We start from the raw sequence: 57,671 nt of genomic DNA on the forward strand, positions 1-57,671 counted from the left end.
GTTGCTCACTGCTCGAGTTGCTCACTGCTCGAGTTGCTCATCTGGATATCATCAGAGACAGAAATCAGCTTTACCGGGTTAATGTAGAGGGCCTGGTGGAAAATACCTATACGCTGAAAATGATCAACAAGGCGTAGGAGCCTCAGACTTTCCTGATCAGCGTTCGCGGTTTGTCTGACTTCACGATCATTGGAAAACAGGAAATTCAAATCGCGGCAGGCTCAACTATAGACCAGCCTTTATCTGTGGTGATTGACCCGTACGACTTGACGCTGCGGTGGACACGTTATCAGCCAGTGAGCTATCTACTTGAGAGCCGCAGCGGTAATCGTGCTCAGTTCACCGATATGGTGGAGCGTTGTAAAGCCGCGGGTGTAAATATCTATGTTGATGCAGTGATCAACCACATGGCACACGGCAGCGGCACAGGCGTGGCTGGCAGCACTTATGGTGATATCTTCATTGCGTTTTTCTGAAAATTGTTCATGCGTGTCGTGCTCACCTTGTTTACATTCCTTTACAACCATATGTATTAATTAATGTACTGATTTAATGAAAAAATAGCCTACCCTCGACTGTCGCTCTCTGTCCTGCAGGAGTCACTCAATTGATTGTAAAAAATACAATTGTTAAGATGCGCAACTTTTGAGTATAGGGTGCTTATGGGCACTCTTGTTATGGGTGTTAAATAGGTACCAAATATTTATGAAGAAGCTACTTTTCTTGCTGCTTTTATATTGTACTTCAATGTTTGCTAGTGCGAACAGTCTGAAGGAATTTGACGGGTTTTATGCGATAACGCCGGAGCAATCTAGCTCGGGTAGTGCTGTGCTACAGGTTTCCTCACTAGATTTGGGCAAACCTCTGCTGATTTATAATGGCGATGCAAAGAAAAGCCTGATTCATATCAACATTACTGGGCAAGTGATTGATACAGAGATAAAGGTGCTTGGGCATCCGACCAATTTGATCATCTCTAATCCGAGTGGGATAAGCTGTTCAAATTGTAGCTTTGAAAATGCAAAGCGAATTAGTCTTGTAAATGGGTATTATTCTAATGGTGACATTCGTACTAACTCCAACAGAATGAATAACTATAGTACGTTCTCATTAGGTAAAATCTATGCGCCAGGAGCACAGTCACTTGAAATATATACTCATGATTTGAGAACTCATAGCAGCTCAACAGTAGACATCAACCTAAAGGCATTCAATCAGAAAGGGGAATACCTTGTTATGGATGAAAAAGGTGATATTGAAGTAGGAACTGGTGGTATTTCATTCTATGTGGGTAATTACACTATTGAATACAATGGTGGAAGAATACTCGCTAGTGACAATACACCTGTTGACTACTATGCAATGCTCAATCGATATGGGCGTATTCCTACTCTGGCATTAAACGGTAATTATAAATCCGCTGGCTTCTCTATTGCATCTTCCATGGGTATTGAGGTATCGAGTGGCACTAAAATTGATACCGTAACCAAGGCCTTATCTTCCAGTAACTCTAGCAATGGTATTTTTGTACCGAATGAGGGAGTTGCCTTATCAAATGTGGGTAATATCACAGTTTCTCGCATGCCTGGACCGATGTTTAATTCAAATCGTCCGATTACGCCTTCCGTTATTAACAGGGGAACAATTCTCAGTGACAAAACTGTACAAGTGGTATCCGCAGGTAGCTTTAGTAATACTGGCGTGATTCTGTCTGGAAAAGCCTCTTTCTTTGCCAGTTCGGGTGTGTTTAATAGTGGTGACATTGAAGCTCATGATATTGAGGTATCGGGCAGTAAGTTTGCTAACCAGCAAAGTATTAATGCGAAATCAATGGTTGTGGATACGAGTGGTGATATCGTGAATGCCTATGGCGGTATTATTAGAAGTCAAGAATTAACGCTTAAGTCTCGAAATGGCTTAGTGGCCAATGGGGTAAGACGAAGCGGACAGGAAATCACCCAATCTTGGGGGTTGCTGGAACTTGAAAAAGACCACGAAAAGCTAGAGCAGGGTATTTATCATATAATAAAAGAAAAAATACAATATAAATCAATGCCGGATCTTAGCGCTAAAATATTTGCGAGCAAAATTTCTGTTTCTGCAAAGGCATTTGAGAACATTAATCCATATACACTGAGTAAAGGTGCTAACGACTGGAGTGCATCAATCAAAGTGAGTGCGTCACGCTCAAATTCGGTGATATTTCAAGCGGAAAACAATCTTGAAATTGATGTTGAAAATTATATCTTGAACTCATCTGCAATTCTAAGTCTTAGTCAAAGTGGTACCTTTGATATCAATGCAAACAAGGTTTTTAACGAACGTTATCGCCTTGATGTTGACACTGTATACTACTCTGGTTTTAGCATAACTAACGACTCAAAAACACAGGTATACGCATCAGAGAAAGGTAATAAATCAAAAGTTGTAAATTACTCCCCACCTGGAAGGATAATTGTGTTTGGCAAGCTTAGAGTAAGTGATGGCACAAAAAATCCAAGGTCAACACAGGAGTTTAATAACCTTTTCTCTTACGTAGAAGTATTCTCTAAAGCGTATTTTAACAATCTGAAATTAACTTCGATTGGGTTACAACTTTCTTCAGATACCGATACTTATACATATGCAGATGCTAGATATTGTCAATCTACAGGTCGTTGCGGCTCCGAGGTGATAGAGACCCACGTAGAGGCCGAAACTCTGCTGTCATTTCATGGTGGCGTTTATGGGGTGAGAGAGGATCTGCCTTCAAAAGCCGATCTTGACCTAAAGAACGTAAAAGGTCTTGAGGTAGACAAGGCAGAAGCAGGAAATCAATACATGGCTAGCTTGGTATATAACCGGGGCCTAGATGATTCTGCAACAGTAACTTCATTTTCAGTAGAGGGTGATATTTTAACATTCTGGTTGTCAACATGCCGAAGGGTAATTATTCCTAATACAGATGATGATTTTAGAACTGACTGTAGTAGTAAAAAGCATACAGTTGACCTGGATAAGTTATTAACCAATACAAATAAAGATAAATTTGTAGGAAACACAGGTTTTACGATTGCTCAGATCGAAGCAAAGCTTGATAAATATATTAGTGGTTTGCGATATGGAGTAAACCCAATCGATGGTTATGATACTTGGCTACCAACTACAGCATATAGAACTGCTTACCAGATAACATTAAACGATACCATGGTTGAATTTGGCTATATTGTAAGTGGTTATATGGCTATACATGATACAAGACAGCCCACAGTGACTAGCTGCCAGTCTGGTAGAGATTTTTGTCGACAAGTCTCTATGAAAAGAAGTGGGAAGATTTTAATTTCAAAGTTGCCAAAGTAAAACAGAGTTGTGATTATGAAAAACAGAATTGAAAATGGGGATTTTGAACATAAAGTTCCTCTTTGGCAAAAGTCAGTTGCCATTCTTAATATATTTTTAATACTTTGGCAGGTGATGCTGCCAAGTATTGCTTTTGCAATGACAAGCTCGCAAATAAACGCAGAGCTAAATAACCCTCAATATACGAGAGTATATAATGGTGGTGAGTATCTGTACGCCAAATCTGATTTTGTTGACAATAAAGTTGTTAGCTCTTCAGTGCAAAATATCGAGAGTTTTTTTAACAAGCTAAAAACCACAAACAAGCAATCACTTGAATCACCGCTCATGGTTCCTGTCCGAACTGGCGATATTACTGTCATTTTTCCTATCTACCCTTTAGGTGAGAGGATAGGGGATAGCTTTGTGCAATCTAGGTTTGTGCGTGCACAGATCTATAACCAGTTGAACCGTAATTTGTTAGTTGGTTACACAAGTGAATCCAATCAAATAAATGGCCTGTATAATAATGCATATTTATTTGCAAAAACTGGCAAGGTTAAGTTTGGCAGTGCAGTAACTAGGGCGCAAGTGAATGCATTTGGTTCCAACTTTATTTGGCCCGAGAAGCGCTCAGTTGGTGGCCGAAGTGTGCTAATCCCAATATTGCACTTAACTGATTCAACCATTACTGCTCAGACTGTCAGTGGTCATCAGGTTGAGTTTCATGGAAATTCTAATGAATTTAGAAACATCACTGTCGATACTGGCAATCTCTACACCTATAGTAACGCGATTATTCGGGCTGCAAATAATGTTACTGTGGTGGACGGAGCCGTTATTGCCAAAGGTGACCTAAATATCGTTGCAGGTGGAACTGTTTCTAACCTATCGAGCAAGTTCTCGGCTGCGGATAATGTTAATATTTTCACAAATAACTACGTACAAAAAACGTTGGTTCACAGATATGAGACGCCTTATTCTCAAGGCTCCCTCTTCGGTAATATCGCTCGCCTTGACGGCAATAATATATACATTAAAGCAAGTAACGACATTGTTTTGGAAGGTGCGTCAGTTTCAGGTAACAGCATTACCTTTAATGCTGCGAATAACATCATACTTAAGTCAGCGCAAGCTAGTTCTTCTTCAAGCTTTTCTTCGCCTCGCTTTTCTGAGGATGTCGGTACTGTAGAAAACCTCATGACGGAATTGAGTGTAAAAGACAGTATCGCTTTGATGGCTGGTGGCAAAGTAGAGCTATACGCATCAAAGCTTTATGCAGATAAAGGAACAATAGACATTCTTGCCAGTAATGGTATTTACATTGCCAATGAATTTGATGAGTACCAAGCAAGCCGGCAGAAAAAGTGGGGTAAAACAACGGTTCAGGAACAAGAATTCGAGACCATAGCTATTCGCTCTGCACTTGAAGCTGGAAAAGGAATAAAGATTGCTTCTGATTTCGGAGAAATAACACTTAAAGCAGCAGATATATCTTCAGCTGTGGGTACTGAAATTGACGCCAGAAATGGCAAGGTTAACTTCCTGCTTGCAAAGGATCATAACCATTACTTTTATAATAAAGTTCAGAAATCAACATGGAAAATCAAAACAGAGACAATTCAAAATACCTCTGATACTGCTGTTTATAATGATATCGTTGGTGGAGTAAAAGTAAATGCGACACATGGTATTAAGCTGGAGTTAGGACAGTACCAGGGTGAAACCGTTAAGGAGATTATAGGTGGGTTCACAGGAACAGACTCTTTAGGTTGGATGTCGACTATTTATAATGACTCTGAATTTGCGTGTCCGTCGGCCTCAGAGCTGGCAAATTTTCCGCTTAGCATAAGAAACGATGCAGATTTTGCAAACTGTTCAGAAAGCTTGCTGGACGTAGCATTCCAAAAATTAGAGCGTATAGAGGTTCATGAACGAACCAGTGCCTTGTCGCCAGCAGCTATGGCCGTTATTGCAATTGCTGTATCTGTTGCAATGGGACCTGGTGGTATGGGCTGGACCGGAGGGCAGGGATCGATAGCTGCAAACTTCGGTGCACAGACTGCATCTGGCGCAATTACACACACAGCGACAAGCGCAATGATCCAGGCTGCTGCTACGACAATGGCGTCTCAGGCTGCTACGAGCCTTGCAAGTGGTAAGGGCCTGGACGGTACTATCAGAACAATGTTGTCCTCAGATGGCATTAGGTCATTAGCTACAGCAATAGCGACTGCAGGGATATTAAATAGTGAAACTTTTAAAAGCCTGAAATTCTTTAATAGTGCAGATATAGGGAGTGCACTGTTTGAAAGTGAAAAAGCAATTCAGCTAGCCAATCAGGCTGCTGAAGCTGTGATGGCGTCAACCGTTCGAGCGGGTGTTTCGACGATCGTTGATGGTGGCAGTTTAAGTGACTTTAGTAAGTCTCTAACGCAATCACTTGCAACCACAGCGGTTAATACGCTGGGTGACGCTATGGCTAAGGAAATCGGAATTAGCTTCAAGAAAGGGGATATCAACAACTTAGTCAGATATATTGCGCACGCCGGTGCGGGTTGCGTCAGAGGTGCACTAACGTCTGAAGTTACCAATGCAAATGGAGGTCATGGTTGTGCGTCAGGTGCTGGTGGTGCAGTCATAGGCGAAATGACTGCAGATATTTACAAAGCAAGTGCTATCAAAGAGCTGCTAGAGGAAAACAAAGAAGTTGTTGATGACTTAAAAGCACAAGGAAAAACTCCGGAGCAGGTTCTTGAACACTTCCGCTCTGAAGAAGTGTCAGACAAGCTCAATAAACAGGTTGACTTGATTCTCGCTGCAGGTGTGGATTATGCCAAATTGTCAGGCGCACTGGGGGCATTTGCTGCACATGGCGATGTCGATATTGCAGCCTCTGCGGCGGAAGGTGCTGCTGCGAATAATGCTGCTTTCCTGATACCTATATTCCTGTCGATATTGAAAGCAGTTGATGTTGCGCTGACTGCAAAAGAGTTGTGGACAATTTATCGTGCAGCAAATGGCGATCCGACTGCTCTTGCAAAAGGGTTGGCTTCCTTCCTTGGAGAAAGTGCATTAGAGCGCATTATTCCTGGGTTTAAAACAGCCGATGAGATGATCGACTGGTTAAAGCGCAATAACTATCTCAACGACAAGCTGGCAAAACAAATTAAAGATATCTTTGACGATAATCGAAAAGAAGGTGGAAATGTCGACTTACCTTCAGGGTTACTTAATGAAGTACATGTACCCGTAGGGAGTAAAGGTAATTGGGATAAGCGAGTCAATGGTAAACTTGAAGCAGACACCAAGTATGTGTTGAGCAATGGTCACAGCTATACGACCGACGCACATGGTCGGGTCATTTCTGTCTCTGGTGAAGCCGGGAAAGGGGTTAAGCTTGACAGAAACACCTACCAACAGACAAAAACCGGGCATGACGGCAATGCACAGAGCCATGAACTACATGATGGTGGTCATTTGATAGCCACCCATTTAGGTGGAGCCGGTGATAAGATTAATATGGTACCAATGACTCGCGAGCTCAATCGAGATTTGTATCGATCAATGGAGCGTGAACTGGGTCAGGCGTTAAAAGATGGAAAAGAGGTATACGTTGATATTAAAGTTGGGTACCCTGACAATCCAACAGCGACTAGGCCGAATATTATACGGGTTACCGCTAAGGTAGATGGTGTACCAACACCATACTCTTTTGTTCAATAACTGATGGTTATAGCAAATATGAATACAGAACAAGCTTATAACATTATTGCTAATGTATTATACGCACATTTTTATCCGGAAGAGCAGTTTGATAAGCTGGAAATGGTACTGCAAATAGGTGACGGGGCAACCGCAAGTAATGCGTGGCGATATATAGGTGGAGATAAGCTTCCTCCGGTATTGGATAGGGAAGTACCTTTGCAGGCAAGTTTGGATTTGAGCAAAGCAGCCTTTTTCCTTCGTGATAATCTGCAGGAAACGACAGGCGAGCAGATCTGGGGATTGACTTTTACCCTCTACCCGGACAGCAGCTTTAACATAGAGTACACCTACGAAAAGTCGGACTGGCTAAAAGGTGGCGAGTAAGCCAACAACTGGAATGACTGATATTTAATATAAAAAAATGCCCGTCAATGACGGGCATTTTTTATGAATGAGTCACATGGACATATATGGACACTCCAGCGATGTCAAGCCGAGTGGGCCTGCAGGGTAGCGAGTTCTCGTTATCCTGTTCGTTATGTTACCCGTGTTGCCATGCCTGATGTTTGGCCCAGTCCGCTATAAATGTGTTGCTCCGACATATATCCGGGTTTGACTGGTTATCCAGCGCCCCTAATGAGTCCCGAGTCTGCCCACCCTAAAATTACACACTTACTCGGTCTGTAACGACCGTGCCTTTGTCGGGTTTTGCACAGGCAGGGTTGACCTTTTTTCATCGTACTTTCGCAAACAGATAAGCGGTTGTCAGTGGCTCACTACAGCCACACGGGTTCAGTGACCCTTGTCCATGTCGAGCTCACCTGACAACCTAAACCTTGATGCATTGTGCTGCCCTGATTGTGTCTATTGCGGCTGATATGGTTCATTTCTCTGTAGTAATATCCAAGAACCATTGACAACAGATTGAAGGTATTTAGACACGGTGAACACAAGAGTTACATGGACAGCCACCTAAAGCTGGCGTGCAGATAGCTCCCATGGACAGCCACCCCAAATTGGCGTACGGGATGTGCGCCGTCTACCTTTAGGTAATACTCAATGGATTGAGGTAATGAATTATGCCAATAGCAATGAAGAGACAGGTCAGCTTATCGGATACCAAATATTATCACTGTATTTCCCGGTGTGTGCGGCGTGCATTTTTGTATGGCAAAGACCGTTTAACGGGTAAGTCATATGAACATCGACGAGACTGGGTCGAGGAAAAACTACTGGCTTTGGTCAAGGTGTTTTGTATTGAGGTATGTGGCTATGCGGTGATGAGCAATCACACGCATCTTGTGTTGTATGTGGATAGTTTCTGTGGACAACAAAGGAGGAGTTGAAGCCTCTATAGGCTATGGTGTAGATTTGAATGATCTCAATGGCGCTGGAGCCAAAGCCTACCTTAATAATCAGGGTAATGTAGGTGTGAAAGCCAGTATAAACATAAACGGTACAGAAAGTTATATACAGGTGGAAAACTCTTTATATAATAATGTGATGACACATTTAACTGCTTTTGCAGAGGCTATGCTCTTGCAGTCTCATTCCCCATGAGGAGGTAGGTTATGAAGTTAATAATGTCGCTATTAATTCTTTTTAGTTTTTCTTTGAAAGCTGAGTTGACTCTTAAGGATATTGAAGTTGATATTTTTAAAGAAGGTAAGTTAAAGAAAGATGACGTAATGAGCTTGTTGTTGTCAGACTCTCATGAGGATAAGAATTTATCTAACTATTTGCTATCTTTAGTATATGGTTACGGACTTTATGGTGTAGAGAAAAGCATTGAAAAGTCTGAATATTACTTTTTACCCTTGTTGGATTTAAAGTATAGAGATGTTTTCTTTGTGGCTGGCACTTTTTGGTCTAACTCCAGTAACCCAGAGAAGTTTAAAAGAGGGGTGATGTTTCTAGAGAAGGCTTCTGAAGAAGGAGACTTGGATGCATTATATAATCTATACTCTTTGTACAATCATGGCCGTTATAGTAATAAAGATAAGCTCGGGGATATTCTAGGAAGAAGCTATGATAAAGGTGATAAGGAAATTGCACTTCAGTATGGCAAGGTGATGATGGATGTGCTTATTGAGAATCAAGACAAGCTTGGAATGCTAAAAGTTTTAGATAATTTGAGCCGAATAAGCTTTAAAGGGTATGAAGGAGAGTACTATTATGTATTGGCTGGGTTCTATGGTTATTCAAATTCTCCGTTATACGATGAAGAAAAAAGGGACTACTACCTAATTAGTTCTTATGAAAATGGGTATTATCCTGCTGAAAAGTTAATGATAGGAATGGGAATGCTACCAAATTTACCTATTGAGAAGTAAGTTTGGATAGGAATTGTGGTAGTGACATGGACAGGTGATTAGAAGTTATGGAGCTATATGGTCATCAATAGCTACATTGAGTTACATGAGTAAGTTACATGGACGTATATGGACGCTCCAGCGATGTCAAGCCGATTAGGTCTGCGGAATAGCGAATTTTCGTTATCCCGTTCGTTATGTTACCCGTGTTGCCGTGCCAAGTCACATGGACATATATGGAGCGTCCATATATGTCGCTCCAGTTTTTGTATGTAAAGAGTAAATATAATGAACAGACAAAAAATTGGTGTGTTAATGATACTTGGGTCATTCTTGACCCTTGTAACTATGGCACTTCTTGGAAATGAAGCGGTCGAGTCCGTCCCATTAATTTTAAAATGGCTTTTGTTTTTTATTTTTGTTTTAGGTATAGCTCTAGTCGGCAGATATATGAAGCTCTAGCTGCGATTTTTAAATTCATAAAAGTTGGGGTTACGTGGGCAGCCAACTTAACAGTGCGAGTTACACTAGTTACGGGGGTTACGTGGACAGTAGGTTACACGTGGTTACACGGACAGCCACCCCAAATTGGCGTAGATAATGTACGCCGTCTACCTTTAGATAATACTCATGGATTGAGGGTGATAGATTGTACCAATGACAAGGAAGAGACAGGTCAGCTTATCGGATACCAAATACTACCACTGAATTTCCCGTTGTGTGCGGCGCGCATTTCTGTTTGGCAAATACCGTTTCACGGGTAAGTCGTATGAGCATCGACGAGACTGCGTCGAGGAAAAACGGCTTACCCACTTGAACGGAATGAGGTAAAAGTAACTATGAATGCATTTTCTTGTTTTTTGCTTTTTTTTAGTCTCAATTCGTTTGCGTGTGGATTTTATGACACAAATAATAAAGTGATATCAGGTATTGTTAAACAGTCACTAAAAACAGCAGAGGTCTATAATAAAGAGGATGTTGAAAAGCCTAGACCTACACCTCTTTTATCTGAAAGAACAAAGCTTGCTAATTTAATATATGCAGGGTGGGACAATTTGGGGAGTGAACGTTACGCATGTTTTGTTTTTGATATGTATCATCATAAATTTGACTCAATTGGGAAATATGAAGACTTGATTGAAGTCTACTCGATGCCTCAGGTTAAGTTGGTTTTAGCTAGTGTACTTATCCAATCAAATAACAGAGGTTTAATTGAACTGAACAGGGATTCTATCAGGGATTATGTTATTAAGGTTCGAAATAACAACCATTTCAATACCAAGAGGTCTGTATTAATAGCTCTAGGTACTTTGGGTGACATCAGGGATCTGGAGTACTTGAACAGCGTTGCTGCTGAAGACGATGGAAAGGGTTATGCTGAAATTGCAAAAGTTGCTCTGTCTATTCATAAATCTGTGCGTGATTATATTGAGCGAACCAGAAAATAGGTTATAGACAGAGAAAATAGCGAGCTTTATATGGATGCTCCTGTGGAGTTAATCTGAGTAGCTCTATGAGACAAAGAGGCTTCCTGATCATAGGCACCTCTTGTTGGGTGGGTACTAGCACTACCTAAATTAGTGTCCTGGATTAGTTGACCACGACACACTGATGTTTATGAGGGCTAAGTTGTGATGTAAAAACAATCAATTGATATAATCATGATTTTGGGGTCATTTTTCTCTTTGCTCTTAATGGCTGTATTGGGAAAGGAAGTAACTGATGCTATTCCCTTGGTCATCAAGCTATTACTTTTTTTAGCCTTTGTTATTGGCATGATTTTAACGGGAAGATATATAAAGCTTTAGTTGAAAAACCTGCTTTAGATAAATTTCAAATGATTATGGATATTAGAAAGTACTGGTCACCATTTTTCTGGGGGACGTTTATTTATGCATTGGTTGGACAGTTTACTGTTGTTCTTGTGCTTCAGAGCTACGGGCAAAAAGGTGTCGATAGTTACAAAGCAATAGAAAAAGCTTGCCTTATGATTACTATGCTTGTGATGTGGGGATATGCTTTTGCTAGAGCATTTAATGCTAGTACTCTTCCCAGGAAAGTCGTATTAACCTTTTTGTCAGTAGTGCTGATTTTTGCATCAGGCTACCTGTTTTATGCATATGACATGATCAAGAAACATAACAAATCCAGCGACTAAGCAATGACTAAAATAGGTGGAATTAAATTTGTCTTTAAATGTCGAAATTATGAGAGAAGAGGAATTATGAAATACATTATATTTGCGTTAACTCTGGTTGTATCAGGAACTGTGAATGCAGCAGTACATGTAAGAGATGCTTTGATAGAGAGTGTGTATTGCGGCTATGTAGACACGTATGATATGTGTTCTATTCTATTTACATCGGATACTGTTTTGCATGAAAAAGAGGGAAGTTGCCATACTCTGCCTGCTAAACGCATGCAGTTTAAAGTTGACACCCCAATAGGGCAATCATTACTCTCATTAGCTCTGACGGCTTACACGACTAAAGCACGAGTTGAGGTTTATGCCAGAGACAAGTGCACGATATATCCTGGGCTATCAGACGTGAATTTCATCACGATAAAGTAGTATGAGTACCATCGTAGTTATCACCTGAAAATGCTCGGTGAGGTTTACCGGGCATTGTTCAGTTGGAGACTAAAAAATAAGGTGCAACCATATTTTATTTACAATAAGAGAGCGCCAAATTCTGCATGGGCATACCCGTGTTCCGCATATATCTCAAGCTGTCGCTGATATCTCCGCATATTCCTGTGAATTTTACAGGGGTATTTGCCATTTTGGCCGTTAATGTCACTGACATCATCGAAGTTGCACCTGCCCCACTGTCTTTCTTGTAAACACCACAGAGATCTGCTCCGCGGATTAGCGAACCCCACATAACACGGCAAGGTATTAGAAATTATCTGGCTATAAGTACGGAGCAAGTAATTTTAAACCTGTCCTACTGATGTGTATTTGAATGCTGTTTCATTTATTGCAACTATTGATTTTGTCCACAAGGCTACATGCTACAAAAGTGACAGTACAGTGCTGCTGAAAGTGTATTTAGTAGGATAAAAACTCTAATAAATTCAAAGTAAAACAAGATTGGCACTATAGTGCTAGTTTTTTTGAACATCATATATACAAACACCTCATTTCCCACTAAAAGGTACTTTTGAAAAGTAAATGTAAAGTTTGTGGGTTATTTTGTTCCCGTTGCGCAACATCTGTAGAAACAAAATTCGAAAATACTAATAAATTAATGAGGAAATTATGAAGTTTAAATTTGCTGCACTGTTGGGCATGCTCTGTGCAACCACACTGTCTCCGGCAGTGGAAGCGTATCTGTACAAAGATCCGGGTTATGTTGAACGTAACGCCCGGACTATTCAGAAGAATCGGGTAATCGGCCAGTCTCATCAATATCGAGATCAACAAGGCTGGATGTATGTTGATAAGGTTGAGAATGGGGCAACACAGGGGTTTTATCAAGCAGGGAACTGGTTAAAGCTACACAATCGTGATTTTAAGATGTCGATTGGTGAGTTGGAGTTTTCATTTAATCCCAGCAAGCTTGATTGTACACAGGGCATGAACTTCAACTTTACAGTTGGAGATGACACTGTCGCGAGTATTAAACCAAACTGCGATGATTTGTTGGATGCGTCGATCACCTACCCTGTTGAGTACTACTTTGATCTGATCCCTGAACCGGTTAAACCTAAAGTGGAATTGCCACTAGACCCGTTGGGTTTACTAAAACTAGGTGTGAAATTTGGAGCGGGTATCGAAGCTGGTGCTGAATTCACGGTAGGTGGAGTGATTGGTGGGCATGGAAATGAAGTGCCTTTCGAAGCCGAAGGCGTTAGACGCCCAGACTATATCTATGCATCTGTAGAGCCATATGTTGGTGGTGTTGTATCTAGCTCCGCTTATGGTTCATTCGGTCACGGCATATCAGAAGCTGGCGTAAAAGGTAAGGTTAATCTGCTTAAAGTAAAAGGCAAGGGGTATGTAGAAGCTGGTGTGCGCCGTATCGTTGAAGACGAGGCGGTGATAGAGCAAGGCTTTTTGGAGTTAAAGGTCAGCACTAAATTGACAGGTGGAGACGGCAAAATTCAGGCTTACTGCAAAAAGCTCTGGGGACTGCTGCAATTTAACGTAGATGTAATGAAATGGGATCCGCTGTACCAGCGCGAAACCGTCCTTTACGAATACGCGAGCCCTGTTTGGGAAAATTTATAAACTGTTGTAACTGGTGGCCTGAACAAGGCCACCATGTCGAGATTGCGTTATGAAAAGAATAATTATTACATCGGCTTTCTTAAGTCTGTTGGTGATCGTGTTTTTTGTATTCAGTGGGACATACCAGCGTGTTAATGAGCATTCAGAAGCTGAGTCGCTCGGAACTGGTGATATTAAAAATACCTCAGGTGAGGTACTGACTTCAGGTTATCAGGTCGTTATTCAATCTGCGGTACTGAGCGAAAAAGGCACTGCGTTTGCGCACTCGGATTTATCTTGGAAAATGTACTTTTATCCCAATACAGATCCCTCTTCAGTATCGCCCGCATTGTTAACGGATATTGAGTTTATTTCTGACAGCAAAATACAGCCGATGCCCCAGCAGCTGCCTTTTTATTTTTCTTATAATGGGCAACAATTTACCCAATCAGATATGCTCGGGCTGACTCAAGCACACCCATTGTGGGTGTTGCCTAAAGTGCTCGATTTGATGAGTTATTCACTAACAGACCCACTGACGTTTACAGATGCGTTGGGTAAGAGCACGTACCGTTTTCAAAAGAGTGGGAATACAATAAGTCGGGTAAAAATAGAACAACAAAGACAGCAAGATCAACAGGAGCAAGAAAGTTGGGGACTTATCTTAAAACCCTCAGACAACAGGGTAGCAAATCAGCCTAATCTGCAAAAACTGGACTATAGCAATCAACAAATTTTGCACCAGGGTACTCAACAGTATGAGGTTATACAGACGGTCACTATCTTGCCTATCGAGCATATGCATACAGATCAAACGAACTGGAGTGCCTCTCATAATAAAGGCATTATGTCACCGGATAATCAATCGGCTCTTGTTGAGATCACCGCTGACAACTTTCTGAAGCAGCTGGAACAACTGGCTGATTCTTTAGATCCCGCTGTGGCAAAAGCGATAGGTCAGTTTATGCTGGAAAATTATGATTACGGCACTTTAAAAGCGTACCTAAAGGACCACGCAGGCTTGAGCTCAGCACTGATTTATTCATTGCAAAAAGCGCAGACACTGGAGGCCGAGCAAACGCTTGCTGATCTGCTGACGGAGCGTGATCTCAGCCAGTCATCATTGCAGAAAGTCGCGATGGCGCTTGGGCGAATAGAAAATGCATCTAACGTAGCATTTGCCAGCTTGCAATCCGTTGCAGACGATACTGCCGAGCAGGCGCTTGCCGATGTGGCACTGCTCAGTATTGGCACAATGAGCAAGTTTTCTCCCCAACAGTCTCAGCAGGTAGCGCGTTTTCTGAATCGTAAACTGACAGAATCTCAGCAACTGTCAACGGCCATACTCGCGATTGCGAATAGCAAAAATCCAGCCCTGATTGAAAGGCTGCCTGATTATTTGCACCATATTGATACACAAGTCAGGCGAAATGCGATTAAATCGCTTGCGCACAACGAAGCATACCAAGATCAGGTTATTGCCAGTCTGGCAGGCACGTCTGATGTCAATGCCATCGATGCATTTATAAGAACGTATGAACGGGCAGGTTATGCGCTGTCCAATGAGAATATAGAAAAGCTGACGGAGTTTTATCAAACAACAACACACCCAATTATTAAAAAGCGACTGGCCACTGTTATCCGCTGATAATCAGCATGAGTGGCGGGGTTATATCGCCACTCATTCAACCTTGTGTTGTTTGTTATTCCTACGACCCTAAATTATGTATTGAGTTCAGCCTTTTACGGACAGGTTATACCAATTTCACTTAATACCTGTTCAATTTGACGCTAACTGTGTTAAAAACCTCTCATTTAAAACAAATAAATAGCAAAGTTTTTGCCTGGTTATCGAACATATTTTCTCGCCTCAAAATAGCACACTTAATTAAGTAAATTGGTATTTAAAAATGCCAGGGCTATATGCCTGCATGTGATTTTTTACGTAGCCAGAGTTATAAATAGCCCTTGATAGCCGCGACTTTGTTTTTGGCATACTGACTGTTTGGGTTTATTGTCAGTATTTGCTGATAGTGCTTTAGTGCCAGTGGATATTGCTTGTTTAGCTCATAGGCTTCAGCAACACTGCTATGATAGTACGGTTGTTCATTATTCTGAGTTAGCGCGAATTCAAACACTGCAATACCATCATCAACTCGACCATTATTCACCAGCTTGTTACCCCACTCAACCAGGATCTCCAAATCATATGTTACGCCCGTGTCTTGCTGTGCTTGTGCAAATACTATCGCAAAGTCTTTAAACCCTTTTTTATCTGTCAGTGACTTTAAGTATGCCATGGGCTGATAGGCAGTTTGCTTATGTTCATCTTTGAAACCAGGAATATAGTAAGCAGCAACTTCGTCGACAAAAGTAATTGGCAAGCTGCCTAATAGGTTGGTCAATACCACCACAGAAACCTTGTCTTCTGGATATATGATCATGGTAACGGCGTTCGCACCGCTTGCGCTGACTGCACTGTGGTATTTCCGCTGGTTCACCTGCCAGCCCATTGCATATCCATTTTCTTTGTTGTTGAATCCTTCAGTACGCCCGTTATTAAGTTTAACGGGTGTCCATAATAGATTGAGATCTTTAACCAACTCACCTTGTTGTAATGACACAATATAGTTGGCAAGTTCAGTTGCCGTTGAGCTCATCCCCGCGGCGGTTCTTAAAATGTACGGAAACTCACCATAGAAATTTTTATAATTATTTTCACTTAAATGAATATACTGACGAGTTTGGTTTGGTACCATGCGTTCCAGGTAGTCAAAGCCCGCCTGTGCAGTCTTCGGCATCTTAGCGCGTTCAAGCTGATTTTTAGTAATGAAATCGGTAAATCCACCTGGTATGTATTTATCAATGAGCTTGCCCAAGATTACATACCCAGTTTGGTTATAGCTAAAACGAGAGTTAGGTGTAAATTGAAGCGGATGCTTTTGGACTTCCAGCCAGGAAGCTTCCGCGTCATGAGGTATGAGAGTTTCAAGACCTCGATTAGCTGCCAGGATCGCAGGCAAGCCTGTAGTGTGTCCCATTAGCTGATTAATTTTGAGTGACTGCCATGTTTTTGGTAAGTCGGGTAAATGCTTGCCAATTTCGTCATCAATGTTGATAAGGCCTTGCTCTGCCAATTGCACAATAGCAACGCCAGTAAAGGCTTTTGTCATTGAGTTAATTGGGAATACAGTTTTTTCTGTCACAGGCACCTGATGCTGTAAGTCTGCAAAGCCATAGTTGCCCTGCTTAACAATTTTATCATCTTTAATCACTGCCAGCTGTAAACCTGGAATGTGCCTTTCCTTCATGAGTGTCTTGATAAGCTTGTCTACCGGCTCCGCTTTTGCCAGTGACGACCATAGTAAGGTGACAAACCAGAATAAGGTGGATAGTAAGACTCTGTTGTTCTTGTACATGATAGTTCCGTTACGCATTTTCATTGTGAAGATAACATCATACATAACAAGTAACATACCAATTTTAATTTTATTATATATCAATTGCTTAAAGCTTTTTTTTAAAAAAGCTAATACTGCATTTTTTACGAGTCTTAGTCAGATTCACGAAGAAGTAGTGGTTTTAACAACGAGAAAAATGGCACAACGGGCGTGTAATCAAACGTCTTTTGCAAAGAAATTTTTTGTGCGTCCTCAGTCATATTGGTTAAACCAGAACAATCATATTTACCTTCGACTTAGACTCAGTCTGGCTGGTGGTTTGGCGTCGCCCCAGGCAAACTTTGAGTAAAAAACCTAACTACGTTGATAGGTCAATCACCCTATATACGACGCAACACATCATCACACTTATTGGTAAAGAATTGATTTTTATTTATACAAATATGGTTGATATAAAAGAGTTTTATGTTTCTGTGTTCACAAGATTGCGCAGAGTTCATTAATTGAACCAGTACAATTTAGTGTTTTTTTTGTTCTATCTGGCTTGACCTCCTACCACAATAAGCTAGCCTTTTGTTGCTAAATTGTAACTTTTGGAGCAAATAAATGAAAAGAATAACATTTACCCTTCTATTAAGTATCATGTCACTATTTGCGCATACGGCGCACAGCAGTGATCAGCTTGAGTACCCTGTGGTACTGGTTCATGGCCTGTTTGGCTTCGACAATCTGTTGGGGGTGGATTATTTTTACCGCGTACCCTCGGTTATTCGCCAGGAAGGCGGTAATGTTTATGTGGCTGAAGTGTCGTCCGCACATAATTCAGAGCTGCGAGGTGAGCAACTGCTTGAGCAGGTGGCGCTGATCAGAGCCCTGACAGGTAAAGACAAAGTGAACCTGATTGGCCATAGTCAGGGCGCACAAACCATTCGTTATGTTGCGTCAGTAAAGCCTCAATGGGTAGCCTCGGTAACCAGCATTGGTGGCGTAAACTGGGGCAGCCGTTTTGCTGATGTGGTTCGTGGGGGAGTCGATCAGGGGTCTTTCTCGGAGCAGTTTTTAGCGTCACTGGCCAATGGTCTGGCTGGCCTAATTGACTTATTATCGGGTAAACCTACAGCCCCTAAAGATGCGCTTGAAGCACTCGAGGCTCTGACCACAGAGGGCACACTTGCGTTTAATCAAAAGTATCCGGAAGGCATGCCTGCTAACTATTGTGGTCAGGGCGATATGCTGGCCAACAATGGCGTCTATTATTTTTCGTGGAGTGGCAGCCGTGCCTGGACGAATTTGCTGGACCCTGCCGACAATGCTCTTTTGCTCTTCTCCGGCGTATTTGACGAAGCCAATGATGGCCTGGTCTCGGCTTGCTCCAGTAACCTGGGTTATGTGATTGGCAACGACTTCAAGATGAATCACCTGGATCAGGTTAATCAGACTATTGGTATTCACCATTTGTTCGAGACCGATCCGCTCACGATTTACCGTCAGCATATTCGTCGTCTGAAAGGGCTGAATCTATGAGGCACTGGCGTCTGCTTTCACTCAGTTGTATCGGGCTGTGTGCCTGGCTTTGGGCTCTGGCTGGGCAGCCAGCCAGTACCGGCACGGCTCACGTCGCAGTATCCAGTGAACGCCCGGTGACAGAGGCGCCACAAACGGTTGAACAGCAACCTCATGCCGCGATGCCAGCACAGGCTGCGCATTGCGGCGCAGTCGTCAAAGCCCATAAGCATCAGCTTGATGACTGGATCTTAGCTTTGCAAAGCGAGCAACTGGAGCAAAACTGGGCGCACTATACGCATCGTTTACCACTGTGTTTGCAAGCGTTGGCGCATGATTATATGAACTACAAACAAGCGCTAACAGAAGTAGAAAACACGCTTACTGTTCACGAGCGTTTTGAGGCACTGCAAACGCTTCAGGGTCAGTACTTTTCCGATGAGGTGGTCGCTGCCTGGTTTGAGGAGGAGAACCGCTGGAATGCGCAGACACTGGAGCGCTGGCAAATTCTGTCTGATCAATCGCTCAGCGAGCAGGCACGGCGCGGCCTCATTGATGCACACATCAGCCAGCTTCCACAAGAAGAGCGTGAGACCATAGTGGCAACGCAAACCCTGATCACACTAAAACAAAGCTGGCAAACCATGGATTATAACCAGCTCAGCGCCAGATATGGGGATGAAGCGGCAGAGCGCCTGATGCAAGCAAGGCAGGCACAAACTGACTGGGCGCAGCGGGTGGCGGACTATAAGCAGCAGCGCGAAGTGCTGCTCGCCCAGGGTTCAGAGTCGACAAGTCAGGCCAAGATAGCCGCGCTTGAGCAGACACTGTTTAGTGAAAATGAACAAAAGCGTCTGGCGGTACTATTGGGTAATGATTAGCGCTGCGCTTACTTGCGGCACACGCCGCTATCGCAACGGGACTTGCCAGTCAGCCAGTAAGAAATGCGATAGCGGTTTTTGGCAAACAGTAAGTAAAACTTATCAGCGATGGGTTTAATGACAGGCCATCTCAGTGGCGCGTACAACCAGCCCATTCCCACTAACCGCCACGCCTGATGTGTAACATCCAGACCCAGCAACAGGTTACCGTTGGCATCCAGCGCGTGCAAAACTGTGTTTGCCTTTTCCGGGTCAATGCCGGGGTAGTGGGCAAAGTCTTCGCTGAAAATATCGACCGTCTTAATGCGCTGGGTTTTATCTCGCTTGGTCAGCGCGGTCATTTCCTTGACGCACAAAGGGCAGGTGCCGTCATAAAATATGGTGAGTTCGCTCATTCGCTTATCCGGTTGTTTTTAACGCAATACGCACGAGTAAAATAATAAGATCATTGCCGGCGTATGTCTGCATATTATTTCAGAGTGTTATCCTCTTCATAAGACCGTGTAACTGTCGAATTGTATGTCGGTAAAAAACGAACTCAGCAGACACAAGAGCTGAGCTATTCTCCTCTTTAAAAGGCTAATTGTAACTCTGTCCCACCTTTGTGATCTAAGTGTATAAAAGGTGATCTTTTGGTTTGTTTTTTCTCTGTCACGAGTGTTGTTTCATCATCTAATCAATAACATAAGCTCAAACCATTAATAATTATGGTGTTCAATCAGCGGCTGCCTTTAATTATAATATTCGATTACTTAATGAGTCGTTGTGTAAAAAACATGCCCGGGCTAATCCCTATTCAGGCGTTAGGCTGCGACTTTATTGTGTACAAATATGCTGCATGGTTATGCCATTTTTACACATAAAACCACTGGTATTTTGCACTCTTTTTTCAGGTTAAAAACAACCGCCAGAGATATTTGGTTTTAGTATCTCTGGCGGTTTTTTATTCGCCTGAATTATTGTTAAATTAGGGAGCTTTACAAAGAGCATGGCAATAAAAGATTTATCCATTACCAAACAAATAGGTTTGAGCTTTTTTTCGGTATTTTTTGTTTTCTTTGCAGTGAGTCTGTTGACTTATAACGGACTGAAAGGGATCAGCGATGATCTTGATTCAATCGTACAAACCAGTATTCCTTCGGTAGAAATCGTTAAGGATTTAAAGATAGAGCTCACCACCATTCGTAAAGATGAGTTTGGTGCCACCATGAACCCGGACCACCCCGAAATGAGCGAGTGGCTGAGCATTCTGAGTGACTTACGCGCCGGGGTAAATCGTAAAATTGCGCTGTACAGTCAGCTTAATGTAAGCGTAAAGGAGCGCCGCCAGTTCGAGGCGTTTGAGTCTGCCTGGCGAAAATATGCGGCGGCTACGTCAGATTTTAACGCGCTGGTGCGCAGTGGTGAGGTCAACCGTGCTAATGAGACGGTGTTGAACAGCTATCCCGTTTTTGCCAAGGCCATGAACGAGCTAAGTGAGCTGGAGAAAATCAACAGTGACAATGTGGGACATGCTGAGTCATCAGCCATCGGCGCCGTCAAAACCGTGATCACGGCCATTATCATTTGTACTTTAGTGTGCGCTGTGATGATTGCGCTGATCTGTGTTGTGCTCAGCGGGGCCATCAGACGCCCCCTGGAAGAAGCCATGAACCTGGCCGGCAGCATTGCAAATGGCGATTTAAGTACCCGTATTGATATTGACTCGGCTGGCAGCAACGAACTGGGCTCTTTGCTGGTGTCACTGGAAAAAATGCGTCAGCAGTTAAACGGCCTTGTTGTGAAAATTAATGACAGCGCTATCTTGCTCTCTTCTGCGGTTGAAGAAGTGAATATGATCTCAGCACAAAACGCCCAAGGCATGGAAAATCAGCAAAACGAATTGCAGTCGGTTGCCTCTGCCATGACCCAGATGCAGGCTGCCGTTTCGGAGGTGGCACAAAGCACCGAAATGGGCGCAGAGTCTGCTAATCAGGCACATATGAAATCGCGTGAGGGCAGTACGGCACTGGCAAGTAGCATGTCGCATATTTCAGCCGTGGCTGAAACCATAACGCACGCGGGCGAGCTGGCGGTTAACCTTGAAAAGAACGCGCAGAATATCAACGTGGTGGTCGACGTGATCCGTGAAATTGCTGAGCAAACGAACCTGCTAGCGCTGAATGCTGCCATTGAAGCCGCCCGTGCCGGTGCGCAGGGCCGTGGTTTTGCAGTCGTTGCCGACGAAGTACGCTCACTGGCACGCCGTACTCAGGAATCAACCACACAAATCGTTGAAATTGTCAGTGACTTGCAACAAAAGTCCAAAGAAACGGGGGAAGCCACACGCACCTGTCAGACCGGGATTGATGTGTGCGTAGAGCAAACCGAGACGGTTAGCCAAACCATCAGCCAGATTGAACAGGAGATCGACAGCATTGCAGCCATGAGCACGCAGATAGCGGCGGCTTGTAATGAGCAGTCTGTGGTCTCTGAGGAACTCAATCGCAATATTGAGAACATTAATGTGGCCGGTGTTGAGATGACACAAGGAGCCAATCAAATCTCCCATGCCTGTCATGATATCAGTGAGCTGGCCCACAGCCTTAAATCCAGTGTTGAGCAGTTTAAGTTATAGACTTTGCGGTTTGCGTTCACAGCGCGAAGCGTTGGGTAAAAAACTCAAGAAACGCCCCTACCCGTGGAGAAACAGTCGAGTGCTTGTAGTAGACTGCATTGACCTCTTCGCGTGGATTGGGGCTCATAATCGCGCCGGGTAACACCTCTTCAAGCCGCTGATTTTTCATGTCTTGCTGAATCATAAAGCGTGACAGCAGTGCAATACCATTGCCATTTAGTGCCAGCTGACGAACTGCTTCTCCATTGCTGGCACTGATAGCTGGTTTTATGGTCATTTGCTCTTGTAAGCACCACTGGTTGAGCCTGGGTGCATCAGCAAAACCAATCAGTATGTGTTTATTTAAATCAGCCTCGCAGCCTGGCTGGCCATGTTTTGCCAGGTATCGGGGACTGGCTACCAGGTGCAATGTACTGGTTCCGAGTCTTTTAGCATGCAAGTTCGAGTCGTTTAGTTTGCCAATACGGATCGCCACATCGGTTTTCTTTTCAATCAGGTCGACAATGTTTTCATTGGAGATGAGCTCCAGCGTAATGCCGGGATAGGCTCTGGCAAAGTCTTCCACATGCGGGATAACCTGATGGAACAAAAAGGGGCTGGCAGCATCTACCCTGAGTTTACCCTTAGGCGCACCTTTTAGGCTATTAAGTGCTTCCTCACCCTGCGATAAAGCATTGAGTCCGGTTCTTGCGTGGCTCAAAAAGACCAGCCCTTCTTCGGTGAGCTCCACCCGACGTGTACTGCGAATAAACAGCGTGACATCCAATGTTTGCTCCAGCCTGGCTACAGAGCGGGATACTTTGGCAGGGTGGGTATTAAGCAAAATAGCGGCTTGTGTGAAGCTGCCACAGTCAGCGACTGTAATAAAACTCTTAATGTCTTGTGTTTTGGACTTTAGATCCATGCCTTGCACTACCGATTAGCAAAGTCGTATTCAGTAATATTATTACATTTTATGCAAAATGGTTTTGTTATTTGTGTTGTTTTTGTTGGTAATTGAATGCTGCACACTCTTTTCACTTAATTATTGTGAGGAGATCATTATGCCTTTGGCTTTGTTTGCGCTGACCTTAAGCGCATTTGCTATCGGGACGACTGAGTTTGTGATTGTTGGGCTGGTGCCCACGATTGCTCAAGATTTAGGGGTTTCACTTCCCTCTGCGGGTTTGCTGGTGAGTTTATATGCGCTTGGCGTTGCTGTCGGGGCACCAGTGCTGACGGCGCTGACCGGGCGATGGCGCCGTAAACAGGTACTGTTAACACTAATGGCTTTGTTTATTGGCGGCAATCTGCTGGCCTGGCAAGCGCCTGGTTATGATTCATTGATTGTTGCGCGGATCCTGACTGGATTGGCACATGGGGTGTTTTTCTCTATCGGCTCAACCATAGCGACCAGTCTGGTCAGTAAGGAAAAAGAAGCCAGTGCGATTGCCATTATGTTTACCGGCCTGACTGTTGCACTGGTCACTGGTGTCCCACTGGGTACCTGGATTGGTCAGGAGTTTGGTTGGCGAGCAACCTTTTTGATTGTGTCATTACTCGGTTTGGTGGCATTTTTTGGCAGCGCTTTTTTGCTACCCGGGAACCTTAAACAAGCAGAGCCTGCCAAGCTGAGCGAACAGCTCAAAGTACTGACTCAGCCACGTCTGTTACTGGTGTATGCCATGACTGCTGTCGGCTATGGTGGTACGTTTGTGACTTTCACTTACTTGGCCCCTATCTTGGAGCAGGTTTCCGGATTTGCCGCCAGCTCAGTTGGGTTAATTATGCTGGTTTATGGCGTCTCCGTTGCCGTAGGGAACATTTGGGGCGGCAGGTTGGCTGACCGTCTGGGTCCTGTGAAAGCACTGTATATTATTTTTAGCGCGTTGGCGCTGGTGTTGTTTGTGTTCACATGGACGGCGGGCAGCCAAATTGGTGCGGTATTCACCGTATTGTTGTGGGGCGCATTTGCATTCGGTAATGTACCAGGCTTGCAAGTTTATGTGGTGCAGTTGGCCGAGAAGCATACCCCCAATGCGGTGGATGTTGCATCCGGGCTTAATATCGCGGCATTTAATATCGGGATTGCCATTGGCTCGGTGGTCGGTGGGGTCGTCGTTGAAGAAATGTCATTACAGGATACGCCCTGGGTTGGGGGCACTATCGTGATATTGGCATTGTTGCTGACACGAGCCTCTGGTCTTATGGACAAGCGAGTGCACCGACTGGCATCTTGTTAGTGCGCTAAGTATTTACAGTGTCAGGCGTGATTTAAGCCGCCCTAACTGAGCGTTAATCATGCCTGCTGTGAACTATCAGAATTTTAGGTGTAATACGATGTTATTGATATTTAGATATATCCTTTCCCATAATGATGGTTAAATATCACATGAGTCAGGAAGTTATAGTATGGCAAGCAACGATGAATTTATTAAACAAGTTATCTTTGTCGATACGATAGGTGCCAAAGGACACGGTAAAACGACCTTAACTGCTGCTATCACGAAGGTGCTGGAAAAAGACCATATGGCATCAGCACAAGACTTTGCCGCATTAAATAATGCGCCACAACACAAAGCCCGCTCAGGCGTGACCTTTTACCGCTCGGAAGCAGAGTACGAATCCTCAGCGCGAGTGTGCGTTCAATATGATTATCCTAGCTTGATGGACCAAGCCAAGGGGCTGATCAGTGGCATATCCAGGGTCGATGTGGCAATTCTAGTGGTCACACCGGAGCCTGAACTTATTGAGTCGTGTGGCGAATACCTGACGCTATTGCGTGACTGTGGTGTAAGCCAAGTCGTTGTGTTTATTAATAAGTGCGACGTTGCGCAGGGCAAAGAACCCATCGGTCTTATCGAGCCGCTCGTGAGAGAGCAGCTTGATCGATACTGGTTTGATAGTGAAAGGACACCTGTGATCTATGGTTCTGCATTGCAAGCGCTTGAAGGAGACCCCGTTTGGGAAGATAAGATACGGGATTTAGTCAGGGCAATGGATAGTCACTTTTTGGATCCCGTTCTTTTTAAAGATCAGCCTTTCTTAATGCCTGTCGAAGATGTATTTGAGATTCAGTTTCGTGGCACATATACCTGTGGCAGGATTACGTCGGGTACTTTACGAGTAAAAGATTCTGTTGAACTTGCTGGGATTAGAGACTCACGACAGACAACTTGTTCGAGAATACAGATTGGATCTCAGCCACAAGACTGTGTGGGTGCAGGAGACCACACAATGATAGTGCTCAAAGGGATCCCACGCGATGAGATTGAAACAGGCATGGTGCTTTGCGCAAAGGGCACGATGAAGTCATGTAAACGTTTCGAAGCGCTGCTTTATTGTTTGACCGGTGAAGAGGGCGGACGTAAAACGCCTTTGCACAATGGATTTGAAGGTGACTTTAGACTGCATTACCTTGATGTGGCAGGTACGGTGAGCTGGACCAGCGACATTGAAACGATGGCGCCGGGCGATAAGCTTAACGGGACCGTCAGGCTGAGTAAGTCTATGGCGATAAAAGCGGGTGTAGAATTCGAGGTCCGCCAGTATGGTCAGGTTGTCGCTGTCGGGCGTGTAACCTGTCCCATTGACTGAGTGTTTTAACTAAAAAGTCAGCGCCTATCGCAGGCGCTGACTTTTAGGATGGGATTACAATTGATGACGCAAGTCAAAGCGGTCCAGTTGCATCACTTTATGCCAGGCTTTAACAAAGTCTTCTGCAAATTTTTGCTGGGCGTTGTCATAGGCATAGACTTCGGCCACGGCGCGCAGCTCTGAGTTTGAGCCAAAGATCAAATCCACACTGGTGGCCGTGAAGCGCTTTTTGCCTGTGCTGCGGTCAATGCTTTCGTACAAACCGGCTTGGCTGGTTTTTTGCCACTGATGAGACATGCTCAGCAGATTGACGAAAAAGTCGTTGCTGAGCGTGCCCACTTTATCGGTAAATACACCGTGCTGAGAGTCCATGGCATTGGCACCCAGTACACGTAAACCACCCAGCAGCACCGTCATTTCTGGCACAGTCAGGTTAAGCTGATCGGCTTTATCAACCAGCATTTCGGTTGGTGAGCGGTAGCTGGCATTCACGTCAAAGTAGTTTCTGAACGCATCCGCTTTTGGCTCTAGCAGCGCGAATGATTCCACATCGGTTTGTGCCTGGGTCGCGTCGGTGCGCCCTGGTGTAAAGGGCACAGACACCGTAATACCGGCGTTTTTAGCTGCCTGTTCAACTGCGGCGGCACCCGCCAGTACAATTACATCGGCCATAGAGACTTGCTTAGTGCCACCGGCTGCGCGGTTAAAGCGCGCCTGTACCGCTTGCAGCTGATTTAAAACTGACGATAGCTCATCCGGGTTGTTAACTGGCCAGTCTTTTTGTGGTGCCAGCATAATGCGGGCGCCGTTGGCACCACCGCGCATATCCGAGGCACGGAAGCTAGCAGCAGACGCCCAGGCAGTGCGAATAAGCGCCGGTACGCTGACCCCGGTTTTCAGAATATCCAGCTTAATGGCTTTGGCATCGGCTTCGTTAATTAAAGCATGATCGACCGCCGGGACGGGATCTTGCCAGATTAACGCTTCATCAGGCGCGGTATTGCCCAGGTAGCGGGCACGCGGGCCCATGTCGCGGTGTGTGAGTTTGTACCAGGCTTTGGCAAAGGCCAGGCGGTATTCTTCCGGGTTGGCCAAAAAGCGCTCGGCAATTTTACGATATTCCGGGTCATACTTCAGCGCCAGATCGGCCGTGGTCATTACCGGTGAGTTGAACTTACCTTTGACATGCGCATCGGGTACTGAGGTATGCAACGCTTCATCGGTTGGGATCCATTGAATGGCGCCACCCGGGCTGCGTGTTTGCTGCCATTCAAAGTTCAGCAGGTTTTGCAGATAGAGCGTAGTCCAGCGGGTCGGTGCCTGAGTCCATGCGCCTTCCAGACCACTGGTAACGGTATCTTCTGAGTGGCCTTTACCACATTTGTTTTTCCAGCCAAGGCCTTGCTCTTCAATCGCTGCACCACCGGGTTCTTTACCCACACATTTACTGGCTTTATGCGCGCCGTGCATTTTACCAAAGGTGTGACCACCGGCTATCAGCGCCACGGTTTCCTCGTCATTCATGGCCATACGACCAAACGCCACGCGGATATTTTTGGCCGAGCCTACTGGGTCGGGCTTACCTTTGGGGCCTTCCGGATTCACGTAGATTAAGCCCATGTGTGTTGCACCCAGCGGGCGCTGTAATTTACCGTCTTTTTCTTCGCGATCACTGGCCAGCATTTCAACCTCAGGACCCCAGTAGACTAAGTCCGGCTCCCAGTCGTCTGTGCGCCCACCGGCGAAACCATAAGTTTTAAAGCCCATATTTTCCAGGCCAACGGTACCGGCCAGAATCATCAAATCGCCCCAGGAAATTTGCGCCCCATATTTTTGCTTAAGCGGCCACAACAGGCGCTTGGCTTTGTCCAGATTACCGTTGTCAGGCCAGCTGTTGAGCGGGTCAAAGCGCATCTGACCGCCATCACCACCACCACGACCATCTAATGTACGATAGGTCCCCGAGCTGTGCCAGGCCAGGCGAATAAACAGCGGTCCATAGTTGCCCCAGTCAGCTGGCCACCAGTCTTGTGACGTGGTAAGCAGCGCATTCATATCTCGCTTCAGCGCCGCCATATCTAGCTGATTGAATGCCATGGCATAGTCGAAGTCTTCGCCCAGTGGGTTGGAGCGGCCGTCGTGGTCGCGCAAAGGAGATAAGTCAAGCTGATCCGGCCACCAGAACTGGTTGGATTTGGCCACGCCCATAGGTACATTGCCGGACCCAACAGCGCCTTTAGGTTTGCTGATCTCGCCATTAGACTGGCTGCCTTGTTGCAGGTCGTCATTGCTGGCGCAGGCGCTGAGGCCTGTTACCGCTATACTTACCAGCGCGGCTAAGGCTGATTTTCTGAATATTTTTGTGGTCATAGTGGTTACCTTATTTTTGTGAAACGCCTGCCGACCAGCCAAACCCTACCTGGCCGTCAGTACATCTACTTAATTCTCAGCGAGTATAGTTACAGGTTTGCAAAATTGTTAATAGAATTTATAGATGCCTGCATTCGTAAAAATCAATCATGGTCACTATTTCAGCAGCCTCATCGTAAAGTGTTGGTTTTATCTGATGATGTCTCAGTTTTTATTTGCGTGTAATAAAGTGTAATAGTTTTGTGTTGGGATTTGTCTGTACTCTTTATAGTTTTTAATGAGAATTTAAGCGTAAACAAAATTGCCTTGATTTGTTTCCTTAATGTGCATAAATGTCAATTTTAAGTTTAAATATTAAACTCTTAATATTTGATAAATAAGATAAAAAATATTCTAACCGCCGTTTTTTGTGTATATAATCTAAATAATTAAATTTAGTTACAAAGTAAGATGTAAGACACCTGAAGCGCTCAGGCTGTCTTCTGTCAGGCAAAAAACCGCAGTTTTTCAGGTTGTAGGGTTAGGTAAAAAGTAGGTCATCCAATCGGATGGCTTTATGTTGCCTGCGTATGGTGCAGGTGAGCGTTTAAAGTAGTACCAGGCTCAGAAATAGGTTTGCATATCTGTCGTGTTCAGACTGTATTGTTCAGTCCTTATTATTCAGAGCCATCAGCCATTTTGGCTGTCCCTTCTTGTTTTCGTGGGTTCCTGTGAACTGACTCACGGTCTCTTACGTACCGTTTTGCTTGCGAATTTAGCCCTGAGCGGGCTGGCAAATCAAGTGCGCTCGCGCTGTGCTTGTTCAATGTAACGTTCCATATTCAGGCTGTGTGGTGTTTACCCGTAGCCACACAGCTTTCAGGCCAAAAGGGGATTTGGCCGGGCAACATATTTTAAAATTAAGTGTTAGTAGGTAGTTTGATGTCTCTTAGTGATAAAAGCATAAGTAAAAAAAGTAAATTAGCCCGGCATATTCAGGCCGCGTTATTGGGTGGGGTGGCGCTGAGTGCGGGTTTCACTAGCACCAGCGTTCAGGCATTTATGGCGGACGGCCATTGCTCAGGTATTCCCGGCGATCCTGACTGTGATTCAAATAGCAGTGGTGGCAGTAATTCGGGTGGCAACAGTGGAACAACCGACACCAAACCGACGATAGACCTGGACACCAGTGCAAGCGGCACTGGCAGTCAGGTTTCTTTTAGTGAAGGTGGTTCGGCAACTTCTATCGCCCCTAATGCCAGTGTTAATGATGACGGCACAATTTCAAGCATCACAATCACGCTGGTTAACCCTGCAAACGGCACAAGCGAAGGGCTTACAGTGAGCGCCAACGCGCAAAATGCGCTGGGCGGCATCGGTGGTGCGGTTGATATCAATCGTGAGCACAGCATATCAATTACCAATGCCAGTGCAACGCCGGCTCAGGTAAGTACCTTTTTAAAAGCAATTACTTATGACAATCTAGCTTCATCACCTGGTGAATCACAAAGAACGCTTAGCGTTGTAATCAATGATGGAACACAAGACAGTGAAACTTACAACGTTAGTATTGATGTGACCGATGTTAATGTTGCAACGACCTCTTCATCTGTGCCAGATACCACCACAGGCGCCAATTTAAGTCCGGGAATTGTGTTTGGTGGCGGAGCAGAGAAACTTATTATAAAAAGATCCTTAGACGCCAATGCCAAAGTGATTGGCGGTGCAGGTATCGATGAGCTGGTAATTGCTGATGGTAGCTCTGTCGACATCAGCCGGGCTGGTACTTTATCGGGCTTTGAGAAGCTGACGGTAGAGTCTTCATCTAGTAGGAGAGTAACACTGAGTTATCAACAACATAGTGCGTTCTCTGAAATCGCTCTTCTGAACTCAAACGGACTCATTATGAAAGGGGAGCCTGGGCATATAACCGCTATTGCTGAAGCTTCAAGCTACTGGTTGACAGGTGGTACACTTGAACTAGCAAATGGCACATTTGAGCTCGATGTATATAGTGCATCGACTGATGAAACCGTTGTACTGAATAACACTCAGGTCAAGGGAAGGTTCAGCCTGGGAGAGGGTCAAGATAAAATTGTTTTTGCAGGAACAACCGATACTCGAGATGCCAATTTTAATAATGCAAATGCTGAAACTTTAGAGTTTAAGGATGGATTACAGCTTTCAGTCTCAAGCAATTCCTGGCGGTATTTAACAGAAAATGTTGTTCAGAGCAGCGCGGAAGGCATACAGACATTCGATATTGCATTCGGTCCATACAGCACCAGTAATACGTTTAACACGATTGAGGGTGTAGAAAACTATAATCTGGTTGAATGCAGTGGGCCGTCTAATGCATCTATCAGGCTAAAAAGTGACGCAGCTAAGATAGATGCCTCTCGTTTAATTGCTGATCAAGGTACGTGTAATTATAATAACAGGTACTTCTTTGATAGTCCTGAATTCACAGGGCAATTGATTGATACCAACCTGCCTAGTTTCTATACCTTTAACCAAAGTTTGGATATCAGCAAGGCCACTTTACCCAGTAGTTTCAGTTTCAATGCTTGGGGCAGTGATGAGCAGGTGATCACAATGGCACCGGGACAACTCGGTTCGATTACGAGTCTCAGTCTTGTTGGTAATGCTAGCAAAACATTTAAAGTAAGTGGAGATGGCGATGTTGATTTATCTGCGACTAGATTAACAAAGCACGTCACGTTTGAATTGTTAGATGATAGTCGAGAAACAAGAAAGATCACGCTTAGTAGCAACGGCTATGTGTCAGTTGTTGCAACCGCGCCATCTGATGCTGTCACAATCGTGGCTGGAGAAAGTACAGCAAAGGGCTACGGTACATTTAAAGGCGAGCTGACTGCCCCTGACACCCTTGAACTTCATGCCAGCAACATTGCGCTTCGTGACTTCCCCACAGAGAATATTCATACCCTGTCACTTGGAAGCACCGAAAGTACACAAACATTAGAATTAAGACCTCAAGAGTTAGTGTCATTTAAAAAAGTAACGGCTCCCTTAAGTGCGCAAAAGTACTTTAAGCTTAGTGAAGGTGGTACTTATAACTGGCAGGATATGCAAATATCCGGTGTTAAAAGACTAGAGCTGGTTGGTTATAACAATGACTTTAATATTACCTTGCCAGATATCGATAATGGAGAGTCTGGTGAAGTTCAGGTTCAGATAACTACCCAAGGTTATATTGTAGGTGACCACACACTGACTTTAAATGCGTCGGCATTTAGCAAAACACGACTGGATTTATCTGCAACTGAAGCACGTTTCTTTGACGGCAATGATGTGATCATTGGTGGTGCGGCGGCTGATTCAATTAACGCTGGTACTGGTGCTGATACCGTTACCGGAGGAGCTGGTAATGATTTGTTTTACGGCAACAAAGCTCAGCTTAACGGCGACACCATTACCGATCTGAGTATTGGAGATTCAATCCGGGTGCTTGATGCTTCAGTCGATGAAAATTTTGAGCAGGTCCGCTTTAACGGCGCCGATGTGCTTGAGATTGACACAGAAAGTACCGGGTTTAATAACCCGGCTATACGTATAAATTTGAGTAATAGCATTGGTAATAATGCTGAACTTGAGATAACTAATCGCAGCCCATTGACGATTACCGTCGTGCGGCCGAATACCGCACCAGGCATTTTTAGATTGCCTGATACGCTGCCGTATACAGAAAATGCAAACCCAGTGAGTATTGCTCCGCAAGCGGTCATATTTGATATCGATCTAGATGAAAAAAATCAAGGTATAGGTAATTATGCAGGCACTACGTTAACGGTTTCCAGAACAGGCGGCGCAGACAGCACAGATGTGTTTGCAAATCTGGGCGATTTGGGGTCTTTGGTGACAGGGCTGCCGCTTGTTTATCGACAGCAGGTGGTGGGCACCGTTATTAACAATGCGCAGGGTGAGCTGAAACTAAGCTTTAACAGTAGTGCCACCACTTCGATTGCTACCAATGTGCTGCGTAATATTTCCTATCAGAGTAGCTCTGAACATCCCGACGAATCCATTGCGCTTAAAATCACCTTTAATGATGGTAAAGCAGACAACTCGGGCAACAGTCAGGTTAATTTGTCCGTTACTCGATTAAATGATGCGCCGACGGATATCACCTGGACTCTCGAGTCGGGTGTGACCTTACCGCTCAAGCAGTCTTTGCTCGGTGAATACAATATTTCTAACCCCGGAGCACTGTTAACCCTGTCCGCCACAGATGTCGATATGACGGATAATCATATATTCACGCTGGTTTATTCCGGTCAGGGGGCACAAGGCTGCGATAATACGACGACATCAAAGTCTTTCTTAGTCAATGACAATGTGTTGTATGTCAGAAAAGACGCTGAGCCAAAAGAGCACCCAGTATGTGTGACTGCAACGGACAGCGCAGGTGCTGTTGTCCGTAAAAAACTGTTGATCAACATCATTGATGATGTTGCGCCATCTGTCGATTCAGTCTCTTTGAGTCGTGATAGCTATGGTGACAGCCAAAAACGCCATGTTGCGTTTAAATTTCATGGGGCAACGGACGTCGCTTTTGATTATACCTATGTGATAAGCAGTGAAAACGGTGGCGAGGTATCTGCTAACGGGCAATATGCACTTGCGAGTTCATTGCAGAATAAAAATATCGATATCAGCAGTCTGAAGGATGGCAAAATAACACTGGCTGTGACACTCAGAGACTCTTTAGGGAATATTTCAGCGCCATTTACAACCACAGCAGTACTCGACACCACTGCACCAAATGGTTTTAATGCAGCACTGAATAAAACCCTGTTTAACGAACAAAGCGCGGCGCAGGCAAGTTTTGACATCAGCGCGGCTGAAATCGGGGCACAATTTAACTATTCCATTACCAGCAGCAAAGGTGGCCCGGCGGTTACCGGCTCTGGCATCATTGAAAGTGCGACGCAAACCATTTCACCTGTTGATCTACGTGGCCTGAATGATGGTGAGCTGACCTTATCGGTAACTTTAACTGATGTGGCGGGTAACACCTCAGCAGCACAAACCAGTTTTGCCCGTTTAGACTCAAGTGCGCCTGGCATTGCTACGTTTAAAGCTTCTCTTGCCAAGCTAAACAAAGACGGCACTGCGGTGGTCGATATTGTGCTGGCTGAGCCAAGTGTTGACTTTGATATCAGCGACCTTGAGGCCGCAGGCGGCTCACTGACTGGTTTTACAAAGTTGAGCGCGACCGTCTATCAGGTAACCTATGTGCCAGCAGTTAATTCTAGTACTGCTGGTTCACTTAAAATTAAAGCCGGTGTGTTTACAGATGCCGCAGGGAATACCAACACCGCAGCGCCTGTGCTTAACTTTGATATTGACACTCAGGCACCAAACCAACCCAATGTGGTTGTTAGTGGCACGGCATTTAATAAAGACACCATTAAAGACGGCTTGTTTAGACTGCTGGGCGCAGAGCAAGGTGCAACGTATCAGTGGACGATGCAGTCGCTAAGTGGCCATGGTGCGATTAATACCGCTGAGCAAGTTGTTCGTTTTGACTCAGACAGCAATGGTATCCAAAACATGAACGATGGCACTTTGTCGCTGTCGGTCACTGTGGTTGACGGCCATGGCAATGAATCGCAGCCGTTCACTCAGGATATTGTGTACGAGAATGTTAAGCCAGTACTGGATATTGTCGCCTCTGAGACCGTGTTTGGCAGGTCTACTGTGAACTTTGAGTTCACTGTCAGCGAAGCAATTTCAGGCTTTGAACATGGCGATTTACAGGCCAGTTCAGGTTCTTTCAGCGAGTTCAAAGCACTGGGCAACAATCGATACAGTGCTCAGTACACAGCCGCAGCAGACATCAGTGGGGCAGTTACCGTATCAGTCGCAGAAGGTGCATTTGCAGATAAAGCAGGTAACAAAGTCGCACTGACTAGCAAGCAGTTTAACGTCGATACCCAGGCACCAACCGGTTATGCGGTGACGATGGACAAAGACATTTATAACAGCTCTGCGAGCTCCATTCGCTTTGATTTGAGCGGCGGCGAAGCAGGTGCAACTTATGCTTATACGCTGAGCAGCGACGGCCACAGTGTGAGTGGCACGGGTACGCTTGATAGCGCGCAGCAGCAAGTGGTTATTGCGGATATCGAAAACCTTAACGACGGACCACTGAGCCTGTCTGTGACGCTGACCGATAAGGCTGGCAATGCCGGCGTGGCAACAATAGACACGGCAACCCTGGATACCGTGGCGCCGAGTGGCCACGACGTAACCCTGGATCAGCAAACCTATAACCTGGCCAATCGCGATGCTGCGAGCTTTAGCTTTAGCGGCGCCGAAGTGGGCGCGACATATGCTTACACGCTGACCAGCACGGGCGGCGGTGAACTGACTGGCACTGAGACCATCACAGCGGCGAACCAGCAAGTTAATATTACTAACCTAAGCCAGCTCAAAGACGGCACGCTGAGCTTGTCGGTGGTACTTACCGATAGCGCAGGCAATGCGGCCCAGGCGCTGGTTAAACAAGCCAAGCTGGATGCAACCGCACCGACTATTACTACTTTGAGTGCGTCACAGACTGCCCTTAAAGCAGGCGAGACCAGCGTGATCACCATTGGTCTGAGCGAAGCCGTTGTTGACTTTAATAAGACCTCGCTGAACGTGGCGGGCGGTACTGTGTCTGAGCTGGAGCAGATCAGCGATACCAGCTATCGTACCGTGTTCACGCCGAGCGAGAACTCGCAAGCAGCAGGCACCATTACTATTGCCGCTGGCAAGTTTAACGATGCAGCGGGCAACCCGAATAAGGCTTCTGATACCCTGACTCTGAACATAGATACTCAGGCGCCGGGCAATCACAGCGTGGCGTTTGGCGCACCTTACTACCATGGCACCAATGCCAATGCGGCCAGCATTACGCTGAGCGATGCCGAAGTGGGTACCCGTTATCACTATGTGATAAGCAGCACGCAAGGCGGCTTGCCGGTATCGGCACAAGGTGACGTCACTGAGTCAAACCAGACTATCAGTGGTATTAACCTAAGCAATCTGAACGATGGCCAGCTTAACGTGACTGTGACGCTGACCGACCCGGCAGGCAATGTCTCTGAAGTGGCGTCAGGCACGGCAATACTTGACACTGCCGCGCCACAAGTGGTGAGCCTGAAGTCTAACGACCTGGCACTGAAAGCCGGTGAGCAAGCGCAGATCACCATTGTTCTGAGCGAGCCAAGTGCAGACTTTACACTGGAAGACATCGTTGCAAGCAGCGGCAGTCTGAGCGAGTTTAAAGCACTGAATGCGACCACCTATCAGGCGACCTTTACGCCGGATACGAATGTGGAAGGTGATGTGACCATCAGCATTGCGGCAGGCGTATTCAATGATACGGCAGGCAACGCCAATACGGCGGCACAGCCGCTGGTGTTGAGCCAGGATACGACAGCCCCAAGCGGTCAGTCGGTCAGTATCGACCAGACCTTAATCAACCGTGATAACGAAACGGCCATGAGCTTTACCCTGAACGGGCTTGAGGGCAAAGGCATGCTGACTTATCAGGTCAGTGATGGTACTACGTCGGTGGGCAGTCAGTCGCCTATCAGCATCACAGCAGCCACACAAAGTGTCACCGGAATTGATGTCTCTGCATTAGCAGAAGGGCGTCTGATCCTGACCGTTGTGGTATACGACGACGCAAACAACGCAGGCGAGCCTGTGACGGCTGCGGTGACCAAAAAGTACAATGTGGCCCCTGTGCTGTCGGGCACACCACACACCACTGTGAACGAAGATGCTGAGTATGTGTTTGAACCGCAGCTGACAGATCCGGACAGCGATGACACCCATACCTTTGTGATCAGCAATAAACCAGACTGGGCAAGCTTTGATGAGCAAACCGGTAAATTAAGCGGCATGCCAGGCGATGAGCACGTTGGCAACTACGAGCAAATCGTTATCACCGTCAATGATGGTAAAGCCGAGCACGCACTGAGCGCATTCAACATTGAAGTGGTCAACACCAATGATGCACCTGTGGCGCAGGACTTTAGCTTTACACTGGATGAAGCCGAGCAGCTGGTCATTGCATCTCAGCAGGGCTTGCTGAGCACTGCAGCGGATGACGACTTAGACAGCGGAGACAGCCTGAACGCCGTGGTGGTGAGCCAGCCGCAGTTTGGTACTTTGTTACTGAACGCAGACGGCAGCTTCACTTATACCCATGATGGCAGCGAAAACCATAGCGACAGCTTCACTTATCAGGTGAAAGATGCCGCAGGTGAACTGTCTCAGACGCGTAACGTGGCATTGACGATTAACCCGCTGGCTGATGCGCCTGTGACGCTCGACGACACCCTGACGGTAACAGAAGACACGCCGAACACCCTAGATCTGCTGGAGAACGATTCTGATGCAGAAAATGACATGGTAGCAGCCTCTGCGGCGGTAGTGACTGAGCCTCAGCTGGGTAGCTACACCATCACCAATGGTAAGCTGACTTATACGCCAAACGAGAATGCCACGGGTCAGGATACGCTAACCTACACGGTGAAAGATGCGGCGGGTAATACTTCTAAAGCGGCCACGCTGACCATCAGTATTGTGGCGGTGAACGATCAGCCAGTTGCCAAAGGCGCGACGTTAACGGTAGAAGAAGACACGCCGAGCGACGAGCTGGATGTACGCACCTTATCGAGCGATATCGAAGACACCCACCCACAAGGTGAGGTTGCACTGAGCGTATTGCCGACCAAAGGGGTTGTCACCGTGAACCAGGAGTCAGGCAAGCTGGTGTATACACCAAACGCCAACGCCACGGGCAGTGATGCATTCAGCTATACCATTGCGGACAGCGAAGGCCTGGTGTCTGAGCCAGTTGAAGTGATTGTTAATATTGGCGCGGTGAACGACCGTCCGATGGCGGCTGGCGACAGCGTCACGCTCAACGAAGACGAAACCGGCACACTGAATATCCTGGACAATGACACCGATGTGGAAGATCAGGGCTTCAATGGTGCCAACGTGATGCTCGAAGACAAGGGCAACGGCGCAGGTGCCTATACGCTTGCCGACGTCGCTGTGCTGGCCGATGGTCAGCTTGAGATCACACCAAAAGCGGATGTGAACGGCAGCTTCAGCTTTACTTATACCCTAATGGACAGTGAAGGGCTGAGCTCTGAGCCTGCAACCGTTAACGTTGATATCACACCAGTGAATGATGCGCCGGTCGCGACTGACAACACCGCGCAGCTCGAAGAAGAAGGATCGTATGAAGTCAACGTACTGGGTGATGACTACGATGTGGATGCCAACGACCAGTTAGACCCCAGCAGCGTGACTGTGATTCGCCAGCCACAAAGTGGCCAAGTGACAGTGACCGACAGCGGTGCGATTGTCTATGTACCGAATGCGAACTTTAATGGCCTGGATACCTTTACCTATACGGTGAAAGACGCAGCAGGTGCTGTCTCTAATGAAGCGCTTGTTACCATGACGGTTACACCAGTGAATGATGCGCCAGTGGCAGACGCCCAGGTGCTGAACGTCTCTGAAGATGGCAGTGTGTTAATCACCCTGACGGCCACGGATATCGATGCAGACGCACTGAGCTATCAAATCGTACAAGGCGTCAACTCAGGCACGCTGACACAGCAAAGTGAAAACAGCTGGCTGTATACGCCAGACACTGACTTCAACGGTGAAGACAGTCTGCAATTTGTGGCCTTTGATGGTCAGGCAGAATCTGAGCCGGTGCAAGTTACCTTGAATGTGACTGCCGTGAACGATACGCCAGAGATCAGTGGTACGCCTTCAACCAGTGTGGATCAGGACACGGCTTATCGCTTTACGCCAGACGCCACTGACTTAGATGGTGACTCACTCACTTTCAGTATTGAGAATCAGCCAGTCTGGGCTAACTTTGATGCGCAAAGTGGTACTTTGTCTGGTACACCGGGTCGGGATGATGTGGGCAACTACGCAAACATTGTAATTAGCGTGTCGGATGGCGAATTAACGGCATCACTGCCTGCATTTGCCATCGACGTTGGCTATGTGAATGCCAAACCTGCTGCGCAGGGCATGCAAGTGTTTGTGAACGAAGATGCCTCCACCAGCTTCAGTGCGCCGGTATCAGATCCGGATCAGGATAGCCTGAGTATCTCAGTTATCCAGCAGCCAAGTAATGGTACGCTGAGCGTACAGGGTACCCTGTTCAGCTATATCCCAGGTGCCAACTTTAACGGCACAGATAGCTTTAGCTATGTGGTGAATGACGGTGAAATGAACTCGGATGAGGCGCAGGTCAGCATTACGGTGAATGCCGTAAATGATATGCCAGTGGCACAAAACGATGCCTTTAGTTTCAGTCAGGCAGCAAGCAGCTACAGCCTGGATGTACTGGCAAACGACAGCGATGTGGATGCGGGCGATACCCTGACCCTGGTCGGTGCAAGCGCTTCCATCGGTAGCGTTTCAATCAGCGATGGTCAGCTGGTGTACCAACCGCAGGCAAGCGCGCAGGATACGGCTGTGATCACCTATATGCTAGCGGACAGTGCCGGTGCGCGTGCACAGGCAAATGCAACAGTTGAGATCACCGCTTCTTCAGGTATTGCAAATGCGCCCACTCTAACCGTACCTGACGATTTGAGCCTGGATGCAACAGGCCTGTTTACTAAAGTTGATTTAGGTACGGCTGCTGCCTTTGACAGTAATGGTAACCCGCTGGCGGTTTCCTTGGTGGATGGCGTGACGATTTTTGCGCCGGGCCTGCATCAGGTGTACTGGAAAGCGACCGATGGTAATGACCAGTCGACGGTGAAAAAGCAGACGGTTGCGGTAAATCCATTGGTGTCTCTGAGTAAAGACAGCCAGATTGCGGAAGAGCAAAGCCACACCGTGAAGGTCTTCCTCAATGGTCCGGCACCAAGTTATCCGGTCACTGTACCGTATACAGTGAGTGGCTCTGCTAACGGCAATGATCACGACCTGATTGACGGCGAAGTGGTGATTGAGTCAGGCACTGAGGCCAGCATTACCTTTAACGTTTTTGCCGATGGCACGGTCGAAGGCAATGAGAGCATAGTGATCACCCTGGCTGACTCACTTAACCGCGGTGCTAAGCACAGCACCACAGTGACAGTCGTTGAAGACAACGTCGCGCCTGCGTTGAGTGTGGATACCACACAAAATGGCCAGGCGCGTACCTTGATTGTTCAAGGTGGTGAACCGGTTGTGATTGTGGCAAGCGCAACCGATGCTAATCCACAGGACAGCATCAGTTACAGCTGGCAAGCTGCAGATGCACAAATGCTTAACCTGAGCGTTGCTGCGGAGCGCTTTGAATTTGACCCAAGCGTGCTGGCTGCGGGGGTTTACAAACTCAGCGTCACAGCAACGGATGATGGCACTCCTGCGCTGTCGTCTACTCAGGATGTCTATCTGGAGATAGTTGCAAGCCTGCCACAGCTAAGCAGTGTGGACAGTGATGGCGACCTTATCCCGGATGATCAGGAAGGCTTTGCCGATTCGGATAACGACGGTATTCCGGACTATTTGGATGCCAATGGCGACTGTAACGTTATTCCTGGCCAAGTGAAAGACACTGAGCAGTATCTGGTTGAAGGTGAGCCAGGTGTTTGTCTGCGTAAAGGGGCAACTGTGGCACAAAACACAACAGGTGGTGCACAGCTGCTGGAAACTGAGCTGCCTGAAGATACCGAAGCCACCAACATTGGTGGTGTGTTCGACTTTATTGCAACCGGATTGCCTAAGGCGGGCGATGTGTACGGCATTGTTATTCCGCAGCGTAAACCCATTCCGGTTAACGCGATTTATCGTAAGTTCCGTGACGGTGAGTGGGTGAATTTTGTGACCACAGATGGCAATGCCGTGCTCTCGGCTACGGGTGAGCCGGGATACTGTCCGCCTCCGGGCAGCAACGAGTGGCGCGATGGCCTGAACGAAGGTGACTGGTGTGTGCAGTTACAAATTGTCGATGGTGGTCCAAACGACGACGACGGGATTGCTAACCGCAGCGTGGTGGACCCCGGTGGTATTGCGGTACTCAAGAGCGATAACACACAACCGGTTGCACAGGCCGATACGCTGATCCTGGGTGCGGGTTTGTCAGTGTTTATTGATGTGCTGGAAAATGACCTTGACGCAGATGCAGATGCTCTGACTATCACAGGTGCCAGTGTCGACTTTGGTGACGTTGAAATCCTGGATAACCAGCTGCGTTATACTCCACCGGTGGATTATGTGGGGACGGCGATCATTACTTACAGCATTGCCGATGGTCAGGGCGGTACGTCCAGCGCCACGGTAACGGTTGAGCTTGTGGTCAATGCCGCGCCGGTAACTCAACAAGATACTGCCAGCACCAATGATAAAGCGAGCGTGATCATTGATGTTCTGGCCAACGATATGGACCCGGACGGCGATGCATTAACGCTTATCAGCGCAACAGCAGCATATGGTAAGGCGGTCGTTAATCTTGACGGCACGCTGAGCTATGAGCCAAAACTCGGCTTTAATGGAGAAGATACAGTGACTTATCAGGTCAAAGACAGTAAAGGCGCGGTGAGTGATGGTATCGCGAAAGTGACCGTGACGGCCCATCAGGTTGCAAGTGTAGAAAACAAATCATCAGGTAGCCTTGGAGGTCTGTTAATGGTCATGGTATCGGCGCTGGTACTGCGTCGTCGCAAGTCGGCACTACCGGCTTATGCAGTAGTAACGGCCAGCTGCCTGGTCAGTGCACCAGCACTGGCAGATGCGTGGCGTGTTCAGGCAACGTTAGGACAGGCTGAAGCCAACAGCCAGTTCAGTGCCTTGCCTGCGGGGACTCAGGTCTCGAACGTGGACGACAGCAGCCAGTCGTGGTCAGCCGGTGCTTTCTATCAGCTGATGCCTAAGTGGTATGCGGGTCTGCGCTATATCGACCTGGGCCAGGGGCGGGTGACGCTGAGCGGCAGTACGCTGACACCAGACAGCTGGCACCAAAGCATGGCGCGTGTCGCCCCGGTTCTGCCTGAAGGCTTTGCACTGCAAACGGGTCTGGAAGTGGCACGCTTTGATAAAGTGCATGGCGAGCTGTTCCTGGGCGCCTACAACTGGGACTATCAGATTGAAAGCACTCTGAACGGCCGTCACTTGGTTCAGTACGAACAAAAAGGCACCAGTGCGTACTTTGGTGGCGCAGTGGGCTACCAGCTGAGCGGCAGCACCGCGCTGACGCTCAGCTACAGCCATTACCGCCTGAGCGCCAACCGTATCGGTGAAGTAGCCGCCGGTATTGAAGTGCGCTTCTAACGAGCAATGACAGCCCGGCCAGGGACGGCAGGGCTTTTATACAGTCAGAAAAAAGACGAATGCCTGGTTTGCAATTCTAACCAGGCGTTTTTGATTTTAACGCCACTTGCCTGTATATCTCCTGCGTGTTTTCACGCGCTACAGGTTCTCGGAATAAGTGGTTAACTGTGCCAGGTCAAAATGTAACAGAACATGAATTCCTTCCTACTTGCTAATCTTTAAGTAATTGATATTTAATGTTATATTTGGTTTTCTCAAAATCATAAAAGCAAATTAGCTTAAAGTTTAGACTCTTCATCGCATGCACACTTGAGCAGCTACAATTTACTTGTTACGTTTCCCTCAGAACTGTGTTGTACCAATTTCAATTAACTAAGGAAGTGGATATTAACAACTTATATTGGTGTTTAAGAAACATACTGTTTGTCGCCAAGAGTAAAACATAACGTCGTAACTATAATGTAATACAATATTGGAATTGCCATGGATTATCTGGCCATACTATTGATCCGATTTTATCAACGTTTTATTTCTCCACATAAAGGGTTTCGATGTGCCCATGCGGTTGTTCATGGGGGAGAGAGTTGCTCACATGCTGTGTTGGCCATTGTAAAAGAAGATGGCCTCTGGGGGGGATATCGCAAGATAAGGGCACGGATGCGCGCGTGTAAGCAAGCTTATCTCATGCTTGAGCAATCAGCGTCAAAAGACAGGCGAAAAAAAGACGAGAGCCGTTGCGACTGCTGCGACCCAAGTGCGGGGTGTGACATTGCCAGTTGTGGTGGCAGAGGGAAAAGCTGTGATGCGGCAGAGCTGTCTTGTGATTGCTGGCCGTTTTAACTAGTTCCAGTATTTCCAGCCGTCAAGATAGTAGTAGAGCACATGGGGCTGATCCAGGCTGCTGATCTTGCTGTGGGTGTTATGCATATCAGCCGGAAAGGTCATTAATAAAGGTTCAATATCCGGATGGTAAAAACGCGTGTCCGGCAGCGTATTGTGTTGTAATTCGCACGCAGCTTTGCAGGCCATAACAAACCCCCAGTTGCCAAATGAAGGGATATCCACATGATAAGGGGTGACTGAGTGAAAACCCACCGACGCCGCCGTATTATGGATTGACCAAAACGCTTGCCTGGCAAAATAAGGGCTGGTTGCCTGAGTAACCATAATGCCTTGCGCACTAAGACGGTGCTTTACCAGGGTATAAAACTGCTTACTGTATAACCTGGCCAGGCTAATGGTTTTCGGGTCCGGCAAATCCACCACGATTAAGTCGTACCTGTCGGGCGTGTCAGTCAGATAGACAAACGCATCCTGATTGATCACCTTAACTTTGGGGTTGTGCAGCGCGTTTTGATTGAGCTGTGTGAGATGAAAATTGCTGCGGGCAAGCGCGGCCACTGCCGGATCCAGATCAACCAGGGTAATGGACTCAATATCAGGATACTTGAGCAGCTCCCTGGCGGCCAGGCCGTCACCACCCCCTAAGATAAGGACGTTGCGAGTCGCTGTTTGCCGCTGGATTGGCAGGTGGATCAGCGATTCATGATAGCGATACTCGTCAATGGCAGAAAACTGCAAGCCACCATTCAAATACAGGCGCACATCCTCTTTGTGTTTAGTCATGATCAGCTGCTGATAACGTGACTGTTCACTGTGTACAATACGGTCTTCAAACACGGTCTCGTTCCAGTGATGATTTAACTCTTTGCTGAAGAACATCAACCCTGCCAGCGTGAGTAGCACCAGCGCCAGGAGCCACCTCAACAAGCTTGCCTGCCCCTTTGGAAACTGAGCGTAAAAATACCACAGTAAGGTTAAAGCGATAGACAGATTAATAAGACCAAACAGCAATGACGTTTTAAATACGCCAAGCCAGGGCAGCAGTGCCAGCGGAAAAACCAGGGTGGCGATTAACGCGCCCAGATAATCAATAGACAGCACATTGGCCAGGTTCACCTTTAAGGTATAGTGTTTTTCCATTAATCGCGATAAAAGCGGGATTTCAAGGCCCACAAAAATCCCAATCAGAGCGGTCAGCGCAACCGACATGCTCTGAAAATGCCAGCCCTGAGCATAACAAAAGTACAACAGCGGGACTGAGCTGCCCCCAATCAGTGCCAGCATCAGCTCGTAAACAATAAACTGTGCCAGCAGGCTGTTGTCATTGACCCATTTAGACAAGTACGAGCCCACGCCCATAAATGCCATATACACGCCAATGGTAATGGAAAACTGCGTCACGCTGTCACCCAGAAAATAGGCACCTGTCGTTGCTATCAGCAGCTCGTAAACAATCGAGCATAAGCCGGCAATAAAGATGCTAAACAGCAGGATATGACTTTCTCTGAGCACTTATTTACCACCCCGACCGCTGCCACCGCGATGATTGGCACCGGATAAACTCTGCTGGCGAATACTGCGATCAACCGTCATTTTTTTATTGCTATAGGCATGCAGCGCATAATTGATATCATCATCTTTGGTCTGGGCATACAGGAAAACCGCAGCAAATAAGCTGAGTGAAATCGCCCCAATGTAAATTGGCTCGCGCTTGTATTTTGTGTTGTTGTCAAAAGGTTTTTTGCCCGATAAGGCATACCCGTTTTCATGACGATAGGCCAATATACAAAAACAGCCAAAAGCAATGATCCCGGCTATTGTCCGGAGCGGGCGCAGCATACTGGCATCCCCACGTATAGGGATAACGCGGAAGTAATATTTATCTCTACTAAACTTAAACCCGTAACTGTTTGAATCAGTTAAATACAGCGTGTAGCGCCCTTTTTTCGCAAAATGGATTTCCAGTGAGGCTTTGGTTTTACGCTCGGTCCAGTCGCCTTCGGAATCTCTGCCTGACTCTGACCACAGCTCATCCTGATAACTGAATATATAGGTACCGCCGGCATCATACACTTCCATATCCATGGCCTGCCAGGAGTTCATTTTCATTGTGCCCTTAATTTCAAAGCGCATCATCTGGCCGTCTTCTGGCACTTCAAATTGATAGGCTTTGTCTTTGTTAGAGAAATCCGTACTCAAAGCAAAAGGGGTCTCGGCTATTGGCTCTTCCAACAAGGCACCGCCAAAGAAACAAAGAATCACGATAACCAAAGACAGGATAAAGGTCTTTATGACACTCATATCAGGCCCTTTTAAAGCGTGTAGAAAATCGCGATTGCAACAGACACCGCAACACTCCCTTCAATCAGGGAAACGGCGCTATTACCTTGTGCAATGGCTTTGTTTACCCTGACACCGGGCATGAGCACCAGGTCAGTAAGTAAACGTACTACTGGCAGTAATGCCAGCGCAATTAAAGCGTCGATAAAAAATAGCGTAATGCTGTGTGACCAGGTTTCTAACCCGCCACGCAGTGCGTGAAATAAGATAATACCAGTGGCAATTTTGGTTGCCGCAAAACTGATGGCCGCCGCCATATTGTTGTTTTTCAGCTCCTGGTGCAGGTCAAATTGCGTCAATAAATCATATAGCTTGCTTGCAATGAGCAATACAATCTGCGCAAGCAAATAGAACACAATAGCTGAGACAAAACTGCCTTCTCCCATTAATGCGCCAGACACAATTAATCCGGCGGTAATATAGCTGGCAAATTGCACAATACCCACAGGCAAATTCTGATGGGTGATAATTTGTGCTTTATTACAAAACTTAGGTAACAGCAGCTTGTCGTTTATCACCCGAGTGAGTACTAATAAGCCAAGCCCCGTCAGTGAGTAAAGACTTACATTGATGATATCGGTTATCAGGCCTTTACTCGGCCCCTGAAGCACCGCCACATACATCATAGTAACCGCAATTAAGAAACCACTGATTGATGTTGCCAAAGCCAGGTTTTTGTTCTGTTCAATTTCCGTGAAAGTGCTGTACGAAGTCGTGGCGTTATAAAGCCATTTTGCGATGAATAGTACGATAAGAAAGAGCACGAAGTAGCTCAGTTCAGCTAGAGGGAAGTCCATATTTGTTTCCGTATATTATCCATGATGATTCTAGCGCGCGATTTTAGCACAGAAAAAGCACCAGTGAATTATAAGGTTGCGCGAACTGATAGTGATTGTTTCCAATTTATGTAATGATGAAAGTGAATCAATTATTGCATATTGCAGTAGGAAAGGAATTTTGATGAATATTACAATCGCAATAACACTGGCCGTTTCAGCGTTGATGATGTTATTAATGGGGATCACCTATCTGTATAGCGACGAGTCCTTTGGCGGTATTTTGTTGGTCGTATTGCTGTTGTCAGTGCCAATGCTTATTGCCCAGTGCATGGTGTGTTTTTTCTGCAGAACACATTTCGGGCGAGCTAACCCAGTGCTCCATAAAATCGGTCTGTATGCATTCATTGCAACGACATGTGTTTATGTCTATTGGAACGGCTTAATGTTCTTAGATGTCTGGCAAAAGGGCTATTTGAGTGAAGCTCAAGGTTACACTGGCTTGATTTTATGGCTTGGAGGGCCGTGGGCACTCTCTATCGGCGCGGCGATTGGCGTGTCGCTCCATTTTCTCCCGATTGTCATCGCAGCATTGAAGAACAAATTGAAGTCGTTGGGTAATGGATAAAGCGAATGCGGATAAATCGAGCATAATTCGAGTTCTATTGACTGCCCTGAGTTTGATTACCTCCATTGTCTTTGGCTATATCAACTCAGATAATACCCAAAAGGTGATAGCGGAGGAGGTCAGTCAACTAACTTAGGGGTTTCCGGAACAGGCTGAACTGGACAGAGTATTTGATGATCACTCCCGGATCGTACTGAGTATCAGCTTTTCTAATATGCCCGTTGACAACGATGAATTCGAACAGAGGAAGGTGCTGTATAAAAACAAAGTGCGCAGCTATAACTGTACGAGTCCTGCGTTGTATAAACAGCTAGCGAAAGCGCGCTCAACAAAACAGATAAACACCAGGCTTTTTCAAGTAGAGGATGAACTTTCTAGTGTTGAGCCTGATCAAGCGATGGGATTGCTGAGCTTAACAGAGAAAAAGTGTGAAGCCTACCAATAGGGGGAAAGCCACCCGCAATGCGGGCGGCTGTAAAGACTTAGTCTTCTTTGCTGTCGGTTCTGTACTTCTCAAACCAAGCCAGGATGTTGCCCACTTTACGTGCCAGGTTGGAGGGTTTAGCGGCAATACCATGATAGGCGCCCTGAATGCGCACAAAGGCACTGTCGACACCTTGCAGTTGCAGCGCGCCATAATACTGTTCACTTTCGCTCATCGGGGTGCGCACGTCGAGTTCACCGGTGAGTACCATGGTGGGCGTTTTCACATTGCCAACCAGAGACAGCGGCGAGCGGTTCCAGTATTGCTGGTAGTCGTTCCAGGGCAGGTCGCTAAACCAGTAACGGGTCATAAAGGTATAGATGTCGGAGGCACCAATCATGCTGGTCCAGTTGATAACAGGCTTTGCAACCACCGACGCTTTAAAGCGGTCTGTTTTACCGATGATCCAGGCGGTTAACGTGCCGCCGCCAGAGCCGCCGGTAACAAACAGATTGTCCTGGTCCACGTAGCCTTTGGCAATGACGCCATCGACCATATCCATCAGGTCGTTGTAATCCTCTGACGGGTAGTTTTTATCAATCTCGTTGGCAAAGTCAGCCCCCATAGACGTTGAGCCTCTTGGGTTGCCATAAACCACGACGTAACCTGCGGCTGCGAACAGCTGGACTTCAGTTGAAAATTCCGGGCCGTACGCGGTGTGCGGACCACCGTGAATTTCCAGGATCAGCGGGTATTTTTTCTTCGGATCAAAGTCAGGCGGGGTCACAATCCAGGCTTGCAGGCGTCTGCCATCCACACTGCTTTTTACTTCCATCAGCTCAGGCTGATTCAGTGTTTTATGGTCGAACACATCACTGTTCAAGTCGGTCAGTTGAGTGACTTTGCCACGCTTATTGACCACGGCTAAATCGGCAGGGCGCACACCAGTAGACTGGGTGTAAACAACCTGACCATGGTCGGTCACATCATAATGACCCGATGTATAAGGGCGGCCTAAGCTCATACCACCGAGCGCATCGGTGTGGGCTTTTAGCTTGCCAGACAAAGAGACATAGGCGACGTGTTTCTTCCCTTCGTTGTCATAACTGAAATATAAGCCTTTGCTGTTGTCAGCCCATTTGACATTGCCAACGCTGCGATCCAGTTTGGGTGTCAGCCGCTTTATGTCGGAGCCATCCGGGCTCATTACATACAGCTCAGTGATCTGGTTCGATTTGCCATTGTCTTCAAAGCCAAGGAATGCCAGCTTTTTGCCGTTGGGGCTCAATGTAGGGCTATGTTCCGGCCCTGACATCGCAGTCAGTTCGGTGACATTAGTCGTCAGCACATCGACGGCCAATAAATCACTGTTGAACACGTCAAACTGGGCGTCATCATGTGTATTTGCAGAGACAATGATCTGCTTGCCATCGCTTGACCAGGCCAGTGAACCGGCGTAATCGTGTTTGCCTGAGGTAATTTGTCGTGGCGAGCCACCAATGGCGGGCACAACATACACGTGCATATTGCCCGGGCGCTTCATACCAGCACCATCACGCTGGAACAGGGTTTGGTCTATGTACTGAGCATTGTCAGCCCATTTAGCATCTTTGGGTTTAAAGTCGAGGCTGAATAGCGGCTTCGACTTACCCGGCGTAAACATGGAGAAAGCCAGCTGGCTGCCATCCGGTGAAAAGCTCAGGCTACTGGGTGTCATCGCTACATCCGTTACCCGCGCAGTTAGCCCAGATGCCAGGTCGCGTACATAGATTTGGACCTTGCCTTCTTTGCTGGAAAGATAGGCCATTTTTGTGCCGTCTGGTGAAAACACCGGGCTGAAATGGTTGTGCGTGTCTGACAACAGCGGCAGGTGTGTTTTGCCATCCAGCGATACGGTCCACAGGTTTCTTTTCATGCTGTCTGTCATGATATCCATACTGCGGCGCTCATAGATAACTTGTTTGCCATTCGGCATGACTACCGGGTTCGCGGCGTATTCCATGTTGAATACATCCTGGTAGGTGAGCGTATTGTCAGTGTGCGCAGACTCAGCGGCAAGCACTGAACCAGACAACGCCAGTGCGATACAAGACGTCAAAATAGATAGTTTTTTCATTGTTTTAGTACTCTATTTGTAATAGTGATTGACCGCTTATACACCAGCACTGGGAATACAAACCGCCGCTTAATATCCATATTTATGATACGTTGTAACACCATTTGGAATAGATACGCGGTAAGTGGGCATAATATTCCGATATGTAACTAACTTTTAGCGATTTTGTGGCACTCGACCATGCAGCCAGGTGGTCAGAATACAGCCAGCTATTATGGCATTCTCTGCTTTGTGCAATGCATTGTGCATTACACAAAGAAATGCATGTATCCGGCAAAGCTTCCTATTTCCCAGATCATTACACTACTTCTAATCGCTCTTTGTGCTGTGCGCAAAGTTAGAGCCAACACAACCCGACATAATCAATAACCACTTCAGCACACTGTGACTGACGTGGCGGAGCTTGCCCAGATGTTCGATGACAGAAAAAAATGGTTTCAGATTTACACTCAGCCACACGCTGAAAAAAAGCTCAACAGAAAGCTTGAAGCATTGGGGTTTACGAGCTATCTGCCATTGCGCAGATTAACCAGGCAATGGTCCGACAGAGTCAAGGTCGTCGAAGAACCAGCGTTTAAGTCTTACCTGTTTGCCAAGCTTCTCCCCGAGGAAATGCGTTTAGCCGAGCGACTGTCTGAATTTAGTTTTTTCGTTTCTTATGACGGCGGCGACAACGGTCATGGCAAGGTCTTTCCAAACATTACTGATCAGGATATTGAGCAGATTGAGGCTGTTTTGCAGGCGTTCCCGGAGGCGTTGATGTATGAAGACAGACGCCTTAAAAAAGGCGCACAAGTGGTTATCCGTGAGGGCAGTTTAAAAGGCTATCGCGGAGCCCTGCTGGCTGATGCAACAGACAATAAAGTGGCGCTAGCGCTACAAGGCTTGTCACAATCTTTGGTGATCACGGTCCCGGTTGAGTTACTGGACCAAGAACTTCAGGCTCAACCTTGAACCGTCATGAAAGTACTTTTCTGGACAAAGTGATATTTCAAATAAGCAGGTACTGGCATGTCGGTGAAATCTAAGGGCGATAGTTTGCTGGATATCGAGCAGGTTGAAGCAAGTGCTCAGCGGCCCGAACAGGTGATCCAGCAGCTTTATCTGGACAAACGTGTCAGGCAAAAACAGAGTAGCCCGGCTCTGGGATTCAATTTTATTCAGGACCTGATCATACAACCACTGCGAAACGGTGGAAAAACGGCACTGCAGCTGACAGAGTCTCGATCTGAGCATGTCAGTTACTCAGCGCTTGCACGGGCGATTGCTATTACCACACTTGGCTTGCAAGAAAACGGCGTGACCAGCGGCGATACTTTGATGTTGGTGAACTTGCCCGATCTGAGTTTACTGGTTCATATACTCAGTGCGATGCATCTGGGGTGTGTGTTTTGTGTGGCGGATATGCCCAGAGACAATCGTTTTGAGCGATTTTTGCTCGGGCAAAAAATAGCGTCAATCACACCGGATCACATCATTGCTAATACCCAGGCAGAGCTATTATGGTTCAGTGAGTCTGTTGAGCCGCCCAGGTGCAGGCTTCATGTCGCTGATATGGTGTCAACGCCACTTAGATGTTCAGACGATTTTCTGCTTAATAGTGTGAAAAAAGACGCGGCCATATATAGCGCAGATGAGCCTGTGTGTATCGAGTTTGACTCCGACTCATCAGACACCTGTAAACCCTACAAATTAACGGCCGGGATGTTTTTTGAGAGCCTGATGTTATCCAGTATTTATACACTGGATCTGAAAAAAAACGACACCCTGGCGGTACTGAATCCCGGGGCGCTGCGATATCAGCTCATGCTCTCCAGCCTGTTCGCCGGAGGTTGTTTTAAAACACTGAGCTCTGGCAGCAGCATGCTGCGTGGCAACGGTACACTGCGCAAATTTAAGTGGCTGAGTAAACTGCTAGACTGGCGCACCAACACGATTTTGCTGTTGACCCCGGCACTTCGGGATTTAATTATCGAACAGTCCGTGTATATCCGGCAGTGCAGGCGCTACTTTATTCTGGACGACGATAATCAAAGTCAGCGCTGGCAGCGCTTTTATCAGCGTAAGTACCTGCACGCAAAACCAGCATTGATGGGCGTAATCTGGCATAGAGTACTCGGTGGGATCGGTGCGTTAAGCTATAAAAATGCTGAAACTGACACATTCAGTGTGCTCCCGCTACCAGGCAGAGTGCATATCCTTGTTGACAAGCAAACAGGCACGGCGTCACTAAACGGGTTTGGTTATTGTGCATATCCGTTGTCTGATAATGCGCTTTATATCACCCGTTATGGCAAGCTGAGTTACGGCGACAAAGTCAGTTACTTCAATGAGATAAATACACCCAGCTACCCATATACCGATATCCTTGGGTATCTGACAAACAACACAGTCAATGAGTGCTGGTGGGTGTCTTACCATTTTTTAGCTGACAATCCACCTCAACTGCAGGTCTTGTATTGTGCAAGGCCCGACGCAGAGAACGCCATAGACAGAGACACCTGCTATCACAACGTAAAGCACTCAACGCAAAGGCTGCTCACCGACGCGCATGCAGAGGCACCCGAGCAAAGCGAAACGGCTCTGACACACATCCGCTATGCGTATCGTTACCTGGGCAATGAAAGCAGTCCCGACATGCTAATACCTGACCTTCAGGCCAATCCGGACGCATTGGCAGCCAAATCCAAATTAGCGATTTACAACACCCTGAGTGAAATTCGCTATCTACTCGATACCAGTCTCACAAAGTCTTAGACGCTTTATTTAAAACAAACAGGAGTTTTTATGGCCATTCAAGATGATAAGAATATGCCAAAATCCCGCGTAACCTTGCGTTATCGCACCCAAATTAACGGTGTACCAGAAGACATTACTTTGCCGATGCGGATCCTCATCGCCGGCGATTTTTCCGGTTTTTCAGGTCATGAACAAAGTACTGTCGCCAAAAAGCAAATCGGTCAGGCCGATGAGCAAGGCCAGCGCTTATCACTGGATAAACGGCATATTTTTGATGCAACGGAAATCACCGATATCAAGCTGCACAGCGAAAACGGCACTAAGCTGACATCCATTGAGCAATATAACCCCGTGATGAAGTTATTGCGGGTTAAAAGCGCGGTAGGTGGAGATCTTCAGTTTACCCACCTGGATGCATTTAGCCCCGACAGGATCCTTGAAAACAGCCGCCCGGAAATCAAAGACAAACTTGAAACCAAGCGTCTGCTTAATGAAGTGATGTCAAACCTGACCAACAACAAGCGCTATCGACAGGCACTGCAAGATCTGCTGACCGCCAGTAACTCACAAACGGTGCAAGACGAGCTTAAAGAAATTATTGGCATTTACCTCCCGAAAACCGAGCAGAGCGAAGGAAATTCATGATGAGCGACCAAACCGCAACCAATTTTATTGATAACGTACTCCAGAGTGTCAACCTCATAACCCAGGAAGAGAGCGAAGGGAGCGCAAGTAATTCATCGGCTGTACAAGCTTTGTTAGCCAAAAAGAAGCAGAAACTGACCATTGATGCATTGATACTGGCCGCCAGCCATCTTGTCAGTGTCCCAAAAGATCCCGGCAAGGAAAACCTGGAGCAGTATAAACAAGCATGGCAGCTGTGTCTCAGTGCCCTCGGCAAGGTGGAGGCGCATTTTGATGATGGAGCAGGCAACGCGTTGCTATTTTATATCGACGATCTCAAGACTGCCTTACCTTCTTTGGCTGTGACAGACACTGCCCTTGAAGATAACCTGACCAAACTGAGCGCATTTGTTGGCGATGAAGGAAAATTGAAGGCACTTGAAACAGCAAATAGTGCAGTGATTGCGGCTGTCGAGAAGGGCGAACCCGAGGAAATCACAAAAGCCATTGATGCGCTTAAAGCATTACCTGAGTACCAGGACTCTATTGGCATACTAGACATCTGGGCGCGGGCGTTGGTTGCTGACAAAGACAAGCCGATGTTTGAACTAAGCATTAAGGAAACAGAGGTAGACCGTCTGCTGATGCAAATCGCTGCGCTAAGCCACACGGGCTGTTTACCGCAAAGCGAAGCCCCTGATGCAAGTGGCGCGGAACTACTGTTTGAGCTCAAAGAAAACATTACCAATAACACCACGGCGATAGACAACGCCATTCAGCAAGAACTCGACAATGTACTTCATGAACCGGCCTTTCAGCATCTGGAAGCCAACTGGCGCGCACTAGAGTATCTGATTGAGCAAACAGACTTTTCCAAAGACATTAAGATTGACCTGCTGGATGTCACCAAAAAAGAGCTGGAAGATGACTTTGCCGAAAATCGCCGCGATATCGCCAACAGCAGCTTGTTCAAAAAGCTCTATACCCAAGAGTACGACCAGTATGGCGGTCAGCCTTACAGTGCCATGATAGGGCTTTATGAGTTTGAAAACAGCGAGCGCGATATTGGCTGGTTAAGAACTATGGGTAAAATTGCCAATGCATCTCACTGTACCTTTGTTTCTTCGGTGGGTCCCAAGTTCTTTGTCGGGCAGGACGACATCAACCAGCTGGCAGAAATTAAAAATCTAGAATCACACATGCTACAGGGCAAGTTCTCTAAATGGAACGAGTTTAGAGACTCGGAAGAAGCCGCCTACCTGGCCTTTACAGTTCCAAGATTCATGATCAGGGCGCCTTATCATATTGAAGATAATCCGGTACCGGGTCTCAACTACACAGAAAAAGTCGATGATCATCACCATTATACCTGGGCCAATGCGGCGATGTTATTTGCCCGCAACATTGTGCATTCGTACGAAGAGACTTCCTGGTGCCAGACAGTTCGGGGCCCTAAAAACGGTGGTCATATTCCAAATCTTGCCAGTCATACCTTTAAACAAAATGGCCTGACCCTGACCAAAGTACCGGTTGAACTGGTGATGCCGGATTATCGTGAACTGGAGTTTGCCAAAGCCGGATTTATGCCACTGGTTTATCAAAAAGACACCACCAATGCGTGTTTCTTTTCTTGTCAGTCCATCAAAAAGCCCAAGCGCTTTAAGGACCCAAGAGACACGGAAAACTCCCAGCTGGTTACAAACCTCTCTTACACCTTGTCCATTACCAAAATCGCCCACTACATCAAATGTATTATGCGCGACAACATAGGTGGTACTGCCGATGCGCCATACATTACCAACACCATCAGTAACTGGCTGAACAGCTACGTGACGACGGTTGTTAACCCGGATGACCTGACCCTGCGAAGCTATCCGTTCAAAGCCGTTAATGTTGAAACCGTTGCCCAGGAAGGGGACATAGGCTGGTATAAATGTACCGTGAGTGTCTCTCCTCATCTGCAGTTTGAAGGACTGGATGCCGAGCTGAGACTGGAAACACAACTTTAAAATTTAACTAATTATTGCGGAGACTATTATGGCTTCAACAAATCTGGCTTGCAGCGTTGAGCAGGGATTTAACTTTCAAAAAGATGCGCAAATTCAGGTGGGTCACATTACCTCACTGAAAATTGGCGACAAAGAATATAAAAAAGACTTGGCGGTCACCGTGCCGACAGACATCAGTGGTGACAAGGTTAAAGTGGTGGGGGTTATCTCAAATATCTTTTGGGAAGGCGGACACGCAGACCCGATCATGTTCGGCTGTCGCATTTCTACAGACAATAAGGAAAGCAGTGTATTGCTGCAACATACCTCGATGAGCGATACCAGTGTGTCTTTTTCCTTTGTCATTTATGATTATGACCCGAAAGAGAAGAAGTTCTATCCCAACTTCCACACCAATGAAACCGACTTGAATGGCCTGGTTGCCAAAAACGGCGGCGAACTGGATTTTGGCGTTGACCTGGATCAGGCCGACGACGTGGTCTCGCCGAAAAACTTCAGCTTCTTCCTGGGGGTTATGCCAACAGAGGAAGAACAGGAAGCGCACTTTGCCGTCAACACCAGTGCTAAGTTCGTCAAGAAATGGGGTGTCAGCGTCGCTGAATAATCCACCCCGCCTCAGGGAGTGACTCATTCTGGACGGTTGCTCCCCATTTTTTGCTTCTAATATTATACATCTGGAGAGACACATGCTGGGAGAACTGGCTCAGGTCCACTGGCAGCTTGGGCAAACCCTGCTGCCGGAACATTTTGTCGCACAAGAGACCGCTCTGTTAACCGACAGTTCAATCAGGTTCAGTCTGACTGGTAAACCCTTTTATGGGTTGGCGCAGCTGGCCCTGGACCTATCCGAAACTGCAAAGGATATAGTGGGGATCTCGGAGTTTTGTTGCATTTTACCTTCCGGCGAGCTCATAAAGCTCAATGCCAATGCTGAGTTTTTGTTTAACCGGGGGCAAGTGATCCTGCCAAAAAGCGCTGTTTGTGCCGATCTTTACATCAATATCTATGAACACAATGCGCTAACAGCACAAGACATTCGGCTTGAGCTGCAACAGGACGCAGAGCGCAATATAGCGCCCGTGAATGAAGAGGTGGTACGCAAAGGCTATGTGCTGGAGGTCATCTCAGTGCCAAACTGTGCAGACGAGGCTACGTCAGAAGTTGAAATGCTCTCCAGGCGTGGCAAACTGACCCAGCTTCATCAGTTTAAACTGGTTCACTTTGCAAAGAACAACGCACAAAACTGGTTGCCAGACGAGCGCTACTTACCGCCACTGCTGGTGCTCTCAAACTCCTCGCTGTTTGCCAAGCGAGCTCAGACACTGCAACAGTACCTTACCTGTTTCAAAACAGAGCTCGAAGAGCCGATTTCACAGGCAATCGAAGCCAGAAATTCACAGCAGGCAGCATTATCAGCCATTGAGTGCCAACAACAAAGGCACGCCCGTGAACAGCACTCAGGAGAAGTGATCAAAACACATCAGCTGAGCCTGTTGAGCAGCTTGTACAAAACGCAGCGGATGCTCAACACCATCACGCAGACCGACAGCGAGGTATTACTGCACCCGTTTGAACTGTTCTGTCAGCTCGAAGCGTTTTATATCGACTGTAAACTTTATCGCAATGGACTGCCCAAAACGGACGCCATCGTCTATCGCCACAATGCGCTGGCAGAGGTGTTTGACAAACTCATCGACTTGCTGGATGAGGTGATTTTCCTCAAAGAATACAGTTACCGGCATAGCGCTTTGCGCGAAACCAATGGCATATATTCCTGCGTGGTTGATGCCGATGCAGAACAAGAAAATACGCGCTTATATCTGGCCATTTATCATGAAAGCCAGACTCAGGTAGGACAATGTCCGGTACCGGGTTTGGTCTCGTCGGAATCCAGGCTGCGCAGTGCCACACCGGATAATATTGAGGGCCTGAAGCTGACTCAGGTGACCAGCGATACGGTGCTGGCCCGGCTGAATGAAAATCGCCCGCATAATCGCGGCGCACAATACTTTGAGATACATAAAGAAGGCGAGTGGCACGACATCGTGAAAGCGCACAGCTTCGCCTTTTATGGACAAAGTGAATTCAGGGGCTACTTGTTTGAATTTATAACGGAAACCAAAAACTATGCGGCTCGTCGGTAAGTTTTGTAGTAAGCCGGTTTACGCCGCCCACACGGTCACAGATGCGGTGAAAAATCACCTCACAGTATTGCTTAACGCCACGGCCGGGTTTAGCTATTTTGACGGTGATTATGGGATCCCTTGTGAAATAGGTGAGCGCCTCTGTGAGCCGCTGATGCAAAGCCTGTGTGAACATATAAGGATACAGATAAATCGTTGGGAAAGCCGTTTTAGCCTGACGGAAGTGCGCTACGAATTCGACATGCGTGAGTCGAGCATCCTGCTGTGCGGTGAAATTGACGGCGCGCCTTGTCAGTTCAGGGTGCAATTACACGGGCCGACATTATGAGTACCCTGATCTGCACCATTGAGCTCAGTAAAGACGAGGGCGAAGGGATCACTGTGCATGTCAAAAATAAAGATTCCAGCGACGAGCATCAGATACAACTGAGTAATACCAGTATCACACTCATCAGCAAGAACGGCTCATCGACCACGCAAACAACGCAAACCGCAGACTCACTGAGCATTGATGTCGATGGAAAAAAGAGTGTGCTGTCGATGAACAAAGAGACGATTGAAATGAGCTGCACAAACTTCTCGCTTAAAGCCAGTGGCAGCGTATCGGTTGAAAGCACGTCAGAAACCAGTATTAAGGCAGGCAGCAACTTTAAGGCACAAGCCAATGCGCAGGTAAATGTGACGGGCAACATGACGACCCTGGAAGGTCAAAGCATCACTAACATCAAAGGCGCGCTGATAAAGCAAGGTTAAACACATGTCTGATAGTCATCATATCCATCAAATTTATCTTTCTCAGCTACAAGGTCTGGAGCAGTTCCGGTCTCAGTATCAGAGTGCGTTTGCTACCGCAGCGCTGGACAGGGACGACCCGGAACTCAAGCGGCTGACAGAGGCCATTGCCTATTGCACGGCGCATACTCAACAGGCTGCGCTGTCCACATTGCATAGCCATGAGCAGCAGTTACTGACACAGATACATCCCTACATGACGACCGCATTGCCAGCAAAAACCATTATTCAGGCGCATCCGGATGCGAAAATGACGATGCGTTATCAGATTGAGGCGGGCACACAGTTTGCGATACAAAATGAAGATTTTAAAACCGCCATGTTTAGCGCTTGCAATGCACTTAGTTTGCAGCCTGTGCAGCTTAGTCATCTGGACTGTGCGCCGACGGGATTAACTGGTCAGACGCTCAGGTTGCGGTTTGACGCTTTTACCCGAATGCAGGAGGCACCGGGGGAGCTGCCGGTTTATCTCAATGTATGCAATGACTTTAATGCCACACTGGCGTTACTCACTGCACTGCAGGACAAAGAAACCCGCCTTGAAGTGACTTTTGATAACGACACTCAGAGCGTCCCTTGTACGCTGGTTTTTCGCCAGCCTGAATGTCAGTTTGGGATGCATCCCATAGAAACCGTTCGTAACCTGCTGCACTTTCCTTATGCTTACTTTTGTCTGGCACTGTCAATCAAGCAAGCACCTAAGCACTGGCATAGTTTCTATCTGAGCATTCACTTAAAACAGCACCGCACGTTGCCTGCACTGTCGAAAGACTGTTTCAGGCTGTTTTGCACACCGGCAATTAATTTATACCAAACTCAGGCGAAAAGTATCTGGTGTGACGGCACTCGCTCGCAATATGCCATTGTCGGCGACGAGCCAGAGGTTGAGATCCATTCGGTGCGTGGGGTCTTTCAGCATTTGGGCGATAAGAAGTTGCCCTTATTGCCCTCACTGCTCAGCCAGGCAGACAACACCTACAATTTGACAATAAATAACCAGCAACACTGGGAGCTGGACCTGAATCTGCCCGATGC

At 46.7% G+C, this 57,671-nt stretch carries 34 protein-coding genes and 3 pseudogenes (1 of these 37 running past the window's edge); 29 read left to right on the forward strand and 8 right to left on the reverse strand.

All coding sequences use genetic code 11. From position 1 onward, the window contains the following. Positions 1–8: 8 nt before the first annotated feature. The 12 genes and pseudogenes from CWB98_RS24230 to CWB98_RS06300 all read left to right on the forward strand — a co-directional run. A pseudogene (locus CWB98_RS24230) lies at positions 9–290 on the forward strand (FixG Ig-like domain-containing protein); the annotation flags it as partial. 415 nt (positions 291–705) lie between these two features. Beyond that, positions 706–3,339 carry a filamentous hemagglutinin N-terminal domain-containing protein gene (locus CWB98_RS06250; RefSeq protein WP_138544064.1) on the forward strand — a complete coding sequence of 878 codons (2,634 nt, stop codon included), beginning with the start codon at positions 706–708 and terminating at the stop codon, positions 3,337–3,339. A 15-nt stretch (positions 3,340–3,354) separates the two neighbouring features. Beyond that, positions 3,355–7,044, forward strand: a complete 3,690-nt coding sequence (locus tag CWB98_RS06255; RefSeq protein ID WP_138544065.1) for a DNA/RNA non-specific endonuclease — start codon at positions 3,355–3,357, stop codon at positions 7,042–7,044. 18 nt (positions 7,045–7,062) lie between these two features. Next, complete coding sequence (locus CWB98_RS06260; RefSeq protein ID WP_138544066.1) at positions 7,063–7,410, forward strand: hypothetical protein; 348 nt, start codon at positions 7,063–7,065, stop codon at positions 7,408–7,410. A gap of 695 nt (positions 7,411–8,105) precedes the next feature. After that, positions 8,106–8,342, forward strand: a pseudogene (locus CWB98_RS06265) (transposase); the annotation flags it as partial. A gap of 7 nt (positions 8,343–8,349) precedes the next feature. Continuing rightward, positions 8,350–8,586 (forward strand): hypothetical protein, encoded by a 237-nt coding sequence (locus CWB98_RS06270; protein ID WP_138544067.1) that lies wholly within the window; start codon positions 8,350–8,352, stop codon positions 8,584–8,586. A gap of 11 nt (positions 8,587–8,597) precedes the next feature. Further along, the gene (locus CWB98_RS06275) at positions 8,598–9,359 is read left to right on the forward strand and encodes a hypothetical protein (RefSeq protein ID WP_138544068.1); all 762 of its coding nucleotides are present in this window, start codon (positions 8,598–8,600) and stop codon (positions 9,357–9,359) included. A 636-nt stretch (positions 9,360–9,995) separates the two neighbouring features. After that, positions 9,996–10,145, forward strand: a pseudogene (locus CWB98_RS24395) (transposase); the annotation flags it as partial. Between the two features lie 32 nt (positions 10,146–10,177). Next, positions 10,178–10,786 carry a hypothetical protein gene (locus CWB98_RS06285; RefSeq protein WP_138544069.1) on the forward strand — a complete coding sequence of 203 codons (609 nt, stop codon included), beginning with the start codon at positions 10,178–10,180 and terminating at the stop codon, positions 10,784–10,786. Positions 10,787–11,181: 395 nt separating this feature from the next. After that, positions 11,182–11,496 carry a hypothetical protein gene (locus CWB98_RS06290; RefSeq protein WP_138544070.1) on the forward strand — a complete coding sequence of 105 codons (315 nt, stop codon included), beginning with the start codon at positions 11,182–11,184 and terminating at the stop codon, positions 11,494–11,496. Positions 11,497–12,600: 1,104 nt separating this feature from the next. After that, positions 12,601–13,572 (forward strand): hypothetical protein, encoded by a 972-nt coding sequence (locus CWB98_RS06295; RefSeq protein ID WP_138544071.1) that lies wholly within the window; start codon positions 12,601–12,603, stop codon positions 13,570–13,572. Between the two features lie 49 nt (positions 13,573–13,621). Further along, complete coding sequence (locus tag CWB98_RS06300) at positions 13,622–15,199, forward strand: hypothetical protein (RefSeq protein WP_138544072.1); 1,578 nt, start codon at positions 13,622–13,624, stop codon at positions 15,197–15,199. A gap of 307 nt (positions 15,200–15,506) precedes the next feature. On the opposite strand, the gene CWB98_RS06305 is transcribed toward CWB98_RS06300, so the two are convergent. Then, on the reverse strand, positions 15,507–16,970 hold the full coding sequence (locus CWB98_RS06305; protein WP_138544073.1) for a serine hydrolase: 1,464 nt from the start codon (positions 16,968–16,970) through the stop codon (positions 15,507–15,509). Between the two features lie 588 nt (positions 16,971–17,558). Here CWB98_RS06305 and CWB98_RS06310 point away from each other — a divergent pair. Together CWB98_RS06310 and CWB98_RS06315 are read left to right on the forward strand one after the other, a co-directional pair. Further along, positions 17,559–18,476 carry an esterase/lipase family protein gene (locus CWB98_RS06310; protein ID WP_138544074.1) on the forward strand — a complete coding sequence of 306 codons (918 nt, stop codon included), beginning with the start codon at positions 17,559–17,561 and terminating at the stop codon, positions 18,474–18,476. Continuing rightward, the gene (locus CWB98_RS06315) at positions 18,473–19,336 is read left to right on the forward strand and encodes a lipase secretion chaperone (RefSeq protein WP_138544075.1); all 864 of its coding nucleotides are present in this window, start codon (positions 18,473–18,475) and stop codon (positions 19,334–19,336) included. The genes CWB98_RS06310 and CWB98_RS06315 overlap by 4 nt, the downstream gene beginning before the upstream one ends. 8 nt (positions 19,337–19,344) lie before the next feature. On the opposite strand, the gene CWB98_RS06320 is transcribed toward CWB98_RS06315, so the two are convergent. After that, positions 19,345–19,731 carry a thiol-disulfide oxidoreductase DCC family protein gene (locus tag CWB98_RS06320; protein WP_138544076.1) on the reverse strand — a complete coding sequence of 129 codons (387 nt, stop codon included), beginning with the start codon at positions 19,729–19,731 and terminating at the stop codon, positions 19,345–19,347. 593 nt (positions 19,732–20,324) lie between these two features. Between CWB98_RS06320 and CWB98_RS06325 the strand changes: the two genes are divergently transcribed. Then, positions 20,325–21,953 (forward strand): methyl-accepting chemotaxis protein, encoded by a 1,629-nt coding sequence (locus CWB98_RS06325; RefSeq protein ID WP_138544077.1) that lies wholly within the window; start codon positions 20,325–20,327, stop codon positions 21,951–21,953. Positions 21,954–21,969: 16 nt separating this feature from the next. Here CWB98_RS06325 and CWB98_RS06330 read toward each other — a convergent pair whose 3' ends face one another. Beyond that, positions 21,970–22,857, reverse strand: a complete 888-nt coding sequence (locus CWB98_RS06330; protein WP_138544078.1) for a LysR family transcriptional regulator — start codon at positions 22,855–22,857, stop codon at positions 21,970–21,972. 139 nt (positions 22,858–22,996) lie between these two features. On the opposite strand from CWB98_RS06330, the gene CWB98_RS06335 reads away from it, so the two are divergent. Further along, complete coding sequence (locus CWB98_RS06335; RefSeq protein ID WP_138544079.1) at positions 22,997–24,175, forward strand: MFS transporter; 1,179 nt, start codon at positions 22,997–22,999, stop codon at positions 24,173–24,175. 169 nt (positions 24,176–24,344) lie between these two features. Beyond that, positions 24,345–25,529, forward strand: coding sequence for a GTP-binding protein (locus tag CWB98_RS06340; protein ID WP_138544080.1), 1,185 nt, complete (start codon positions 24,345–24,347; stop codon positions 25,527–25,529). Positions 25,530–25,583: 54 nt separating this feature from the next. On the opposite strand, the gene katG is transcribed toward CWB98_RS06340, so the two are convergent. After that, positions 25,584–27,899, reverse strand: coding sequence for a catalase/peroxidase HPI (katG, locus tag CWB98_RS06345; protein ID WP_138544081.1), 2,316 nt, complete (start codon positions 27,897–27,899; stop codon positions 25,584–25,586). Positions 27,900–28,820: 921 nt separating this feature from the next. Between katG and CWB98_RS06350 the strand changes: the two genes are divergently transcribed. Beyond that, positions 28,821–41,201, forward strand: a complete 12,381-nt coding sequence (locus CWB98_RS06350) for a tandem-95 repeat protein (protein ID WP_138544082.1) — start codon at positions 28,821–28,823, stop codon at positions 41,199–41,201. Positions 41,202–41,684: 483 nt separating this feature from the next. Further along, the gene (yidD, locus tag CWB98_RS06355; protein WP_138544083.1) at positions 41,685–42,041 is read left to right on the forward strand and encodes a membrane protein insertion efficiency factor YidD; all 357 of its coding nucleotides are present in this window, start codon (positions 41,685–41,687) and stop codon (positions 42,039–42,041) included. Here yidD and CWB98_RS06360 read toward each other — a convergent pair whose 3' ends face one another. The 3 genes from CWB98_RS06360 to CWB98_RS06370 are packed head-to-tail and all read right to left on the reverse strand — an operon-like array spanning position 42,042 to position 45,181. Further along, a complete protein-coding gene (locus tag CWB98_RS06360; RefSeq protein WP_138544084.1) occupies positions 42,042–43,556 on the reverse strand; it encodes a polyamine aminopropyltransferase in 1,515 nt (504 codons plus the stop codon). Beyond that, positions 43,557–44,345: a hypothetical protein gene (locus CWB98_RS06365; protein ID WP_138544085.1), complete on the reverse strand. Its 789-nt coding sequence runs from the start codon at positions 44,343–44,345 to the stop codon at positions 43,557–43,559. An 11-nt stretch (positions 44,346–44,356) separates the two neighbouring features. Continuing rightward, positions 44,357–45,181 carry a DUF350 domain-containing protein gene (locus CWB98_RS06370; protein ID WP_138544086.1) on the reverse strand — a complete coding sequence of 275 codons (825 nt, stop codon included), beginning with the start codon at positions 45,179–45,181 and terminating at the stop codon, positions 44,357–44,359. 163 nt (positions 45,182–45,344) lie between these two features. Between CWB98_RS06370 and CWB98_RS06375 the strand changes: the two genes are divergently transcribed. Next, on the forward strand, positions 45,345–45,788 hold the full coding sequence (locus tag CWB98_RS06375) for a hypothetical protein (protein ID WP_138544087.1): 444 nt from the start codon (positions 45,345–45,347) through the stop codon (positions 45,786–45,788). Between the two features lie 482 nt (positions 45,789–46,270). Here the strand turns inward: CWB98_RS06375 and CWB98_RS06380 are convergent, their stop codons facing one another. Beyond that, positions 46,271–48,328 (reverse strand): S9 family peptidase, encoded by a 2,058-nt coding sequence (locus tag CWB98_RS06380; protein ID WP_138544088.1) that lies wholly within the window; start codon positions 48,326–48,328, stop codon positions 46,271–46,273. A 393-nt stretch (positions 48,329–48,721) separates the two neighbouring features. On the opposite strand from CWB98_RS06380, the gene CWB98_RS06385 reads away from it, so the two are divergent. The 9 genes from CWB98_RS06385 to iglH form a co-directional block, all read left to right on the forward strand. Then, a complete protein-coding gene (locus tag CWB98_RS06385; protein ID WP_138544089.1) occupies positions 48,722–49,282 on the forward strand; it encodes a UpxY family transcription antiterminator in 561 nt (186 codons plus the stop codon). Positions 49,283–49,339: 57 nt separating this feature from the next. Further along, positions 49,340–51,085 (forward strand): hypothetical protein, encoded by a 1,746-nt coding sequence (locus CWB98_RS06390; protein WP_138544090.1) that lies wholly within the window; start codon positions 49,340–49,342, stop codon positions 51,083–51,085. A 30-nt stretch (positions 51,086–51,115) separates the two neighbouring features. Then, complete coding sequence (locus CWB98_RS06395) at positions 51,116–51,712, forward strand: type VI secretion system contractile sheath small subunit (protein ID WP_138544091.1); 597 nt, start codon at positions 51,116–51,118, stop codon at positions 51,710–51,712. Beyond that, positions 51,709–53,700: a type VI secretion system contractile sheath large subunit gene (gene tssC / locus CWB98_RS06400; RefSeq protein WP_138544092.1), complete on the forward strand. Its 1,992-nt coding sequence runs from the start codon at positions 51,709–51,711 to the stop codon at positions 53,698–53,700. Before CWB98_RS06395 ends, tssC begins: the two co-directional genes overlap by 4 nt. A gap of 28 nt (positions 53,701–53,728) precedes the next feature. Beyond that, positions 53,729–54,304 carry a hypothetical protein gene (locus CWB98_RS06405; RefSeq protein WP_138544093.1) on the forward strand — a complete coding sequence of 192 codons (576 nt, stop codon included), beginning with the start codon at positions 53,729–53,731 and terminating at the stop codon, positions 54,302–54,304. An 82-nt stretch (positions 54,305–54,386) separates the two neighbouring features. Continuing rightward, complete coding sequence (gene tssK, locus CWB98_RS06410; RefSeq protein ID WP_138544094.1) at positions 54,387–55,844, forward strand: type VI secretion system baseplate subunit TssK; 1,458 nt, start codon at positions 54,387–54,389, stop codon at positions 55,842–55,844. Further along, positions 55,828–56,172 carry a GPW/gp25 family protein gene (locus CWB98_RS06415; protein ID WP_138544095.1) on the forward strand — a complete coding sequence of 115 codons (345 nt, stop codon included), beginning with the start codon at positions 55,828–55,830 and terminating at the stop codon, positions 56,170–56,172. The genes tssK and CWB98_RS06415 overlap by 17 nt, the downstream gene beginning before the upstream one ends. After that, a complete protein-coding gene (locus tag CWB98_RS06420) occupies positions 56,169–56,597 on the forward strand; it encodes a hypothetical protein (RefSeq protein WP_138544096.1) in 429 nt (142 codons plus the stop codon). The genes CWB98_RS06415 and CWB98_RS06420 overlap by 4 nt, the downstream gene beginning before the upstream one ends. A gap of 4 nt (positions 56,598–56,601) precedes the next feature. Further along, a protein-coding gene (gene iglH, locus CWB98_RS06425) for a type VI secretion system baseplate subunit TssF/IglH (protein WP_138544097.1) crosses the window boundary here: on the forward strand, positions 56,602–57,671 show its 5' portion. The gene runs 475 nt beyond the window's last position; only the first 1,070 of its 1,545 coding nucleotides appear in the window; its start codon is at positions 56,602–56,604; the stop codon falls past the right edge of the window.

This window comes from Pseudoalteromonas rubra (assembly GCF_005887115.1).
Taxonomy (GTDB): Bacteria; Pseudomonadota; Gammaproteobacteria; order Enterobacterales; family Alteromonadaceae; genus Pseudoalteromonas; species Pseudoalteromonas rubra_F.

Excerpts from the sequence above, each read along its gene's own strand:
- CWB98_RS06300 (WP_138544072.1), top strand. The coding sequence starts at position 13,622 with ATGAAAAGAATAATTATTACATCGGCTTTCTTAAGTCTGTTGGTGATC.
- CWB98_RS06405 (WP_138544093.1), top strand. The coding sequence starts at position 53,729 with ATGGCTTCAACAAATCTGGCTTGCAGCGTTGAGCAGGGATTTAACTTT.
- CWB98_RS06260 (WP_138544066.1), top strand. The coding sequence starts at position 7,063 with ATGAATACAGAACAAGCTTATAACATTATTGCTAATGTATTATACGCA.
- CWB98_RS06310 (WP_138544074.1), top strand. The coding sequence starts at position 17,559 with ATGAAAAGAATAACATTTACCCTTCTATTAAGTATCATGTCACTATTT.
- CWB98_RS06380 (WP_138544088.1), bottom strand. The coding sequence starts at position 48,328 with ATGAAAAAACTATCTATTTTGACGTCTTGTATCGCACTGGCGTTGTCT.
- CWB98_RS06255 (WP_138544065.1), top strand. The coding sequence starts at position 3,355 with ATGAAAAACAGAATTGAAAATGGGGATTTTGAACATAAAGTTCCTCTT.
- CWB98_RS06295 (WP_138544071.1), top strand. The coding sequence starts at position 12,601 with ATGAAGTTTAAATTTGCTGCACTGTTGGGCATGCTCTGTGCAACCACA.
- CWB98_RS06320 (WP_138544076.1), bottom strand. The coding sequence starts at position 19,731 with ATGAGCGAACTCACCATATTTTATGACGGCACCTGCCCTTTGTGCGTC.
- CWB98_RS06305 (WP_138544073.1), bottom strand. The coding sequence starts at position 16,970 with ATGTACAAGAACAACAGAGTCTTACTATCCACCTTATTCTGGTTTGTC.
- CWB98_RS06390 (WP_138544090.1), top strand. The coding sequence starts at position 49,340 with ATGTCGGTGAAATCTAAGGGCGATAGTTTGCTGGATATCGAGCAGGTT.
- katG (WP_138544081.1), bottom strand. The coding sequence starts at position 27,899 with ATGACCACAAAAATATTCAGAAAATCAGCCTTAGCCGCGCTGGTAAGT.
- yidD (WP_138544083.1), top strand. The coding sequence starts at position 41,685 with ATGGATTATCTGGCCATACTATTGATCCGATTTTATCAACGTTTTATT.
- CWB98_RS06290 (WP_138544070.1), top strand. The coding sequence starts at position 11,182 with ATGGATATTAGAAAGTACTGGTCACCATTTTTCTGGGGGACGTTTATT.
- CWB98_RS06285 (WP_138544069.1), top strand. The coding sequence starts at position 10,178 with ATGAATGCATTTTCTTGTTTTTTGCTTTTTTTTAGTCTCAATTCGTTT.
- CWB98_RS06250 (WP_138544064.1), top strand. The coding sequence starts at position 706 with ATGAAGAAGCTACTTTTCTTGCTGCTTTTATATTGTACTTCAATGTTT.
- CWB98_RS06350 (WP_138544082.1), top strand. The coding sequence starts at position 28,821 with ATGTCTCTTAGTGATAAAAGCATAAGTAAAAAAAGTAAATTAGCCCGG.
- CWB98_RS06365 (WP_138544085.1), bottom strand. The coding sequence starts at position 44,345 with ATGAGTGTCATAAAGACCTTTATCCTGTCTTTGGTTATCGTGATTCTT.
- CWB98_RS06420 (WP_138544096.1), top strand. The coding sequence starts at position 56,169 with ATGAGTACCCTGATCTGCACCATTGAGCTCAGTAAAGACGAGGGCGAA.
- CWB98_RS06315 (WP_138544075.1), top strand. The coding sequence starts at position 18,473 with ATGAGGCACTGGCGTCTGCTTTCACTCAGTTGTATCGGGCTGTGTGCC.
- CWB98_RS06330 (WP_138544078.1), bottom strand. The coding sequence starts at position 22,857 with ATGGATCTAAAGTCCAAAACACAAGACATTAAGAGTTTTATTACAGTC.
- CWB98_RS06275 (WP_138544068.1), top strand. The coding sequence starts at position 8,598 with ATGAAGTTAATAATGTCGCTATTAATTCTTTTTAGTTTTTCTTTGAAA.
- CWB98_RS06340 (WP_138544080.1), top strand. The coding sequence starts at position 24,345 with ATGGCAAGCAACGATGAATTTATTAAACAAGTTATCTTTGTCGATACG.
- tssK (WP_138544094.1), top strand. The coding sequence starts at position 54,387 with ATGCTGGGAGAACTGGCTCAGGTCCACTGGCAGCTTGGGCAAACCCTG.
- CWB98_RS06415 (WP_138544095.1), top strand. The coding sequence starts at position 55,828 with ATGCGGCTCGTCGGTAAGTTTTGTAGTAAGCCGGTTTACGCCGCCCAC.
- tssC (WP_138544092.1), top strand. The coding sequence starts at position 51,709 with ATGATGAGCGACCAAACCGCAACCAATTTTATTGATAACGTACTCCAG.
- CWB98_RS06395 (WP_138544091.1), top strand. The coding sequence starts at position 51,116 with ATGGCCATTCAAGATGATAAGAATATGCCAAAATCCCGCGTAACCTTG.
- CWB98_RS06370 (WP_138544086.1), bottom strand. The coding sequence starts at position 45,181 with ATGGACTTCCCTCTAGCTGAACTGAGCTACTTCGTGCTCTTTCTTATC.
- CWB98_RS06325 (WP_138544077.1), top strand. The coding sequence starts at position 20,325 with ATGGCAATAAAAGATTTATCCATTACCAAACAAATAGGTTTGAGCTTT.
- CWB98_RS06335 (WP_138544079.1), top strand. The coding sequence starts at position 22,997 with ATGCCTTTGGCTTTGTTTGCGCTGACCTTAAGCGCATTTGCTATCGGG.
- CWB98_RS06375 (WP_138544087.1), top strand. The coding sequence starts at position 45,345 with ATGAATATTACAATCGCAATAACACTGGCCGTTTCAGCGTTGATGATG.